Genomic DNA, 55,793 nt, shown 5'->3' with positions numbered 1-55,793 from the left:
GAGGCGACGACGGTGGAAGCGAGAGCGACGACAGTGGAACCGGGAGCGACGGCGACGAGACGAGCGACGGCGACGAGACCGGGGACGGGACGGCGGGGGGTGACGCCGAAAGCGACGACGGACCCGGCGACGGCGGAGCCGGGAACGACGCCGGGTTCGCGGTCCCCTCGATCGGCGACGGGACGTTCGGGGCCGACACGGCCGGCTCGCCGGGATCGATCGCCCCGCCCTTCCCCTTCGTCTCGCTGCTGTTAGCGTTCGTCTTTCTCGTCCCGATGAACTTCCTGATTCAGGCGTACGGCTCGTCGGTGCTCGACGAGCGCACGAACCGACGGGGCGAGCCGCTGCTCGTCACGCCGCTCTCGCCGGTCGACATCGTCGCCGGCAAGACGCTCCCGTACGTCGCGGTCGCGCTCCTCGTCACGACGCTCATCGCGGTCGCCGTGGGGGGCGGCGCCCTCTCGGTGGTCGCCGTGCTCCCCGTGGCGATGACCTTCCTCGCGGCCACGTTCGTCGGGGCGATGTTCGCGCGCTCGTTCAAGGAGCTCACGTTCGTCACCGTGGGCGTCAGCGTCCTCCTCACGACGTACGCCTTCGTCCCCGCCGTCTTCACGAACGTCACGCCCGTGGCGCTGGTGTCGCCGCTGACGCTCGTCGTCTTCGACCTGCAGGGCGAGGCCGTCTCGGCGGGCGAAGTCCTCTTCTCGACCGTCCCGATGGCGCTGGCCGCCGCGCTGTTGTTCGGCCTCGGGCTCGGGGTGTACCGCGAGGAGGACATGTTCACCCAGAAGCCGGTGACGCGGAAGTTCCTCGACGCGCTCGCGGTGCGACTCGCTTCTGTGGACGGAGTCGCCCTCGCGGACCTCCTCGACCGTCGCCGGCTCCGCGCGCTCGGCGCGGTCGCGTTCCTCACCGCGTGTGCGATCCCCTTCGTGTTCGTCGCGGAGCTGCTGGCGGTCGCGACCCTGTTCGCGCTGCCGGTGACCGTCTCCGTCCCCGTCCTGCTCGTGACCATCGCCTTCATCGAGGAGGTCGCCAAGAGCGCGCACCTCTACGCCGGGTTCGAGCGCGGCGTCTTCGCCCGGACCGACCGGGTCGCCGTCGCGGTCGGGCTCGCGTCCGCGGTCGGCTTCTTCCTCGCGGAGAAGGCGACGGCGGTCGTCCAGTCGATCGGCCTCACCGAGCTGTACGTCGGCCGGGCGGCGTTCGGGAGCGTCGCCGGGGCGGAGGGCCTCTCTTCCGTCGCCGTCGCGGCGCTGCTGTTCGCGCCCCTCCTGCTCCACGGGCTCGCGACGACCGTCGCCGCGGCCGGCGCGAGCCGGGACCGGACGGCTTACGCCCTGACGTTGGCGTTGGCGACGCTGCTGCACGCAGCGTACAACTTCGGGGTGGTGAGCCTCCATGGGTGACGCCGACGACCGACTGACGACCGCCGGGCGGAGCGGCCGACTGACGATCGCCGGGCGGGAGCTGGCGGGCCTCCGCGCCGAGAAGACGATCCTGCTGGCGGTCGCGATCCAGCTGTTCATCGCGGCGTTCTCGTCGTTCCTCGTCGTCGGACTCGTCTCGATGTACGACCCCGGTTCGCTCGGCGGCGCGGAGGTCGAGGTGGCCGGCGCGGGCGACGCCGTGGGCGATCTCGAACGCGCCGCGAGCGAGGTGGAGGGGGCGTCGGTCACGCGCTACGAGGACGCGGCGGCGGCCCGGACCGCCTTCGACCGCGACGCCGCCGACGCGGTGGTGGTCGCGAATCGGAACGACGACGGACGGATCGTCGCGGCGGTCACGGCGCCGGACGCGACCGTCGAGACCACCGTGATCGTCGTCCAGCTCCGGGAGCTGCTCCGGACCTACGAGCTGCAAGAGCGCGCCGACCGGAGCGCGTCCCTGAGCGAGTCGCCGTTGCCGCTGCCGGAGCGGACCGGCTCCAGTCCCTACTTCACGTTCACCTACACGGTGTTGATCCCGGTGTTGGTGTTCCTGCCGGTCTTCATCTCCGGGTCGCTCGTGGTCGACTCGATCACCGAGGAGATCGACGAGGGGACGCTCGAACTGCTTCGCGTCGCGCCGGTGACGCTTGCCGAGATCGTCGACGGAAAAGCGCTCGCGGCGGTCGCGATCGCCCCCGGGCAGGCCCTGGTGTGGCTGCTTCTGCTTCGGGCCAACGGGACCCCCGTCGCCAACGTCCCGTCGATCCTCGCGCTGATGACGGCGCTGACGACGCTCGTCGTCGCGCTCGCGGTCGCCGTCTCCGCGCTCGCGCCCGACCGGCGGACCGCCCAGCTCCTCTACTCGATCGGCGTCCTCGTCCTGTTCGGCGGCGCGACGGCGATGGCAGGCGGCCCGGCGAACGCGGTCGCGCGGCTCGCCATCGACAGCGCGGACGCGACGACGACCGCCCTCGTCGCCGCCTACGTCGGCATCGCCGCCGTCGCCTACGCCGGCGTGCGGCGGCTCGTCGCCGTGAACGGGTTCGAAGGGTAGGCGGTCGGCGGAGCGCGGCGATTTGTTATATCACAATAGTTTATTATGGATTACCAGTCACTGGTCTAACACGGTGATCGTATGGCCTCTCACTCGGACGTTCACGCCCTGCCGGGATTCGTCGCGATGGATGCGCTCTCCGTGTTACGCGGCGGACGCCGCGGGGCGAGCGTCCAGATAACGGACGGGTATCTCGCGGGACAGCGGACGGTGCTGGAGGCCGTCGACCCGCCGATATCGACCGACGACCGGAGCGCCATCTGTCGGGAGTCCCGGCGGATCTGCGAGGACATCCACATCGACATCGATACCCTCACCGAAGGGAACCTCCGAGAGGCCTCGGTCAGGTTCAGACGGCTACTCCAACGGCTCCCGGAGGTCAGCTACCTCGAGCGACACTACCCGGAGACGTGTTTCGTCGTCCCGGAGTGGGTACGAACACCGGGCGAGGTGCGGTACGGGGCGCGAGTGTACTTCTTCGCCGACGACGCGCCCGACCCGGAGTCGGTGATGGACGAGAACATCCGGGCGGTGACCGACGAGTCGCCGGAGTCCTTCGAGCGGTACCAGGGCTCGCTTCACGGATACCCGGAGTGCTGTATCGACTTCTACGCGGGGGCGACGCGGTCGCCCGAGACCGATCCCGAGTCGCAGTCGATCGCACCGCTCGAGGAGCGCGTCCGCGACGACCGGCTCGAACGGGGGTCGCCCCTCTCGTGGTCCTTCGACGAGGTCCTCCGGGGGTTTTTCGACGACCCGCAGAGCTACGCCTTCTTCGCTCACGAGTTCTATCCGGAGCCGGGCTGTGAGACGGCCCGACGGCGCGGCGTCGAGATATACGAGACGCTCGCCGGCGCGCTCCCCGAACCGCTGGTCCGAGACTACTTCCGGTTCAACTTCGGCTGGTCGTATCTCATGGCGAAGGCGGTCCGAGACGGCGCCGACGAGACGCCCGAGCCGGGCCGCTTCGGACGGGAACACGCGCTGTTGTACCTCCCGTTGCGGATCGTTTTGGAGCTGTACTGAGCGGCACTCGTCGAGACGCCGTCGGTCCGAACGGGAGTCAGCCCCCGAACGCACCGAGACTCGACTGCAGTTCCCGTTCGGGTACCTCGTCGGTGAGCTCGTAGCCGACCAGCTCGCGGGCGTCGACCGCGTAGGTGGACCCGCCGCGGTCGAGCACCAGCACTCGGCCCTTCCAGCCGCGAACCGTCCCGGCCGCCATCGTCTCCGCGACCGGGCGCTCGTCGAGCCCGAGCCCGTAGTCGAACGCGAAGCGCTCGATCGGGTCGAACCGGTCAAGCAGGGCCTCCCACGCCGGCTCGTCCACCTCGCGGCCGAACCCGGCGAGCTTCGTCGGCACCCGGACGCGGTCGACGAGGTCGTCGCCCTCGGCCAGCTCCGCCTCCACCCGGCGGGCGACCCGGCCGTCCGGGAAGGTGCGGACGTGGGCCGCCCGGTCCGCGCCCTGTTCGCGGAGCCGGGTCTCAAGCCGCCACAGCCGCGTCACGCCGACCTTGAGCACGTCGGGGGCGAACGCAGCGAGGTACAGCGCGTGCTCCTCGTGGCAGTCCATCTCGTCTTTCAGACAGGTCCCCGTACACCGCGCGCACACCCAGACGCTCCCGTGGGCGTCGCAGTAGGGCGCTTCCGGGGCGTCGCAGGCGACGTGTTCGCCGTCGTGGACGGTCCCCGCGCAGCGGCGCTCGCCGAGCCCGTAGGCGAGTTCAGTCCCGGCGGTCGCCTCGACGAACTCGACCGCGCCGCCGCTGGCGACGTGGAGGCCCGCTCCCGACTCGTAGCCCACGACCTGCACGCGTTTCCGTAGGCGAGGCCGCGACTTATGCGCGTCGTCGGAGCGATCGAACGGGTGCTCGTCGGAGTCGCCCGCGGACGGCCCGACCGAGACCCTCGGCAAACGGGAGGGTCCGACTCGGTTCGGTCAATACAGGCCGAGGGTATAACAGCGCTGTAGCCGGTAGACTCCGCACGATCATGTTCTCAGAGGGCCGCAGTATCGGGGTCACCGAGGCGCTCCACGGGGCGGTACAGGACCCGATCCTCGTGCTCTTCGCACTGCTCACGCAGCTCGGCGACGTCTGGTTCCTCTTCCTGCTCGGGGGCGTGCTCTACGTCGCCGGCGACGAGCTCCCCCGGTGGGGAATCGACCGGCGGCGCGGGCTGTTCGTCCTCGGACTCCTGCTCACGTACGTCGCCCTCATCGGGGTGCTCAAGGGGTTCTTCCTGTTTCCGCGTCCGGTCGGAGCGAGCGACCCGCCCGTCGTGCAGTGGGTTCCGTCCGTCCTCCACGGGGTGTTCGCCGATATCACCACGGCGGACGGGCCGGGGTTCCCGAGCGGTCACGCCTTCGGAAGCACGATGGTCTGGGGCGGGTTCGCGCTCATCGTCGCGGAGAATGAACTGTCGCGTGCGTGGATCGCGTTCGCCGGCGCCGTCGTCGCGACCATCTCGGTCTCGCGGCTCGTCCTGGGAGTCCATTACCTCGTGGACGTCGTGGTCGGAGTCGGCCTCGGGCTGGTGGTGCTGGGGGCGCTCTACCTCGTCTCCGACCGCGGCACCGCCCCCGGTCGGGTGCTCCTCGTCACCGTCGGCGCCGGGCTGGTGGGGTTGCTGCAGGTGGCCTCCTTCGAGAGCGTGGCCGCGCTCGGAAGCGCCGTCGGCGCGTGGCTCGTGTGGCGCGGCGTCGCCGATTCGACGCCGGCCCACCCGTCGGACCGCCGAGAAGTCGGTGTCGGATTCGCCGTCCTCGGGCTCGCGGGCGGTCTCTTCGCGCTGCTGTACGCCGTCGAACCACCGCTGCCGATCACGTTCTTCGGGTCCGCAGTCGCCGTCGGCGCGGCGGTCGCCGCCCTGCTGGCCGGCCGGAAACTCGTCGGGTAGTGCGGTGATAGACCGCCCGACGGAGCGGCGACCGGGGAGGTCGTATCCGCGCAGAGAGACGGGTGGGGTATTTAATTCACGTCGCGTGCTATCAGCTCTCATGCTCGACGCCGCACTGACGGCCGCCGACGGCGACGACGGGGTCGACTTCGCGCTCACCGTGACGAACGAGGGGGACGAGCCGGTCACGCTCCGGTTCCGGACCGGCCAGCGCGCCGACTTCGCGGCGTACGAGGGGGTCGACGACGACGCTCGCGACGCCGACGGGGACGCCCCCTTCCGCGACGCCGACGGCGACGCCCCCTTCCGCGACGCCGACGGCGACGCCCCTGACACCGACCCCGTCTGGCGACACGGCGCGGGGCAGCTGTTCACGCAGGCGCTCGGCAGCGAGACGCTCGAGCCCGACGAGTCGTCGACCTACGAGGGGACGTGGCGCGATCCGCCGGCGGGGGAGTACCTGGTCGTCGGGTGGCTGACGGCGGACGATCACGACGCGAGCGCGACCGCACGGGTCGCGGTCGACTGACTCGTCGGATCGGAGCCTCAGTCCGAGCCGCCGCCGTGGACCGCCCTGTCGACCGCGGCCGCGAGCGATTCGCGGGTCCGGTGGCTCGACCCGGCGTCGGTCCGGACCTCGATCAGGTGGGAGCCGCCGGCGTCGCGGGCCCGCGCGCACGCCGCCTCGAGTTCCTCTGCGATCGCCGCCGCACCTCCGTCCCCCTCACCGTCGCCGGTGGCCCCCGGACGCGCGTCGATCCGCGCGTACGCCAGCCCGTGGAGGTCGGCCATCGGCTCGAACTCGATCCCGTGCGGGGTCTTGAACGACTCCGTGAACTCCGGCTCGAACGACTCGATCGGCAGCGCGTGGAAGATCCCGCCGCCGTCGTTGTTGATCGCCACGACCGTCGCGTCGACGTCGCACCGGTCGATCGCGAGCAGCCCGTTGGTGTCGTGATACAGCGCCAGGTCGCCGACGACGAGGGTGAGGTCGTCGGTCGTCGCCGAGCCCGCCCCGAGCGCGCTGGAGACGATCCCGTCGATCCCGGAGACCCCGCGGTTCCCCAGCGCGGTGAGGCTCGTCGTCGTCGGCCCGACGAACCGATCGAGGTCGCGCACGGGCATGGAGTTCGAGACGAACAGGGTCGCCGGGTCGGGGAGCGCGTCGGCGACGGCGCGGAGCGCGTCGCCCTCGTGGAACCCGACCGACTCGTCGGGGACCGGGACGCCGTCTTCGTCGACCGCCTCTCGGCCGTGGATCGCCCGCGCGGCGCGGTCGGCCTCCTCCCACTGCGCGCGCCAGTCGGGGTCGCCGCCGCCCCCGCCGACGAGCCGGGAGAGCCGGGCGCAAAGGCGGCTCGGCTCGGCGACGACGAGGTCGGTCGCGGCGAACTCCGCCTCGCGCCAGCGCCCCGCGGGGTCGACCTGATACTGGTCGGCGCCGGTGGCGGCGAGGTACTTGCGGAGGTTCTTCGACGTGGGCGACGCGCCGAGCCGGAGGACGAGTTCGGGGTCGGTCCACTCGCCGGCGTCGGTTCCGTCGCGTCCGGGGTCGTCGCCGTCCCCCGCGACCGCCGCCGAGAGGTACGCGTCGTATGCGCCGATAACGGGCGCGACGCGGGTGTGGCCGCCGTACCGGACGCCCGAGAGCGGGTCGGCGACGACCGGGAAGCCCGTCGCGTGCGACAGCGCCGTGACCGCCTCGGCGTCGAGCCCCGGCGGGTCCGCCGGACCGGCGACGATCAGCCCGCGGTCGACCGTCGAGAGCTCGCTCGCGAGCGCGCGCAGCTCGTCGTCGCCCGGCTCCGGCGACCCCGGCGTCACGTCGACGTAGGGGCCGTCGCGGCCGGCCTCGGCGACCGGGTCGAGGTCGGCGGGCACGTCGCCGGACACCCGCGTCGGCTCCAGCGGCTTCTTGAACGGGACGTTGAGGTGGACGGGGCCGGGGTCGGCGCCCTCGGCGGTCGCGACGGCGCGAGAGACGGTGGTCCGCAGCGAGCGGAGCGCGCGGTCGTTCGGCGCCGGCTCGGGGAGGTCCTTGTAAAACCGGACGGCGTCGCCGTACAGCTTCTCCTGATCGGCGGTCTGGTTCGCCCCCGAGTCCCGCAGTTCCGGCGGGCGGTCGGCGGTGAGCGCGAGGAGGGGGACGCGGGCCTCGCTCGCCTCCATCACGGCCGGGTGGTAGTTGGCGGCGGCGGTGCCGGAGGTGCAGATCAGCGGCGTGACGCTCCCCGTTCGCCGGGCGCGGCCCAGCGCGAAGTAGGCGGCGGAGCGCTCGTCGAACTGCGAGAAGACGCGGAGGTCGTCGCGGCGCGCGGCGGCCATCGTCAGCGGCGTCGAGCGGCTGCCCGGCGAGACGACGACGGCGTCGACGCCCGCGGCGACGAGCTCGTCCACGAGCGCCCTCCCCCACAGCGCGTTCCGGTTCGGCGCGGTCATTGCCACCGCTTGGTGGTCGATATTTAAATACACCCGCGGGTCGGCCGCGGCGGGATCGCTTATACTCTGTCGAGCCGCGAGAGCCCGTGCCAGACCGCGTCGACGAGCCGGGCCTCGCCCTCGCCGTCGGCCTCGTCCCAGCCGCGGGCGATCGCGTCCTCCAGCACCGGGACCGGGTGGTTCTCGAAGTTGTTCATCCCGCGGAACGTCTCCAGCGCCTCGCGGTGCGGCTCGCCGAAGACGTCGACGTCGGTCGCGTCGCTCTCGTCGAGGAACCCTAGGTCGGCGAGGGTCGTCGCCACCGCCGCGGCCGCGTCGCCGGTCAGCTCTCGAGTCTCGTCGGGCGCCTCGCGCTCCAAGAGGGTGACGTCGTAGATCTTGAAGGCGCGCTCCAGCTCGTCGATCGGGCGCTCGTGGTCGTCGACGCGCACGTCGATCCACCGGTCGTTGCGGCCGTCGTAGCCGCCCTCCGGCTTGGCGACGTAGAGCGCCGCCGACTGCTCGCCGCGCTTGTCGCCGCCGGCCGCGTTGCCGGCGTGGAGCGCGGCGATCAACCGCTCCGGGAGCCCGCCGTCCGTCCCCTCGAACGCCTCCGCCATCGCGGTCAGCGTCTCGGCGTTCTCCAGGATGTTCCCCTGGACGGTGTAGCCCTCGCCCTGCAGGTCGCCGGCGTAGTCGTGACACTCCTCGCCGGTGAAGGCGGCCGGCTCGCCGTCGAGACCGACGACCCCGACCTGCCGGGCGGGCGCCTCGTCGTCCTCGCTCGTGAGCTCCTCGACGACCGCGTCGGCGTCGCGCCCCTCGCGGAGGAGGTCGAGCCCGTCGGGGCCGTAGGCGACGTTCGCGAAGCTCTGCGTGGCGATCGCGCCGGCGTCCGCGCTGACGAACGGGACGACCGCGCCGACGCTGACGAACTTCGACTGGACGGCGACGCCGACGGCGTCGGTCTCCGGGTCCCGAGCGGCGATCGAGAACGTCGAGGGGCGGGCTGGCATGTGGATCGACGGATAGGCGGCCGCCCTCATAAATCCGGCAGGGGTCGCCGGGGCGGTGCGCCCGCCGCAGCCGGCGCCCGCACCGCCGCAGCCGGCGCCCGTACCGCCGCAGCCGGCGCCCGCACCGCCGCAGCCGACGCCCGCACCGGTCCGCGCCGCCGCGTTCCGCACCCCGACTCACGACCGCGTTCTGCAACGCTTATGCACGCCGACCGACTTCGATCGCGTATGAGCGACGACGACGCCGTCGACGTCGAGGTCGAGTCCTCCGACGACGCCGCGGCCGACGCGGCGAGCGCCAACGGCACGGCGGAGGCGACCGGCGAGGAAGCGAGCGGCGAGTCGGCCGAGGGCGACACGGACGCCCGCGACGAGGAAGCGCTGGCCGCCGCCGTCGCCGAGCACGACGAGGCGCTCGCGCGGGAGGCGGCGGAACTGGAGGCGGAGCTCGCCGAGACGCGCGAGGAGCTGCTCGCGGCCGAGGAGGAGGTCGAGGAACTCACGAGCAAGTTCGCCCGCGTGAAGGCGGACTTCAGCAACTACAAGCAGCGCGCCAAGCGCAAGCAGGACGAGATCCGCGAGCGCGCCTCCGAGGCGCTCGTCGAGCGCATCACCCCCGTCCGGAACGACCTCCTGCGCGCGCTCGATCAGGAGGAGGGGAGCGACCTCCGCCCCGGCGTGGAGTCGACGCTGGAGAAGTTCGACGAGGTTCTCGCCGAGGAGGGCGTCGAACCCATCGCCCCCGAACCGGGCGACGAGGTCGACCCGTCGCGGCACCAGGTGATGTTACGCGTCGAGAGCGACCAGCCCGAGGGCACCGTTCACGAGGTGTACGAGCCCGGCTACGAGATGGGCGATCGCGTCGTCAGCGAGGCGAAGGTCACCGTCAGCGCCGACGAGTCGTAGTCGGCGTCTCCGAGTCGCGCTCCGCGTCTCCCGTTTTTACGTTCCCTTTCCGTATCGGTCCGCGAGGTCGTCGAGCTCCGCGTCCGGCGCCGCGGCGTGGGGCACCGACAGCGGCGACACCGACACCTCGCCGTCGACGACCGCGCGTCGATCGGTGCCGACCGGGTCAGGCACGTCTCCCGGCGTCATCCGTCCCCAGATCGGGTCGGAGATGGAGAGGCCGCCGTTTCCGTCGGACGCCGCCTCCATCCCGTACCACTCGGAGGGCGTGGTGACGCGCATCGGCGCGGGGTCGACCCCGGCGTCGAGCGCCGCGCCCGACGGCGCGGAGTCGGCCAGTCCCCCGTCCTCCACGACCGTCTCCGAGCCGCCGTCGCCCTCGGCGGGCTCCGCCATCGGCGCGTTGACGTTGAGGTAATCGGCCCGGTCGAACACGCCCGCGGCGTCGGCCTCCTCGATAAGGAACCGCGTGGCTCGCACGGCGTGGGCGAACGACGCCGGCGGGAGCTCTCGTTGCCACCAGTCGTCGCCGCCCGGCACGTACATCGACGTCGCGATGCCGGGGGCGCCGAAGAACGAGCCCTCGACGACCGCCGAGACGGTCCCGGACCGCCCGAGGGCGTACGCGCCGAGGTTCGCCCCCTCGTTACACCCGGCGACCACGAGGTCGGCGTCCGGGACGAGTTCGTCCAGCCCGGCGACGACGCAGTCCACGGGAGTCCCCTCGACCGCGTAGCCCAGGTCGTGGTCGGTGACCGCGACGTCGGCGGAGATGGCGCGACCGATCGACGACCGGTCGCCCGTCGGCGCGACCGCGACCACGTCGTAGTCGGTCGCGAGCGCGTCGTACAGCGTGCGGAAGCCGACGGCGTCGATGCCGTCGTCGTTCGTCAACAGGATCCGCTCGACGCTCATACGAGTACTACGGGCGGTTCGGGCAAAAGTCCACCGTCGCACGGGTGGGGAGGTCGGATCCGGCGGCGCACGGGCGGGATTCGGATCCGGTCCGCCCGCGACGAACGGAAAAGCCCACGTATCCCGGGCACCACCGCCCGGTATGGGATTCGGGGACACGGCAAAAAAGATCCAGACGCTCGCCGACAAGGCGGAGCGCACGTACCAGAAGATCAACGAACTCCGCAGCGAGGTCGAGGAGACCCAGACGACCGTGGTGGACACCTCCGAGCGCGTCCAGCGGCTGGAGAACGAGATGGCCGAGCAGCGGGCCGTCCTCGACGCGGTCGCGACCGAGGTCGGCGTCGACCTGGAGAGCGTCAGCACAGAGGCCCACATCACCGAGGCGGAGCGCGCGGCCGCGGAGGACGCGGCCGCGGAGGACGCGGTCGAGAGCGCGGGCGACGACGCCGAATCCGCCGAGAGCGACGGCGGAGAGCCCGGCAACGCCGAACCCGACGACGACGCCGAACCCGCCGAGCGCGACGCGGCCTGAGTTCAGTCGGTCGTCTCGCCGGTGTCCGCCGCGTTCTCGACGCCGCCCGCGTCGCTCCCCTCGCCCGCGTCGCCGTCGGCTCGGGACACCACCTCGGCCGGGACTCCCGCGACCGTCGTCTGCGGCGGGACGTCGGCGTCGACGAGGGAGTTGGCCGCCACGCGCGCGCCCTCGCCGATCGTGACGCCCGGCAGGACGACCGCGCCGGCCCCGATCATCGCGCGCTCTCCGACGACGACGTCGCCGAGGCGGTACTCCGCCTGCAGGAACTCGTGACACAGCAGCGTGGCGTCGTAGCCGACGATCGCGTCGTCGCCGACGGTGATCCGTTCGGGCCAGAACACGTCCGGCGTCGACTCTAACCCCCACGCGACGCCGGCGCCGACCGTGACGCCGATCCGCCCCAACAGCCAGTTCTTCAGTCGGAGACTCGGAGAGATCCGCGCGAGGACGATGACGACGTAGTTGCGGACGACGACGAGCGGCGACTTCGCGTCCGGCCACGACCACAGCGAGTTGCGCGGCCCGGGGGTCGGGTGACGCTCCAGCCGGTCGCTTCGAGCGCCGTCGGGGCTCTCGCCGGCGTCAGTCTCGTCTGGCGCGTCTCTCCGCCTATCCGCCGATGCGCCCCTCGCCGCATCCGCAGACGCGTCACTTACCACATCCGCAGACGCGTCTCTTACCGCATCCGCCGCCGCGCCGTCGTCCTCGTGAGTCACGACGGGCCGTTCGGACGGCTCGGTTATAAGGGTCGCCGCCGCGGTCGACGCGAGGGTTCAAATCGGATACCTCGGACAGTGCGCTCACGACCTGACGAGGGCCCACGGCCGGCCGAGACGGGTGCGCGGTCGACCGCCGTGCGGACGCGATCGACGACCGCCTGTTCGCCACGTCGACCAGCGTCGACGCCGTCCAGACGCCCGCTCGGGTGTCGTCCTACTCCCGCATCGGGTGCCGCCCTACTCCCGCAGCTCGTTCATGTGCGCCACGCGCCGCTCGACGAGGTCGGCCGTCCCGACGTCGTGGCGGATCCGGAGCCCGTCGCCGGCGGCCGAGAGCCCCTCCTCGGCCTGTCGCTCCGCGGCGGCGATCGAGTCGCCGCGACCGACGACGGCGAACGACCGCGAGGTGGTGGTGTACAGCCCGTCGTCGCGCTCGTCGACGCTCGCGTAGTAGAGCAGCGCGTCGCCGACGCTCTCCTCGTCGACCGCGATCTTCGCGCCCGCGTCGGGGTCGACCGGGTAGCCGTCCGGCACGGCGTACTTACAGACGGTCGCCTCGCCGGAGAAGGACAGCTCTGGGAGCGCTTCTCCCTCGCGCGCGGCCGTCAGCACGTCGATGAACGGCGTCGTCAGAATCGGCAGCGTGTTCATCGCCTCCGGGTCGCCGAAGCGCGCGTTGAACTCGACGACCTTCGGGCCCGCGTCCGTGAGCATGAACTGCCCGTAGAGGACGCCCTTGTAGTCGGGGAGCGCCTCGACGACCGCCTCCAGCACGTCGACGGCGGCCTCGTAGTCGCCCTCGGCCATGAACGGCAGCGGAAGGCCCGTGTCCGAGTACGAGCCCATCCCGCCCGTGTTCGGGCCCTCGTCGCCCTCATAGGCCCGCTTGTGGTCCTGGACCGCGGGGGTCGTCCGCACGTCGCCGTTCGCGACGAACGCCTGGACCGTGAACTCCTCCCCGACGAGTCGCTCCTCCAGTACGACGCGGTCGTAGTCGGAGTCGCGGAGGTACGCCTTCGCCTCCTCGGCGGTCACCTGGTCGCCGATCACCTTCACGCCCTTCCCCCCCGTGAGCCCGGCCGGCTTCACCGCGAGGTCGCCGTCGTACGCGTCGATGTACTCGCAGGCGGCCTCGGTGTCGTCGAACACCGCGTAGTCGGGACAGCCGGGGATCGACGCCTCCTCCATGAACTCGCGCTGGTAGGCCTTGTCCGTCTCCAGGCGCGCCTCCTCGGCCCGCGGGCCGAACGCGTACACGCCGGCGTCGTCGAGGGCGTCCGCGACGCCCGCCGCGAGCGCGGACTCTGGCCCGATCACGGCCAGGTCAGCGCCGACCTCGGTCGCGTAGTCGGCGACCGCCGCGGCGTCGGTCTCGTCGATCGACTCGAACCCGTCGGCCAGGCGTCGGATCCCCGGATTCCGGTTGCTCGCACAGGCGTACAGCGCGCAGTCGCCGGCGACCGCGCGGGCGATCGCGTGCTCGCGTCCGCCGCCGCCGACGAGGAGTACGGTCTCGGTCATGCCCGACGGATGAGTACACGGTAGTGTAAGCTTTACTTTCGACTCGCGCCGAGATACACACGTGCGTGGATCGGTAATCGAGTACACCGCTGCCCCTCGGTTCGTGTGACGGGTTTTTGCCTCACCGGGGCGAATCGGACGTATGTCACAGCCGACGGAACGGAACCGCCTCGACGAGGAGGCGAGCCCGTACCTCCGACAGCACGCCGACAACCCGGTCCACTGGCAGCCGTGGGGCGACGAGGCGTTCGAACGCGCCCGCGAACACGACGTGCCGGTGTTCGTCTCCATCGGCTACTCCTCCTGTCACTGGTGTCACGTGATGGCCGAGGAGAGTTTCGAGGACGAGGCGGTCGCCGAGGTGCTCAACGAGCGGTTCGTGCCGATCAAGGTCGACCGGGAGGAGCGCCCCGACGTCGACAGCGCGTTCATGACCGTCTCCCAGCTCGTCACGGGCGGCGGCGGGTGGCCGCTCTCCGCGTGGTGCACCCCCGAGGGCGAGCCGTTCTACGTCGGGACCTACTTCCCGCCCGAGCCGCGCCGGAACCAGCCCGGGTTCCGCGACCTCTCCGAGCGCATCGCGGACTCGTGGGCGGACCCCGAGCAGCGCGAGGAGATGAAGCGCCGCGCCGAGCAGTGGACGACGAGCGCCCGCGACGAGCTGGAGTCGGTCCCCGACCCGGACCTCGCCGGCGACGCGGAGGCCCCCGGCACCGACCTGGTCGACGAGGCGGCCGCCGCCGCGATCCGGGGCTACGACGACGAGTACGGCGGCTTCGGAAGCGGCGGCGCGAAGTTCCCGATGCCGGGCCGGATCGACCTCCTGCTCCGCACCGCCGCTCGAACCGGCCGGGACGCCGCGCTCACGGCCGCGACGGGGACGCTCGACGGGATGGCGCGCGGCGGGATGTACGACCAGATCGGCGGGGGGTTCCACCGATACGCGGTCGATAGGCGCTGGACGGTCCCGCATTTCGAGAAGATGCTGTACGACAACGCTGAGCTTCCCCTGATGTACCTCGACGGGTATCGCCTGACCGGAGACCCCGCGTACGCCCGGATCGCGAGCGAGACGCTCGGCTTCCTCGACCGGGAGCTCCGCCACGAGGACGGCGGCTTCTTCAGCACGCTCGACGCGCGGAGCGCGCCGCCGGCGAGCCGGCGAGGGGATGCGAGCGACAACGGAGGCGAGCGCGCCGACGTCGAGGGCGCCTTCTACGTCTGGACGCCCGAGGAGGTCGACGCGGCCCTCGACGAGCCGGCCGCGTCGCTGGCGAAGGGCCGGTACGGGATCCGGTCGGGCGGGAACTTCGAGCGCGGTACGACCGTGCCCACGGTCGCGGCGTCAGTCCAAGAGCTCGCCGAGGAGTACGACCTCCCGACCGACGAGGTTCGGGAGCACCTTACCGCCGCCCGCGTCGCGCTGTTCGAGGCGCGGGAGTCGCGCCCGCGGCCCGCCCGCGACGAGAAGGTGCTCGCCTCGTGGAACGGCCGCGCGATCTCCGCGTTCGCGAGCGCCGGGGGCGTCCTCGGCGAGCGGTACGCGGAGATCGCCAGCGAGGCGCTCACGTTCTGTCGCGACCGCCTCTACGACGCCGAGTCCGGCGAGCTGGCTCGCCGGTGGCTCGACGGCGACGTCCGCGGGCCGGGCTACCTCGACGACCACGCGTTCCTCGCGCGCGGCGCGCTCGACGTCTACGCCGCCACCGGCGACGTAGGGGCGCTGGGATTCGCGCTGGAGCTAGCCGAGACGATCGTCGCGCAGTTTTACGACGACGAGGACGCCACCATCTACTTCACGCGGGATCCGGAGGCGAACGCGGGGGACGCGGACGCTCTCGCTGGCGACAGCGAGGCGCGATGCGCCGCTGGCAGCGAGGGACAGAGTCCCTCGGGCAACCGGGCTTCGCCCGGTGACAGCCGGACGCAGTCCGGCGACGACGCCCTGTTCGCCCGCCCGCAGGAATTCACCGACCGCTCGACGCCCTCGAGCCTCGGCGTGGCGGCCGAGACGCTGGCGCTGCTCGACGGGTTCCGGACCGACCGCGAGTTCGCCGAGATCGCGGAGGCGGTCGTGACGACCCACGCCGACCGGATCCGGGCGAGCCCGCTCGAACACGTCTCGTTGGTCCGAGCCGCCGAACTCGTCGAGACGGGCGGGATCGAGGCGACGATCGCCGCCGACGCGGTGCCAGACGCGTGGCGCGAGACGCTCGGCGAGCGGTACCTCCCGGGGGCGCTCGTCGCGCCGCGACCGCCGACCGAGTCGGGGCTTGACGCGTGGCTGGACCGGCTCGGGATGGACGAGGCGCCGCCGATCTGGGCCGGACGCGACGCCGTCGACGGCGAGGCGACCGTCTACGTCTGCGAGGGCCGGACCTGCTCGCCGCCGGAGACCGACCTCGACGCGGCGCTGGCGTGGCTGGCCGAGCGGCAGTAAGGGAGGGCGCACGCCGGTGCGGAGGATCGGAACGGGGACCCGACGCGGATGCTACGCACCGGCTACTCCCTCGCCCGGCCGGCGTAAGTCGCGTCGTAATTATAAGCGTCCGTCACGACCCGTCCACCATGCACGATTTCGTCGTCGTCGGTGCCGGGCCACCGGGGTCCCGGTTCGCTCGGCGCGCGGCCGAAGCCGGTCGCGACGTGGTTGTCTTCGAGAAAGGGACCGTCGGCGAACCGCTGGCCTGCTCGGGCCACGTCTCCGACGACGTCTGGGAGTACGTCCCCGACGACGCCCGCGACCGGCTCCTCCAGAACCGGGTGTACGGGGCGCGGTTCCACGTGGGCTCTCCAGGATCGAAGGCGTACCCGTTTTATAAAGACCGCCCCGTCTCGAACGTGATCGACCGCGTCGGACTCGACCGGACGCTCGCCGACTGCGCGCGAGACGCGGGCGCCGACGTTCGGGAGGGACGCACCGTCCTCGACGTGGACGAGCGGCCGGACCGGGTCGTCGTCGAGGTCCGGACCCCGGGCGGCGACGTCGAGACCGTCGAGGCCCGGATGGTCGCCGGTTGCGACGGCCCGACCTCCCGCGTGCGCCGCGCGCTCGACCTCCCGGAGCCGGACGAGCTGCTCCACGGCGTGCTCGCGTTCGACGACGCCCCCGACGACGGCGACCTCGTCGACGTCCATCTGACCGCGCCGACGTTCTTCGCGTGGCGGATCCCGCGGGGAGACGCCGGCGTCGAGTACGGGCTCGCAGCGCCCCCGAGCGACGACGTTACGGCGATGTTCGACCGCCTCACCGACGCGTACGGCGCGACGACCGACCGGTTCTGCTCCGGGGCGATCCCGGTCGGCCCGCCGGACCGCGTCACCACCGACCGCGCGTTCCTGATCGGCGACGCCGCCGCGCAGACGAAGCCGTTCACCGGCGGCGGGATCCTGTACGGGATGACCGCGGCCGACGTGGCCGCGGCGGCGATCGATCCCGCCGACCCCGCGACCCTCGCCGACTACGAGTCCGGCTGGCGCGAGGCGCTCGGCAGAGAGATTCGGCTCGGGAGCGCGATCCGACGGTGTTACTCGCTTCCGGAGCCCGTCCAGCGGTTCGGGCTGTGGGCGCTCTCCGGCGAGATCGGCGTCCACATGGACCGCCCGAGCTCCTTCTTCTCGCCGGCGCATCTCCGGCGGCTGTTCTCGCGGGGCGACCCGCCGGAGACCGGGAAAGATATTTAAAAAGACTGGCTCGACCGCGGCGGTTACTCGTCGATGACGTCCGCGAACGAGACGTTCTCGCGGACGCTCGTGATCTCGACGGTCGGCTCGTCGCCCGGCTGAGAGTCGGGGACGATGACGACGTAGCCCCGCTCGATCTTCGCGATGCCGTCGCCCTTGTCGCCGAGCGTCTCGATCGTGACCTCGCGGACGTCGCCCTCGGAGACCGGCGGTCCGGTGGCGGCGTCGGCGGAGGACCGCACCGCGGAGCCGCCGGCGCCGTTCCCGGAGAGTTCCCGATCCGCCGACCGTCCGGTCGCGGACTCGGCGGTCTCGCCTTCCGCCTCGTTCCGTATCAGTGCGACCCGGTACGTCTCGTCGAGGGAGACCGATCCGTGTTCGATCTCCGATACCGGGACCGTGACGACGGGGTCGCCGTCGCGCTCCTCTACCGTTCCGGTGAACAGACACGCGAGCGAATCGGTGATTTCGACCATGGGTCACCTTGTGAGTACGGTAATGAAAAGCTCCCTATTTATGCACTCACCTCGCGCTCGTGGTTCATCCCCCCTTCGAGCCGCGAGAACGGCCCGAAGCGACGCTCGAACGCTTCGAGCGGCGAATGAACACAAACGTTTACCCTGTTCCGAATGAATCGCCGATCATGAGCCGAAACTACGAGTCGCTTCACGACCCGAACGCGGAGTACACGATGCGAGAGCTCTCCGCGGAGACGATGGGCGTGACCGGCACGCGCGGCGGCGGTCGCGACGTCGAGATCACTGACGTTCAGACGACGATGGTCGACGGGAACTTCCCGTGGACGCTCGTCCGCGTGTACACCGACGCGGGTGTCGTGGGCACCGGCGAGGCGTACTGGGGCGCCGGCGTGCCGGAGCTCATCGAGCGCATGAAGCCGTTCGTCGTCGGGGAGAACCCGCTCGACATCGACCGGCTGTACGAGCACCTCATCCAGAAGATGTCCGGCGAGGGGTCGGTCGAGGGCGTCACCGTCACCGCGATCTCCGGCATCGAGGTCGCGCTCCACGACCTCGCCGGCAAGATCCTCGACGTGCCCGCCTACCAGCTGCTCGGCGGGAAGTACCGCGACGAGATGCGCGTCTACTGCGACTGCCACACCGAGGAGGAGGCCGACCCCGACGCGTGCGCCGACGAGGCCGAGCGCGTCGTCGACGAGCTGGGCTACGACGCGCTGAAGTTCGACCTCGACGTCCCCTCGGGGCTGGAGAAGGACCGCGCGAACCGCCACCTCCGCCCCGGCGAGATCCGCCACAAGGCGGAGATCGTCGAGAAGGTCACCGAGCGCGTGAAGGACAAGGCCGACGTCTCCTTCGACTGCCACTGGACGTTCTCGGGCGGCTCCGCGAAGCGCCTCGCGGACGCTCTCGAGGAGTACGACGTGTGGTGGCTCGAAGACCCCGTGCCGCCGGAGAACCTCGAGGTGCAAGAGGACGTCACCAAGGGCACGACCACGCCGATCGCGGTCGGCGAGAACCGCTACCGCGTCACCGAGCTGCGCCGCCTCATCGAGAACCAGGCGGTCGACATCGTCGCGCCCGACCTGCCGAAGGTCGGCGGGATGCGCGAGACCCGAAAGATCGCCGACGTGGCGAACCAGTACTACGTCCCGGTCGCGATGCACAACGTGGCCTCGCCGGTCGCGACCGTGGCGGCGACGCACGTCGGCGCCGCGATCCCCAACTCGCTGGCGATCGAGTACCACTCCTACGAGCTCGGCTGGTGGGAGGACCTCGTCGAGGAGGACGTCATCGAGGACGGCTACATCGAGGTCCCGGAGGAGCCCGGGCTCGGCGTCACGCTCGACATGGACGCCGTCGAGGAGCACATGGTCGACGGCGAGACGTTGTTTGATTGAGCGGAGCGAAATCAAGCGCGAAAATCTTTATTTTTCGCAGTTCGACGAAGCTACGCTTCGTCGGGCAAGCGAATCTCCGATTCGCGTTGTTCGACTCAGCGAAGCGAAGTCGAGCTCGCCTGACTCCGTCAGGCGTCGTTCGAGGAAGCCTAGCTCCGTCGAGCCGGCAGCGCGGAGCGTTGCGTCGGTCGACTCCCTCAGGCGTCGGTGACGATCCCGTTCCGCCGGACCGGATCGAGTCCCCGCCGGTCCAGTTCCGCCTCGATCTCGCGGAGTCGGGGCGCGATCTCGTCCGGCTCGTGGCTGTCGGTCCCGACCGTCACTCGGACGTCGGCGTCGACGAGCCGATCGAGGAACGTCGGCGCCGGGTGGAACTCCCCGTAGTCGTCGAGGAATCGACCGGCGTTGATCTCGGGGACGGTTCGCGACCGGGCGAGGGCGTCGGCGACCGCGGCGTAGTGGTCCTCGGTCGCGAACCCGCGGAGGTGGGGGTTACGCTCGACGAGGTCTGGGTGCGCGGCGACCGCGAACAGCTCCGACTCGACCAGCGCGACCAGCTTCTCGAAGTACCGGTCGACGAGCGCGCGCCGCTCCGACTCGGACTTGTCGGCGAAGTGCGAGCGGGCGTGGACGTTCGCGCCGTCGAGCTCGTGGACGCTGCCGACCGCGTAGTCGAACTCGGCCTCGGCCAGGAAGTCGGCGATCGCCGCCTCGTGGTCCGGGTCGTAGTCCATCTCCACGGCGTCGAACACGTCGATCGCGGCGTCGCGTCTGACCGCCTCGATAGCCTCCCGACGGCGCTCGTAGGTCAGGTCGAGGTTGAATCCGAGCGCGCGCTTGTACCGCCTCGCGCCGGGATCCGGCGAGACGTTGCAGTGGTCCGCGAACCCGACCCCGTCGAGTCCGGCGTCGGCCGCGGCGTCGACCATCCACCGCAGGAACGCCCCGTCAGAGTAGTTCGTGTGGGCGTGGAAGTCGTACACGGAGGTCCGTAGGTCCCGAATCGACTCGTAGTTTCGGGTCGGCGAGCGTCCGGTTCCGACGCCGCCTCAGTACCCCGTGCCGAGCGCTCGGTTCGCGACGAGGACGGCGAAGGTCACGCCGAACAGCACCGCCAGGATCGCGAAGGAGACGCCCCAGCCGAACAGGTCGGCCGCGAGTCCGACGCCGACGGAGCCCGCGGAGCCGATCACGGTGTAGACGGTCCGGACGAGGCCGAATCCGGCGCCGCGCTCCGCGTCCCCGAGGGCGTCCATGAACCGCGGATCGATCGCCGAGAAGAAGCTCGCGCCGGAGCCGGCCAGCAGCACCGCGACGCCGACGCCGACCAGTCCGGGGCCGAGGACGAAGGCGGCGGTGCCCACCGCGCCCGCGAGCATCGCCCCGCCGATGGCGGCGTCGCGACCCACGCGGTCCGAGGCGCGTCCGAGCGCGACCTGCGCGACCGCCCGGACGACGAAGAACGCCGAGAAAATGCCGGCGGCGAGCGACGGCGAGAACCCCCGGAACTCGACGAGGAACGTCGGGAGAAACGACATCACGCCCTGGACCACGTACGTGCCGGCCATCGCGATAAAGAGCGGGAGGAGGATACTCGGCCGCGAGAGGAGCTCGACGAGAGGCGCGAGCGCGAACTGGTCTCGCATCGCCTGGTCGGGGCGGCGCGGTTCGGTCGGACGGACCCGCCACGCGAAAAGCAGGAACACCGGCGCGCCGACGAGCGCGGCCAGCGCGACCGCGGGACGCCAGCCGTATCGGACGCCGACCCACGCCGCGGCGACGGGGGCAACCAGCCCGGCGAGCGGACCGCCCGCGGAGTGGAGTCCGAAGGCCGTGCCGATGTCGTCGAAGGTCCGCGAGAGCAGCGTCGTCGCCACCGCGTAGTGGAGGCCGGCGACGAGTCCCAGAAGCACGGCCGCCAGCACGAACGCGGGAAAGACGGGCGCGAGCGCGAGGACCGCGCTCATCGCGGTGGTGCCGCCGACGGCGACGAGGATCACGATCCGCTCGCCGTAACGGTCCGCGAGCACGCCGCTCGGGAACTGGGCGGCGCCGTACGCCAGCCACATCCCCGAGAGCGCGGCGCCGATAGCGGTGTTCGACACCGCGAAATCGTCGACGATGAGCGGGACGACGGGGCTGATCGCCAGCCTGGCGAAGTACGTCACGAGGAACGCGAGCATACACAGGGACAGCACCGTGTGGCGGTACTGCCAGCTCATCCGACGGTCACTGGCGAGAGGTCGGTACGGTCCGGGGTCAACGCTTTCGGTTCCGGGCGGGGGAGCCGACTCCGGGGTCTCCACCGGCGGAACCGGCCGTCGTCCCGCCCCGCATCACCCGACTGCGGCCGGATCGACCCGGCTCCCGACCCACAGCAGCGTGGCGACGAGACCGAGGACCGCGAGCGGGAGGAACCACTGCATCACGGCGAGCAGTCCCGCGGAGGCCTGCACCCCGATCACGAGCAGCAGCGTGGGCCCGCAGCAGGCGAACCCCGAGAGGAGCCCGGGGACGCCCGCGGCGGCGCCCGCGCCGGCGCCGATCCGGCACGCCGCGGGACCGCGCCAAGCGACGACGGAGACCGCGAGCGTAACCCCCACGAGCGCGGCGAGTCCCAGCCCGAGGGCGCCGTTGACTGGGACGAACAGGTACTCGAACGGGCCGAGCGTGACCAGCGCGACCGGCTCGTACTGGAACGGCGCGACGCGGCGAGTCAGGAGCGCGAGCGGGTCGCTCGCGACGGCGACGTCGACCGTCGGAGACCGACCGCTCCCGACACCGGCAGCGCCGCCGCGGAGCCCGAGGTGGTCGAGTCCGACGGCGTACGCGAGGAAGTACGCGGTCGAGACGACCGCGAACGTCGCCCGCCCGTCGCGTCGGCCGAGCGACGCGCGAACGGCGAATCCGGTACGACGGACCAGCCCGACCGTCCACGTCGCCGGGTCCTCGAGCGGGGAGACGGGGGCGGACTCCGTCTCAGCGCCCATATCCGGCCTCCGTGTGGTCGCCGACGAAGGCGGTGTCTGGGTAGAACCCCGCCCACGCGAACCACATCGCGTCGAACGCGAGGACCGGTTCGAGCGGGAGGTCGTCCGCCGCGAAGCCGCCGCCCTCGGAGCCGACTCGGTAGCCGTCGCCGTCGGGCTCGACCGTCAGGTCGTCGGGGTTCCGGTAGACGTGGCCGGTCGAGAGCCCCGGGTCGGCGACGGCGACGACGCTCGTCCCGCCCTCGCCGACGGCGGCGGTCAGCACGCGGTCCGCGAGCAGCGTCTCCTTGTCGAACGCGACCGCGCCGGTCGCCGTCCGCGCCCCGATGACGACCGACTTCGCGTGTCCCTCGTCCGGCGAGGCGAGCGGCGAGAACATCGTCCCATCCCGCGCGTAGTAGCCGCCGAGGGGCGCGTAGCTTCCGTACGGGTCGCTCTCGTACCGCCGCACGTACCCGGTGTCGTCGGTCAAGACGAGCGAGTCCGGATGGCGCTCTGCCCATTCCTCCGCCGTCGTCCACACGACCCGGAATTCGTCGAGGGTCGCGCCGGTCATCGGCCCGTCGATGGCCGTGGCGAGCATCTGGGGCCACCAGCTCTCGGTCCCCCGGTCGTACATGATCAGGTTCGAGTTGACGAGCCGCCCCGACACGCCGAACGTCGTGTCGCCGCGGCGGAACCCCTGTGCCGTCCCGGTCAGCGGGCAGTACGTGACCGCGACCGGCTCGCCGTCGAACTCGTCGTTGACGATCTCGTGGTGGGAGAGCACGTGTTGCGGGTACGCCTTCGTCACCCCGTTCCGCGCGGCGCCGAACACCGGCACCCCCTCCGCGTACGTCACGTCCGCGATCGGTTGGAAAGACGGGTCGTCGACGGAGGGGATCCCGTCCTGGCCGACGCCGCCGCTGAGCGACTTCGTGACGAGGGTATCGGCCTCGTAGGGGACGTGATAGCCGGCGTCGACGGTCGGCGGCCCGCCGGCGGAGCCGTCGCTGTCAGTGGAACCGTCGCCGTCGCCGGAACCGCCGCTGTCAGTGGAACCGCCGCCGTCGCCGGAACCGCCGCCGTCGCCGGAACCGCCGCCGTCGCCCGTGAGCGAGTCGCGGCCGCCGCGTCCGAGGCAGCCGGCGACGCCGACGCCACCGAGTGCCGCGATCCCGGCCAACGCCGCTCGACGGGTGTGATCCATGGGGGTCCATCCGCGCTCGACGATATAAAGGTCGAAGCGGGGGTGTGAGGCTCACACACATCCGCGGAGACACGACCCGCGGTGACTCACTCCGGCCCGCCGTCGGGCCCGTGGCCCCCGTCGACGGGTCGCTGGCGGAGCCGGTCCGCGATGGCGGCGCCGGCGGTGCGCGGGTCGGGCTCCGCGACGGTGACGCGGTCGCCGACGGCGACGCGGCCGGGCTCGACGACATCACAGCAGAGCCCGCCCCGGCTCCGCATCGCCGAGGCGAGGCCGTCCTCACCGGCCAGCGCCTCGACGTGCGCGCAGGGCGGCCGGCGTCGAGTGGGTCGCAGGCGCGCGTCGCCGACCGCGACGGTCGCCTCCAGCAGGTCGTCCATGCCCGTCCCGAACCCCTCGACGACGACGTTTCGGCGGTGCCGCCCGTCGGAGACGTCGATCCCGGTCTCCCGGTGGACCGCGTCGAGCGCCTCTGCGGCGACGAGGGTGACGGCGCAGCCGTCGAGCTGAAACCGGCCGTCGCCGTTGCGGTACCGGTCGCCCTCGAGGCCGTCGGGACGCACCTCGACGGACTCGCGGAGGTCGGGCGGCGCGCCGCTCTCGGCGGCGGTGACGAGGCTGCGAACCGTGCCGGTCGCGGCGCGGTCCGTCACGTCGGCCCTCCGAGCAGGTCCGGATCGCCGGGTTTCAGCCACTCGCGGTGCGCGTAGTAGACGACGGCTACCGGCGGCGCGGCCAGCGAGGCCAGCGCGTACGCCCATTTAAATAGGCCGAAGTCGGCGACCCCGCGCTCGTCGAGCGACAGCGCGTCGAGGAGGACCGCGGCGGTCGCGAGCGGCGCGAGGAGGTAACCGTGGGCGAAGGCGACGGCGGCGCCCGCCGGAGTGCCGGCCGAGAGCAGCGCCCAGTCGATCGCGTAGAGGACGGTCCACCCGCCGACGGCGGCGGCGAGGACGAGGAGCCACGGGCCGTCGAACCGGCGGGCCGGCGGTTCGGCGGCCGACCCGTCGGGGTCGTCGGCGGAGGCGGCGGCGTGGGTGCTCACAGTCGATATCCGTGCTGAGTAGTACTCAACGTTCGGGTCAGGGGAGGACCGCACTCACCGCCCGCGACCTACGCGTCGAACGTGCCGGCGGTGAGGTACCGTTCGCCGCTGTCCCAGTAGACGGTGACGACGAGCGGCTCGTCGCCGGCGTACGCGCCCGACTCGCGGAGCTCCGCGGCGACGTCCTTCGCCGCGAGGTTCGAGGCGCCGGAGGACTGCCCGACGAGGAGGCCCTCCTCGCGGGCGAGTCGGCGGCACTCGGCCTCCGCGTCCTCGATGTCGACCGTGTGGACCTCGTCGACGAGGTCCACGTCGAGGTTCGGCGCGACGAACCCCGGTCCCATCCCCTGGAACCGGTCGTTTCCGGGCTCGCCGCCGGAGAGGACGGCGTTGTCGCTCGGCTCGACCGCGTCGATCCGGACGTCGGGGAACGCCTCGCGGAGCCGCCGGCCGACCCCCGAGAGCGTGCCGCCGGTCCCGACGCCGGCGACGAGCGCGTCGACGGTCCGATCGCCGACCTGTTCGAGGACCTCCGGGCCGGTGGTCTCGTAGTGAGCCCGCGGGTTCGCGGGGTTCTCGAACTGCCGGAGCTGGACCATCCCCGCCTCGGCTTCGAGCTCGTCGGCGCGCGCTTTGGCCGCGGAGATGTCGCCCTCGACGAGCTCGACCTCGGCGCCGTACGCGCGCATGAGCCGGCGGCGCTCGACCGACTTGCCGTCGGGCATCACGAGCGTCACGTCGTACCCCTTCACCGCGCCCACCATCGCCAGCCCGATCCCCGTGTTGCCCGAGGTGGGCTCGACGATCCCGTCGCCCGCCACCAGTTCGCCCGACTCCTCGGCCGCCTCGACCATGTACAGCGCCGGTCGGTCCTTCGCGGAACCGCCCGGGTTGCGCGACTCGACCTTCGCCGCCACGGTCGTCTCCGGGGGCGAATCGACCCGGACAAGCGGGGAGCCGAGCCCCGCCAACACGTCGTCGTCCATTTGGCCAATAAACGGGCCCACCACTCAAATGCCCGACGGACCGCGGCAAGGCGCGTTCGGGCCCCGGCCGCCGTTGCCACCGACGCGCCGTTTACAAGGTCACCCGACGTATACGCGGGTATGAGACTCGAAACGCTCGCGGCCGACGCGGACGAGGCCGACGCGCTCGACGACGACGTGCTCGCTGCGCTCGGGGCCGACGACTACCGATTCAAGGTGTGGGGCGGCGACTGGTGCGGCGACTGTCGGCGACAGCTCCCGGGCTTCGCGGCAGCGCTCGACGCGGCTGGCGTCCCCGAGGACCGGATCGAGGACTTCCCGGTCACGAAGGGCCCGAACGGGAAGGAGGGCGAGGGCGTCGACGAGCACGGGATCGAGCTGATCCCGACCGTCGTGGTCGAGGACGGCGACGGCGAGGAAATCGCCCGCTTCGTCGAGGAAGCCGACGTCTCTATCGCCGAGTTCCTGGCCCGCGAACTCGCCGAGCCCGAGGCGAGCGCCTGAGCCCAGTCCGTTTTTTAAATACCGTTTACGAATCCAACTCGGCGACGATCCGTTCGCGGATCGGTCCCGCGTCCACGGGCGCCCACGCCTCGATGTCGTAGGTCACGTCGGCGAGGACGGCCAACCGGTCGGCGTCGCCGTCGCCGATCGCCGCGACCGCGTCCTCGGAGAGCCGCGCTAAGACCGCCTCCGAGAGCCGCTCGCGGTCCACGTCGCGGTCGGGCACGTCGAGGATGTGCGGGAGGTCCGCGGCCCCCTCGGGAAGCGACGGGAACGCCGCGGGGCCGACCGCGAGGGCGACGTCGGCGGCGTCGAGCCCGTCGTCCGGGTCGGCGGCGTCCGTCGGCGCGTCGGCCGTGCCCGCCGTCGCTCCGTCGGTCGTACCCGTTGTCGACGCGTCGCCCGTGTCCGCTGCCGCCCCGTCGCCCTCCGCGAGCGCCGCGGGCGGCGCCGGCACCAGCGCGTACTCCGCGACGGCGACGTCGATCGCGGCGGCGATGGCGTCGTCGTCGACCTCGGCCCGCCGTTTAAACGCCAGCTCCGAGAGCGCGCCCGCCAGCTCCGCGCGAGTGAGCCAGCCGAACAGGTCCACGACCCCCGCGAGGTCGTCGCGCGCGGCCACGCTGGGCGCGTCCGTCGCGGTGGGACCGCCCGAAGGGCCGCCGGAACCCCCGCCCTCGGCCATCGGTCAGTCCTCCCCCGAAGCGAGATCGGAGGGCGGATCCGCCGGCTCGCGGTGGCCGTTCCCGCGAACGTCGGCGTCGGCGAGACCGGTACCGGTCGCGTCGCCGGCCGCCTCCGCGAGGTCCGCCCGGGCGGCCCCGGCGACCTCGGCCGGCGTGACCGGCGCGTCGCGCCACGCGGGGAGCCGGGTGTCGGGACCCGGCTCGCCCAGCGCGTCGGCGTAGGTCGCCACCTGCGAGCGCTCTTCGTCGCGGTCGTAGTCGAGGCCGTTGAACGCGGCGTCGGTCTCGTACCCGGCGATCATGGCCTCGGCCGCCTCGCGGTAGCGGTCCGCGAGGCCGTCGTAGTCGACGCTGACGCCGTCGTCCTCCACCGCGCGGAGCGTCGCCTCCCCCACCGCCCGACTCATGTCCGCGAGGCCGGTCGGGCCGTCCACGGAGCGGTGGTCGTGCTCGTAGCGGCCGAGGTCCACCTGCGCGCTCCCGGCGAAGCCGGCGTGCGCGTACGCCTCGCCCAGCGTGCCGACTTCCAGCCCCCAGCCGCGCTGGACGCGGAGCCTCGAGACGAGGTCGGTCGTCGCCGCGAACTCCCCGGCGAGCGCGTACCGGAACGCGTCGAGGTACTCGATCACGCCCGGCTCGCCGCGCTCGGTGGCGTCGTCGAGCGCGCGGACGAGGGGTCGGAAGAACAGCCGGAAGAGGCGGCCGTACAGCGTCCCGTCCTCGACGCGGGCGTAGTACCCCTTCGAGAACGAACGGCCGTTCGCGACCGGGAACAGCAGCCGATTGACGAACGCCGGCGAGTACGTCTTGGTGTCGGCGTCGTGGACGACGACGTACTCCTCTTCTAGGGCCAGGCCGAGACCGAGCCACACGTCTCGCCCCTTCCCGCGACCGCCGTCGAGCCCGCGGTCTGCGAGCAGGTCGGCGAGCCGGGGCCCGCCGCACCAGAGCGTCTCCACGTCGAGGTCGAAGCCGTCGAGCCACCGGGCGAAGGGACCGACGCGGTCGGGAGAGGCTCGAAGCGGGACGATGACCCGGGCGGGATCGACCGTCTCCAGCGTCGAGAGGACGCGTTCGGCCGCGAGCGTGCCGTACTCGCGCTCCGTCATCGGCACCACGACCGCCGCTCGGCCGGTGGGGGCGTCCGGCCGGTGGTCGGTCAACGCGTGCAGCGTCGTCACGCGCTCTTGCACGTACTCCATTACCACTCTACAGGGGCGCGACGCCCTAAACAGGTGCGATACCCGTGGGGCGTGCCGACACTCCGAGAGCGAGCGAACCGCCGTCGCCGTCCGCCGTGGTGGACGGTGTCGGCGGAGGCGAGAGCGCCGGCGCCGGAGCCTCGGACGGTCCGCCTCCGACGGTCACGCGGCCGACGCGGGGCCGGCCGCGCCGCCCGGGACGCGACCCATGCGCTCCAGTACCGCGTAGGCGACGACGACAGCGCCGAGCCCCCCGGCGAGCGCGAGGAAGACGGCGTCGTAGCCGACGCCCGCCTCGATCGCCTCGCCGACGACCCACGACCCGGCCGCCTGCGTCGACATCATCCCGGCGGAGTAGACGGCGTACGCCGACGCCCGAGACTCGTCCGGCAGCGACGCGAGCAGGTAGGTGTCGCTGGCAGGGAACAGCATGTGGATGGCGAACCCGACGGCGACGCTGGCCAGGACGACGGCGACGAGCCCCGAGGCGACGACCACGAGGACGACGCTGGCGATGAACGCCGTCACGATGCCGAGCAGGTACGGCACGTGCGGGAGCCGGTCGGCGAGGTCGCCGGAGACGAGGAAGGCGGGGACCCCGGCGGCGAAGATCACCGTCAGGAGGTTGCGCGCGGTCGCCGGCGCGAGCCCCTTGTCCAGCATGTACAGCTCGTAGAAGTTGAACAGGCCCTGCCAGACGAAGCCCGTGAGGCCCATCAGCACGACGCCCGCCAGGATGAGTTTCCACTGGGAGAGCGCGCCGCCGACGAAGTCGGTGTCGCCCGCGCCGGCGTCGGGGAGGTCCGTCCGGGCGGCGAGGAGGACGAAGACGGCGGTCGTCGCGGCCGCGGCGACGGCGAGCCCGTAGAAGGCGAGCCGCCAGTCGTACCACAGCGCGACCGTGACGACCGGCGCCGCGGCGACCGCGGCGAGCTGGCTCGCCATGCCGTGGACCCCCATCACGCGACCGACGCGCTGGGGGAACAGCTCGGAGATGAACGGGTTGGCGGCGACGAAGTAGACGCCGGACGCGAGGCCGATCGCGAACGCGGCGGTCATCAGCGTCGCCACGCCGGGCGCCACCGCGACGCCGAGCGCGCCGGCGGTCAGCATCGCCCCGGAGACCAGGATCACCAGCCGTCGGGAGTATCGCGTGAGCGCCCAGCCGGCGGGGAGCCGCGGGGCGGCCGATCCGAGCCACGCGAGCGTGACGATGAGCCCGGCGGTCCCCTCGCCGATCGCGAACTCGCCGATGAACTGGCCCACGAGCGGCGCGAACACGACGCGCGCGAAGTTCACGAGGAAGACGAGGGCACACAGCGATCCGAACAGCCGGGTCCGTGACACGGGCGTCGTTCACGTCGCCCGGAGACAAGCGTTGCGAAAGCCGAGCGCCGCGGGAGGTCATCGCGTGTCGCACGCCGGTCGCCCGTCGGTCCGCCCCTCGCGAGCCGCATCGCTCCCCGTCCGACTCGCGTGGTGCGGGGTTTTTATACCAACACGCGAGTAACCGAGGGATATGAAATCGACGCGCAAAGGGCTCCGCGACGGCGACCTGTTCAAGGACACCTACGAGCGACTGAACTGCGCAGCGTGCGAGAAGGTTTTAAAAAAGCAGAACGACCCCGACGAGGTGTTCTCCGTCCGGGTCTGCCCCGAGTGCGAGGTGACGTATAAAGAGCTGCGCTGAGCGCGACCTGTTCTCGGCGCGTCGACGTCCGAGGAGCCGCGTCGGTTCCCCGTGTTTCTGTTCTCGATTTCGCTCGATGTCGACCGCTTCTCGCTCGGAGTCGTCAACGCCTCGATCGGACGGGAGCGACGACGCGGTCACTCGAAGACCGCGTCGAACGCTGAAGCGCCGAGCGGGTCGAACGTGCCGGCGGCGACGTTCTCGCGGACGTGAGCCGGGTCGCTGGCGCCGACGAGCGAGGAGGTGACGCCCGGCGCGCTCCGCGCGAAGTTGAGCGCGCGCTGGGCCGGCGTCTCGCCCGCGAGCGTGGCGTCGACGTCGGCCGGGATCGCGTCGGCCTCCGCGAGCGCGCCCTGTCCGATGCTCGCGCTCGTCACCACGGAGAGGCCGGCCTCGTGGGCGAACTCGAGGGTCGAAATCGGATCGGCGTCGGCGTCGCCGCCGGGCGGCCGCTGGTTCCGCCGCGTGAACGCGTCCGCCATCGCGACGTTGAACGGGAGCTGGATCGCCTCGAACCCGTGGTCGTCGCCGGGGCCGACCGCCTCGCCCGCGGCCTCGGCCCGCGCGAGGACCTCGGCGAGCGAGAGGGACCGCTCGTCGCCCTCGGGGACGCGGAAGGCGTCCCAGGTGGCGACGCCGTAGGCGCCGACGTCACCGGCCGTCCGGCGACGCTCCAAGGCCTCGAAGGCGGCCTCCAACCGGTCGTACACCGCCTCGCGGGAGCGCGTCGCGAGCTGCGTCTCCGGGTTGTGAACGTAAAAGCAGTCGACGGCGTCGAGCCCGAGCCGGTCCAGCGAGCGGTCGAGCGACCACTCCAGGTACCTCGGCGCGATCGCGTGGGCGCCGTTCGCGAGGTCGTCGGCGTCGACGATCCCCTCCGCGAGGAAGCGGTCGCGAACGTACGTCGCGGGGTCGTCCGGACGTTCGCCGTCGAACGGGAGAAACCCGCCTTTGGTCGCCACGACGACCGCGTCGCGGTCGATCGGGGACTCTCGGAGGGCCTCGCCGACGACGCGCTCGGCCCGCCCGCAGCGGTAGTTGACCGCGGTGTCGACGTGGTTCACCCCCGAGCGGAGCGCGAGGCCGATCGCCTCGCGGTAGGCGTCGTCGACCGCGGCCGTCGGCTCGCCGAGGTAGGTCCCGATCCCGACGCTGGAGACCACGCCCGGTCCGAACCGGCGGAAGTACGTCCGCCCGAAGGCGTCGCCGAACCGATCGCGGTAGGCCCAGAGCGCGTCGCGAGTCGCCATGTGCGCTCGACCGGTGGCGCCGCGCGGGGAAAAGTCGCGCGGCGCCGAGCGAGGCGTCCGCTAACTCGTTTCGATCGTCCGTAACGCGTCATACGCTCGCACGACGGCGACACAACGACTATACGTCGCCCGCGAGTCACTCCAACAATGGCCTCGCTCACCGACCACCTGTCCGATCTCGTCGAGGGCGCGGACGCGGTGCTCCTGTTTTCGCCGACGAGCTCGTTTTACAACCGGTTCGAGGACGACGAGGAGATCGTCGTCGTCGCCCCCGACAACGACGTCGACGCCGACGTGTTCGTCGAGCTCCCGCTCCCGTTCGACAACGTCAAGGACCGGATTCGGTTCGGAATCGAGGGCGCGATGGATGCGGAGCTGGTCAGCGAGGGCGACGAGGTCGTCTGCATCGCCTCCGTCTTCGACGGGGGCTCCGACGCGGTGATCCGCGTCACCGTCGACCAGACGGTCCACACCGGGATCTACGACCTGTTCGTCAACTCCCGGGCCGAGCCGAGCGTCATCCGGGACGTGTTCGAGGTCGCGATCGAACTCGGGCAGAAGGGGCAGAAGGGGAAGCCGGTGGGGGCGCTGTTCGTCGTCGGCGACGCGGGGAAGGTGATGAACAAGTCCCGGCCGCTGTCGTACAACCCGTTCGAGAAGTCGCACGTCCACGTGGGCGACCCCATCGTCAACGTGATGCTGAAGGAGTTCTCGCGGCTCGACGGGGCGTTCGTCGTCTCGGACTCCGGGAAGATCGTCTCCGCGTACCGCTACCTCGAACCGGGCGCCGAGGGCGTCGACATTCCGAAGGGGCTGGGCGCGCGCCACATGGCCGGCGGCGCCATCACCCGGGACACGAACGCGACCGCGATCGTGCTCTCCGAGTCGGACGGGCTCGTCCGGGCGTTCAAGGCGGGCGAACTCGTCTTGGAGATCGATCCGGAGGAGTACTGACCGCCCATGCTCGTGGTGTCGAACGCGATCACGGAGTTCGTGAGGACCCTTCCGGACAGGGTGTGGCTCGCTCTCGGGGTGCTCGTCCTCGGGCTGCTCGCGGCGTATCTCGTCGGCGTGATCAACCGTCGGCTGCTGACCCGGGCCGGCGTGCCCGAGGCGATCGAGGGAACTGCCTTCGAACGCACCGTCCGAGAGTTCAACACGTCGACCGTTCGGATCCTGGCGCAGCTGTCCAGCTACTTCATCGTCGCCGGCGCGATCGTCGTCGCCCTGACCGTCGCGGAGGTCGAGTACCTCGATCGGTTCTGGTCCTCGATCGTCTCTTTCCTCCCCAGCCTGTTCGTCGCCGTGATCGTCCTGATCGTCGGCGTCGTCGTCGGCGACAAGGCGGAGCTGCTCGTCGCCGAGCGGCTCCGCGGGATCAAGCTGCCGGAGCTCGGCGTGTTGCCGCCGCTGGTCAAGTACAGCGTGGTGTACGTCGCCGCGCTGATCGCGCTCGGACAGGTGGGCGTGCAGACGCTCGCGCTGGTCGTGTTGCTCGCGGCGTACGCGTTCGCGGTCGTGTTGTTCGCCGCGCTGGCGACGAAGGACCTCGTCGCGAGCGCGGCCGCCGGGGTGTTCCTCCTGCTCCGCCAGCCCTACGGCGTCGGCGACGAGGTGAAAGTCGCCGGTGAGCGCGGCATCGTCCAGGAGGTCGACCTGTTCGTCACGCACATCGAGTCCGACGGCGAGGATCACGTGGTGCCGAACCACTCGGTGTTCCGCGAGGGGATCATCCTGATACGGGAGTGACGGCGGCGGGCGCGCCGCACCGCCCTTCTCGAATCGACGGCCCTTCTGAAACCGACGATTCTTCGCGAATCGACGGCCCGTCTCGAACCGATATCCGTTCCCACGCCGTGGGAGTAGCTATCACGATATAACCCGTTACGGAACCGAGGAGTAGCCATGAGCCACGCCGACGCAGACACCGTCGCCTGCGAAGGATGGGACGGGAGCGAGTGCGAGGGTACGATTCACTGCCCGCCGCGCTGTCCGCGGTTCGTCGACAAGGAGGGCGCTCGGTGGACGATCCGCCCCAGCGTGCCGGAGGACGCCGCGGCGCTCGCCGAGATGTACGAGGGGTTCGGGACGGAGCACCGCGCGCAGGGGCTCCCGCCGGTGACGCGGGAGCGGCGCGCCGAGTGGATCGAGTCCATGCTGACCGAGGGGAGCAACGTCGTCGCCGAGCGGAACGGCGAGCTCTTCGGCCACGCGATGTACACGCCGACCGACGCGGACCGCCCCGAGCTGGCGGTGTTCGTCCACCCGACCATGCAGGGGCGCGGCGTGGGGACCGAGCTCTGCCGCCACGTGATCGCGAACGCCGCCGCCGCGGGGCGCGAGGGGCTCGAACTCCACGTCGAGAGCGGCAACCGCGTCGCCCGCCGCGTCTACCGGGCGGTCGGCTTCGAGCTCGTCGAGCGCCGCTTCGACCTCCGGATGGAGCTCGACCTCGACGACCCGGTCGCGACCGAGGTGCGCTGGCCGCCCCTCGTGCGCGAGGGGCCCGCGTCGCCGACGCCGGAGCGGCAGCCCGCCGCCGAGGGTCCCGCGCCGGCCGACGACTGAGGCGGAGGTCGAGAGATCGGGAGCGGCCGCCTCTGTCGGGCGGTTTCGACGGCCGGTTCGACCCCCGCGACCACAACCGTTAGGCCCGCCCGTCCCTCACGGACACGTAGCCGTGGAGGACGCCATCGAGTGGCTGCGGAGCCGACCGTTCTACGAGGGACAGATCGCGGAGCACCGCCGCCTCCCCGCCCGCGAGCCCGCCTTCGGCGACGTCGACCTCGCGCCCCGGATGGCCGACGCGCTCGCGAAGGACGGCATCGACCGCCTCTACCGACACCAGGCCGACGCGATCGCGGCGGTCCGCGACGGCGACGACGTGGTGCTCGCGACCGAGACGGCGAGCGGGAAGTCGCTCGCGTACACCGTCCCCGCCTTCGAGGCCGCGATGGACCACGGGGGGCGAACCCTCTATATCGGTCCCCAGAACGCCCTGATTGCGGACCAGGAGGAGAGCTTGAGCGACCTCGCTCACGGGCTCGGCTTCGGAAGCGGCGTCTCCGTCGCGTCGTACACCGGGCGGCTCTCCCGGTCCGAGAAGCGGGACGTCCGCGACCGCGAGCCGACCGTCCTGTTGTCGAACCCGGACATGCTCCACTACGCGCTGTTGCCGTACGCGGGCCGGCTGTGGGAGTGGTTCTTCTCCTCGCTGGAGTACGTCGTCATCGACGAGGTCCACAGTTACCGCGGCGTGTTCGGCTCGCAGGTCGCCATGACGGTGCGCCGGCTCGCCCGGACCTGCGAGCGGTTCGGGTCGAGCCCGCAGTTCGTCTGCTGCTCGGCGACGGTCAACAACCCCGTCGAGCACGTCGCTGCGGTGACCGACCGCGACCCCGACGGGATCGCGTTGGTGGACGAGGACGCCTCCGGACGGGGGCCGCGGGACTGGGTGCTGTGGAACCCGCCGGAGTACGACGCCGACTGGCAGGCGCGCGGGAGCGGCCGCCGGAAGTCGAGCCACACGGAGAGCAAACGCCTCTTCTGTGACCTCGTCACCGCCGGGGCGCAGACGCTCGCGTTCACGCGGGCGCGACAGACCGCGGAACAGTACGCGACCGACAGCGCGAGCGACCTCCGCGACCGCGGCGAACGCGAGCTCGCGGGGAAGGTCGGCGCGTACCAGGCCGCGCTGACGAACGAGCGTCGCCGCGAGATCGAGGCCGACCTCCACACCGGCGACCTCCGAGGCGTCTGGTCGACGAGCGCGCTGGAGCTCGGCGTCGACGTCGGCGGGCTCGACGCCGTCATCCTGGACGGGTACCCCGGCACGCGGATGTCGGCCTTCCAGCGCGCGGGGCGGGCCGGCCGCGGCGACGACCCCGCCCTCGTCGTGATGGTCGGCGGCGAGGACCAGCTGGACCAGTACCTCATGAACAACCCCGCCGACTTCTTTGAGGCGCCGCCGGAGGACGCGATCTGCGACCCCGAGAACGGCCAGCTGCTCCCGGGTCACGTCGCCTGCGCGGCCGACGAGAGCTGGCTCTCGCCCGACGACGAGCGTTTCTTCGGCGAGGCGTTCCCGGGCGTCGTCGCCGACCTGACCGACGAGGGCGTCCTCGACAGGCGAGAGGTCGCCGACGGGATCCGCTGGACGCACGCCGGCTCGTCGAGCCCGCAGCAGTCCGTGAACCTCCGGACCGTCGGGGATCGGGAGGTCGACCTGATCGACTCGTCGCGCAGCGAGACGGTCGCCTCGCTCGGGTTCGGCGACGCGCTTCGCGACGCCCACCCGGGCGCGATCTACCACCAGCAGGGCCGCACCTACGAGGTGACGCACCTCGACCTCGACCGCGACGTGGCCGAGCTGCAGTCCTCGTGGGCCGACTACTACACCCAGCCGCTCACTGAAAAGGACATCGTCGTCAACGACGACCTCGCGGTGCGGGAACTCGCCGCCCGCCCCGACGTCCCGGTCCGGTTCGCGGACGTGACGGTCACGGAGCGGATCACCGGGTTCGTCCGGAAGGACGCCACGACCGGTGACTCGCTCGGCGAGTCGACGCTCGACCTGCCGGAGACGACGCTGCGGACGAAGGCCCTGTACTTCCCGGTTCCCGCCGACCTGGAGTCGGAGATGCGCGCGATCGGGAGCCGCGAGGGGGAGTCCGGCGGCGCGGAGACGGCGACCGACGGGGACGGCGCGGGGGCGGCGACCGACGGGGACGCGGTCGCCGAGGACGAGGGAGCCGCCGACGCCGGCGGGGAGACGCCCAGCGGCGAGTACGCGTTCAACGGCGGGATCCACGCCGCCGAACACGGGATCATCTCGCTGTTCCCGTTCCACCTGCTCTGTGACCGCGCCGACGTGGGCGGGATCTCGACGCCCTACCACCCGCACACCGACGCGCCGGCGGTGTTCGTCTACGACGGCTACCCCGGCGGGGTCGGACTCACGCGCCGTGGGCACGAGCGGATCGAGGAGCTGATGGCCCGCACCGCGCGGCTCATCGACGGCTGCGGCTGCGAAGGCGGCTGTCCCGCCTGCGTCCAGTCGCCCCACTGCGGCAACGCCAACGACCCGCTCGCGAAGGCGCCGGCGGTCCGCCTCTTGGAGGCGCTGACCGAGGGGCGGTAGGCACAAACGACTTGCCTCCGCCGGTCGAGGTGATCGCATGGCGTTCGACCTCGACGACGCGACGAAGCCGGCCGCGGTGACGATGGAGTGGCTGGTGCTCGGCGCCGCGTACTTCCTGCTCATACTGTTCCTCATCGGCGTGTTCGACCTGTTCTTATCCCTGTACCTGCTCCTCATTGCCGGCAATTTCACCGACCCGAACGAAGTGGTCGGCCTCCTCGACAGCGTCCTCCTCCTACTGATCATCGTCGAGGTCCACCGCACGCTACTGGCGTACGCGAAGGGCGAGCCCGTCCTCCGGATCGTCGTCAGCGCCGCGATCATCGCCATCGCCCGCCGCGCGATCAGCTTCCGGCTGGAGGATTACGGCACGGGGCAAGAGACGCTTTTCGCGGCGCTCGCGATCGCCGTGCTGGTCCTCGCGCTCGTTATCGGCTACTTCCTCCTCGACCGGGTGACCGTGCCCGGTCGACCGGAGTCATGAGGCAGTCGACCGGAGCTGTGAGGCGATCGACCGGAGCTGTGAGGCGGGCGCGTCGAGAGGCGTGAGACGATCGTCGGCGGTGGTTTCACGGTGGTCGCACCCGTGATGATCACATGGAGCTGTTCTGGCACCGACGGGACTTCAGACTCGCCGACAACGTCGGGCTCGCGGCCGCCGCCGACAGGGGAGAGGTCGCGCCCGTCTTCGTCTTCGATCCGGACGTCCTCGACCACGCGAGCGACGTGCGAGTCCGCCGCCTGCTCGACGGGCTGGCGGCGCTGCGGGCCGAGTACCGCGACCGCGGGAGCGACCTCCTCGTCGCCCGCGGCGACCCCGAGGTCGTCCTCCCCGATCTGGCCGCCGCCCTCGACGCCGAGCGCGTCGTCTGGAACCGGGACTACTCCGGGCTCGCTCGCGAGCGCGACGCCGAGGTCCGAACGGCGCTCAACGCGGCCGGGGTCGATCGCGAGGCCCACCACGACGCGGTGTTGCACACCCCGGACTCGATCCGCACGAACGCCGGCGACCCGTACTCGGTGTACACCTACTACTGGCGGAAGTGGACCGACCGCGAGACCGCTCCGCCGGCGCCGACGCCGGGAGCGAGCGATCTCGTCGACGCCGACGCGCTGGCGGCCGCGGTGGGACCCGACGGCGGCGGGCGGAGTGACGGGCGATCGGACGGCGGCGGGCGGAGTGACGGGCGATCGGACGGCGGCGTCGCGACCGACCGCGTCGCCGTCGGCGACCTGCCCGCGCCCGCCGATCTGGGGTTCGCGGAGCCCGACGCCGGCGTGGGGCCCGCGGGCACGGCGGCCGCCCGCGAGCGCCTCGACGCGTTCCTCTCGGACGCGGTGTTCTCGTACGACGCGGAGCGAGACTACCCCGCTCGGGAGGCGACCTCCCGCATGTCGGCCTTTTTAAAATACGGCGAGATCGGAGTGCGCGAGGTCTACGAGGCGACCGAGCGCGCGAGGGCCGCGGCGGAGGAGCGGGCTGCGGACGGTGACGAGGCGGCGGACGGTAACGGTGAGGGCGACGACGAGGGGCCGGTCGCCGCGGTGGAAGAGTACCAGCAGCAGCTCGCGTGGCGGGAGTTCTACACGCAGGTGCTGTATCACAACCCCGAGGTGGTGACGGACGACTACAAGGCGTACGAGGAGGGGATCGAGTGGCGCGACGACCCCGAGGAGATCGCGGCGTGGAAGCGCGGCGAGACCGGGTACCCGATCGTCGACGCCGGGATGCGCCAGCTCCGCCAGGAGGCGTTCATGCACAACCGCGTGCGGATGATCGTCGCCTCCTTCTTAACGAAGGACCTGCTCGCCGACTGGCGCCACGGCTACGACCACTTCCGGGAGAAGCTGGCCGACCACGACACCGCCAACGACAACGGGGGGTGGCAGTGGGCGGCCTCCACCGGGACCGACGCGCAGCCGTACTTCCGCATCTTCAACCCGATGACGCAGGGCGAGCGGTACGACCCCGACGCGGAGTACATCACGAACTACGTCCCCGAGCTTCGGGGTCTCGACGCCGACCTGATCCACGAGTGGCACGAGCTGTCGCCCACGCAGCGCGCGAACGCGGCGCCCGAGTATCCGTCGCCGATCGTCGACCACTCCGAGCGGCGCGAGGCGGCGTTGGCGATGTACAAGCGGGCGCGCGGCGAGGACCCGGACGAGTGAGCCCGAGCCGGCGAATCCGTCACCGGCGACGCGGCGAAGGAGCTCGACAGGGTGACTGAGAGCGCTCCGAAGCCGCCGCGGCGGCGCTACGCGCCCTCGAGCGGGTCGCGTTCGGCCCGGATACGATCCTACAAGTCGACTCGGAGAGCAGGGCGCGTATGGCACGCGTCACGGTCTGGAACGAGTACCGCCACGAGCGCGAGAGCGACGTCGTCGCCGACCTCTACCCCGACGGGATCCACGCGGTCCTCGCGGAGGTCTTCGAGGAGGCGGGCCACGAGGTCCGCACCGCAACGCTCGACGAGGGACCGGAGCACGGGCTCACCGAGGAGGTCCTCGACGACACCGACGTGCTCACCTGGTGGGGCCACGCCGCCCACGACGAGGTGCGCGACGAGGTCGTCGACCGCGTTCACGAGCGCGTGCTCGACGGCATGGGGCTCCTCGTGCTCCACTCCGCGCACTACTCGAAGATCTTCAAACGACTGATGGGCACCAGCTGCTCGCTGAAATGGCGCGAGGCCGCCGAGACGGAGCGGCTCTGGGTGATCGAACCGAGCCATCCGATCGCCGACGGGCTCGGCGAGTCCGTCGAACTCGAGGAGGCGGAGATGTACGGCGAGCGCTTCGACGTCCCGGCGCCCGACACGCTCGTCTTCAACTCCTGGTTCGCCGGCGGCGAGACGTTCCGGTCCGGCTGCTGTTACCGCCGCGGCAACGGGAAGGTGTTCTACTTCCGCCCGGGCCACGAGACGTACCCCGTGTATTACGACGACGACGTCCGGCGGGTGCTCCGGAACGCCGTTCCGTGGGCGGAACCGGGCGACGGTCCGACGCCCGCGTTCGGCAACGCCGATCCGATCGAGGACATCGACACGAGCGACGACCGGACGGTCCATTAGCGACGGTTCGCGGGCCGCCGGCCGCGGCCTCATGCCACCTTCCGAAGGTCGATGAAAGCGGTCATCACGGCCGATTCGGCCTTCCTGAGGTGTTCCGACGCGGTGCTCGGAGAGGCGTCGATCCGCTCGGCGACCTCCTCGACGGTCGCCGCCCGCGGGGACTCGTAGTACCCGGTCTCGACGGCGGCCGCGAGCGCGTCGAATTGCCGGTCGGTCAGTCCCGGGTCGAAGAGGTGCTGCCGCCAGTCGTACTCGCCGATCCGGAGGACGGTGGTCTCGATCCGGTCCGGGAGTTCCGCGAGGGCGTCGCGTAGCGGCGCGCGGTCACCGATGACCGTCAGCCGAGCGATCCCGTTCGGGCGGAAGTCGACCGGTGGAACGACGACCACGCCGGTCCGCCGGAGGGGACTGAACATCGCCTCGTCGACCTCGTCCCGTCGCTGCGTGAGGAAGACGTAGTGACCCGTCTCGTCGATTCGGGTCACGTCGAACTCTCGAATCCGGTCGACCGACCGGAGCGCGTCGGCGTACACGTCGATGTCCCCTTCCACGTAGAACAGGAAGGTGTCGTCGGTGGCGTCGAGCACCGTCCCCTGGACGAGCACGTCGCGCTCGATCGCGTCCGACTCGTCGATGAGCCGGTGTATCGGGTGCATGAGCTCCGGCGGATACCGGAGTTCGACTCGGAGGTACTTCACACCGAGCAGTGTCACCGGATCCGGTATAAATACCCGTCCTGATCCGGCAGAAGACCCGGGGCGTCCGGACGCGTCGGTCCACGTATGTCGATCGACGCGACGACAGTCGGGATCGACGCGGCGGAGGAATCGGACCCGTTCTCGTCGATATCGGAACTGATCGGTACCCGCGAAACGCATCTGAACGCCCCCGCAGCACGTGTTCGTCCGGACGCGGTTCAGGAGGCCCTCTCGACGCTGAAATCGGAGGCCGGCTACGACCACCTGGCTTGCGTCACCGCCCAGGAGTACGAGAACCGGTACGAGTCGATCTACCACCTCCGCTCGTTCGACGACCCGACTAGAGAGGTCGGTCTCGTCGTGCCTGCGGATAAGGACGACCCGGTCTCGGAGTCCGCCGAGCCCGTGTTCCGGACCGCCGACTGGCACGAGCGGGAGGCGTACGACCTCGTCGGGATCCGGTACGACGACCACCCCGACCTCCGGCGGATCCTCCTGCCGGAGACGTGGCAGGGCCACCCCCTGTCGATGGGGTACGACCGGGACCGGCCGCAGATCGTCGCGCTCTCCGAGAACGAGCCCCTCGAACCGGGCTCGTCGACAGCGACCGGGACCGAGACCATGCTTCTCAACATCGGGCCGCACCACCCGGCGACCCACGGCGTCCTCCACCTCCAAGTCACCCTCGACGGGGAGGACGTCGTCGGCGTGGAGCCGGACATCGGCTACATCCACCGCTGCGAGGAGCAGATGGCCCAGTCGGGCACGTACCGCCACCAGATCATGCCGTACCCCGACCGGTGGGACTGGGGCGGTGGCGGCCTGCTCAACGAGTGGGCGTACGCGCGCGTCGCCGAGGACCTCGCGGACATCCGGGTGCCCGAATACGCGCAGGTCATCCGCACCATGGCCGCGGAGTGCAGTCGTATCCTCTCGCACATGCTGGCGATGGGGGCGTACGCGCTCGACGTGATCGGCGACTTCACGGCGACGTTCATGTACGCCATCCAGGAGCGAGAGCGCGTCCAGGACGTCCTCGAGGACCTGACCGGCCAGCGGCTGATGTTCAACTACTTCCGGCTCGGCGGCGTCGCCTGGGACCTCCCCGAGCCCCGCGGGGAGTTCTTCTCGACGGTGCGGGCGTTCCTCGACGGACTCCCGCGTCGTCTGGAGGAGTACCGCGACCTCCTCACCCGCAACGAGATCCTCCAGGTGCGCACGGTCGACACCGGGGTCCTTCCCCCGGAGGTCGCGAAGGAATACGGCTGCACGGGGCCCGTCCTTCGAGGGTCGGGCGTCGACTACGACCTGCGCCGCGACGACCCGTACGGCTACTACGACGAGCTCGACTGGGACGTCGTCACCGAGGGGGGGTGCGACAACTACAGCCGGCTGCTCGTTCGGATGCGAGAGGTCGAGGAGTCCGCGAAGATCGTCGAGCAGTGCGTCGACGTACTCGAGGACTGGCCCGAGGGCGAACGGAACGTCCAGGCGAACGTGCCCCGGACGCTCCGCCCGGACGACGACGCCGAGATCTACCGCGCGGTCGAGGCCGCCAAGGGCGAACTCGGCATCTACGTCCGCGCGGACGGTACGGACACGCCCGCCCGCTTCAAGATCCGCGGCCCCTCCTTCTCGAACCTCCAGGCGCTCCCCGAGATGGCCGAGGGCGAGTCGATCCCGGACCTGATCGCCTCGCTGGGAAGCCTGGACACGATCATGGGCGAGGTCGATCGGTGAGTCGCCCCGTCTCGGGCGAGCCGGCGGCTCGCGAGTGTAGGGCGACCGCCGCTACGGCGCGGACGTTGAAAGGCGACCGCCTCGCGCGAACGCGAGACGACCGGCGTGTCGCACGCCGGCGGCCGGTCGAGTAGGCGTCGGCCGCGGCCGTATTTAAACCCTCGTTCGCGAGGTCGGCGAGAGCGGACCGACGGAAACCGACCGCTGCACCGCGTCAGTCCGGGCGGTGGACCTCGCCGTCGCGCCCGTCCGCGTCCTTCCGGCGGAGCGCGGCGGCCGCGTTGTTGGCGTCGTAGCCGAAGAACACGTCCTTCGCGTACGTCTCGGCGACCTCCGTCGCGTGGATCAGCTCGTCGACGCCGACGTCGACCGCGTACAGCTCCAGGGAGAACGGGGTCTCCGGCGGCGCGCCGTGGACGTCGTAGTCGCCGCCGAGCCGCGTGCGGAACCCGCGGGCGATCGCCTCCAGCCAGTAGGTCGTCGCGTACTCGGTGTCGTACAGCGGGACGACGAACTCGTCGACGTGCGCGGCGAGTCGGTCGAGGTCGAGGCCGGCGCGCGCCCGGAGGTGGCCGGGATACGGGTCCGGGTACAGCGTGAGCAGCACGCGGCCGGGGATCCGCTCGGCGGCGTCCGCGACGAACTCGGTGATGACGTCGGCGCGCCAGTCGTCCCACCGCTCGCGGTCGCTCTCGGCGAACAGCCGCTCGCAGCGGTCGCACCGACAGTAGCCCTCGCGCGGGAAGCCCACGTCGTCGAGCCGGACGTCGTCGCTCTCGGCGACGCAGTCCTCGACGATCGCCAAGAGCCCCTCGCGGTACTCCGGGTGGGTCGGGCAGATGTACGCCCAGTCGAAGTAGTCGCGGTCCCGGGTCGCCGGCTCGCCGCGGTCGTCGACGGGGACGAGGTCCGGGTTCTCGGACGCGGCGGCGTTGTCACCGAAACACGACACCATGTTCACCGCGTTCGGCAGCGGCGCGGCCGCGCGCCCCGTGACGTCTTTCACCTCGTAGAAGCCGAGGTCGAACGGATCCATCTCGACCTCGTCGGCGTTGCGCGTGACGACCCCGTACATACCAGCCGGTACGCGCGTGAAGGGTAAAAACGGCGGGCATCCGGCCGCGGGACCCCGCCGTGGTCATCGGCCGGATCGGGCGGTCGCTGGTCGGTACGGAATCACTCGTCGGTCGGTACGCAGTCGCCCGTCGAGGCGTCGGTCGCTACTCGACGGTCACCGGCTCCTTGTCGCCGGCGAACATGAAGTACGCGAGCGCCACGAGCGACAGGACCAGGACAAGCTTGACTTTCTTGCTCATGTGAGACGTATCGTCCGGCGGGCGCTAAAACTTACCGGAGCGTCTGACGCACCGGAGCGCGGTCCGGCGTAAACCGCGCGACCTCGCGGGCCTCACACGTCGATGTGGTCGGCGATGTCGGCGCGCAGGATCGTCGAGCAGTAGTCGCAGCGGACGCCGTCGGCGACGACGTCGAACCGGGTCTCGACCGGCTCGCCGGCGTTCGTGATGCAGTTCCGGTTCGGACACGACAGCACGCCCGTCACGCTGTCGGGGCGGGTGACCCGGTTCTTCTCGACCACCTCGAAGTCGCGGACGATGTTGATCGTCGCCTCGGGCGCGATGAGCGAGAGCACGTCGACCTCGGACTGCGAGAGCTCCCGCCCTTCGACCTTCACGATGTCCTTCCGGCCGAGCCGGTCCGAGGGGACGTTCATCCCGACGGAGACGCCGAATCCCTCCGAGCCGTCGATACCCAAAATCGCGAGCACGTTGAGCGCCTGTCCGCCCTCGACGTGGTCGATCACGGTGCCGTCGCGGATCTTCGAGACGCGGAGTTCGTGGTCGCTCATCGGTTCACCTCCATCCCCTCGTCGGCCTCGGCGTTCTCGAGCAGCGTGTCGAGCAGCGCCATCCGCACGGGGATCCCGTTGTGCGCCTGCTCGAAGTACGTCGCGTGGTCGGTCTCGTCGACGTCGGGCGCGATCTCGTCGACGCGCGGGAGCGGGTGCATCACGGTGAGGTCGTCGGGGGCGTCTTCGAGCGTCTCGGCGTCGATCCGGTACTCGCCGGCGACGCGGTGGTACTCGTTCTCGTCGGGGAACCGCTCCTTCTGAATCCGGGTGACGTACAGCACGTCGAGGTCGCCGAGGACGTCCTCCAAGTCCGTGTGCTCGCGCATCTGCGCGCCGGTCTCGTGGAGGTCGAACCGGACCGACCGCGGGAGCCGCAGCGACTCCGGGCTGATGAAGTGCTGGTTGGCGTCGAACTCCGTGAGCGCGGCCGCGAGCGAGTGAACCGTCCGACCGTACTTCAGGTCGCCCATTATCCCGACCGTGAGGCCGTCGAGCCCGTGATTCTCTCGAATCGTGTGCAGGTCGAGGAGCGTCTGTGAGGGGTGCTGTCCCGCGCCGTCGCCCGCGTTGACGACGGGGACGGAGACGTGCTCGGCGGCCAGCGTCGCGGCGCCCTCGCTGGGGTGCCGGAGGACGAGCGCGTCCGCGTAGCCCTCGATGACGCGGACGGTGTCGGAGAGCGACTCCCCCTTCGACACCGACGAGGAGTCGACGTCGCCCATGTCGACGGTGTCGATGCCGAGGCGTTTGGCCGCGCTGTCGAAGCTCATCCGGGTGCGCGTGCTCGGCTCGAAGAAACAGAGCGCGAGCACGCGCCCGGCGTGCCGGTCCGCGAAGTTGGCGGGGTCGTCGGCGACGTCGCGGGCCCGGTCGAGCACCGCCTCGATGTCATCCCGCGAGAGCTGCGTCGCGGTGATGAGGTGGTCCTGACGCATCGTCGGAGAAGGGGGTCGGCAGTATCTTGAATCCCTCGGCTCGGCCGGGAACGCGGGTGTTCACGTCCGTGAATATCGGCGCGAGCGACGGTTTCGAGATTCGCAGAACGCTGTGGACGTCAGCGCGGACCGTCCACCGCCGGTTTCGCCCGTCCGCGATTATAAATTGATTCGGTACCAACGATCGGTCATGTCCGAACGCGACCCGGCGGACGCGACCGAGAACGACCCGGCCGACCTGCTCCCGAACGAGCGCGTGAAACAGGCCGCGATCGACGGCGACGTGACCCAACTTCACCGCGGGAACCGGTACGGCGAGGAGGGCGACACGTTCGAGGTCGACGGCGTCGCCTTCGAGCTGACCGAGGTCACCGAGCGCACCCTCGGCGACATGACCGACGCCGACGCGAAGCGGGAGGGGTCGCCGTCGCTGGAGGCGTACAAAGAGCGGATGGTCCGCGCCCACGGCGGGAACTTCGACTGGGACGACGACGCCGACGTGGTTCGACACCGGTTCGAACGCGTCGAGTGAACCCCCGCCTCCGCCCGGAACGGCCCGCGTGAGGCGGCGGCGCCGTATCCCATTATTTATACTGTAGGATGCTGGATACCATTCGCATGGCAGCAAGTGACGAGGCCGGGGTGGTCGAACGTATCGGATTCAGTATCTCAACGGTCGTGGAGCGGTGGATGCCAAGTCCCTTCGTGTTTGCAATTTTGTTGACGTATTTCGTCTTCGCCGCCGGTCTCATCGCGACCGGATCGGGTGCCGTGGAACTGTTGGAGTTCTGGTACGGCGGCTTCTGGGCGTTCCTCGGCTTCTCGATGCAGATGGTGTTGATCCTGATGACCGGGTTCGTCATCGCGTATCACCCGCGGGTCAACGCCCTGCTCCAGCGGCTCGCCGAGGTCCCCAACTCCGGGGCGCAGGCGGCGGCGTTCGTCGGCTTCATCTCGATGTCGCTGGCGTGGGTTCACTGGGGGTTCAGCCTCATCATGGGCGCCATCTTCGCCCGCGAGATGGGGAAGGTCGCTCACCGGAAGGGGATCGACGTCCACTACCCGCTGCTGGCGGTCGCGGGCTACATGGGGCTCGGCCTGACCTGGCACTGGGGTATCTCCGGGTCCGCCCCCCTGCAGTTGACCGACGCGAACAACATCGGCGAGGGGACCGGCTTCGATTTCCTCACGTCGACCGTGCCGGCCGTCGAGACCATCTTCCACCCGTACGCGTTGACCCTCACCGCCCTCTCTATCGTCTTCGCGAGCGCGATGCTGTACGTTCTCGCTCCGTCCGGGAGCCGCGCGAAGGGCATCACGCACTACGTCGACGAGGCCGAGTTGTTCGGCGCGGCGGCGGATGGGGGCCGCGCACCAGACGACGCGGCCGCCGACGGGGGCCGCGCACCAGACGACGCGGCCGCCGACGGCGGGACCGACGCGGCCGAGGCCGCCGATCCGATCGACGAACCGCCGGCCGACGTCGACGACGTCCCGGCCGAGCGGCTGAACAACAGCCGGGTCCTCGGCGGGCTGATCGCGCTCTCGGGCGTCGCCGTCGTCGCCTACCAGTTCCTCGGGCAGGGGCTCGGTGCGTTCACGCTGAACGCGGTCAACTTCGGGTTCCTCTTCGCCGGACTGCTGATCTACCAGCGCCCGGCGTACTACCGCGACCGGTTCAACGACGCGGCCGGCGCGGCGGCCGGAATCGTCCTCCTGTTTCCCTTCTTCGCCGGGATTCAGGGCATCATGGCCGACTCCGGCCTCGCGCTGCTGCTCGCGGAAGCGCTCCTCGACGTGTCGACGGCGGCGACGTACCCGGTGATCGCGTGGGTCGTCGGCGCCGTCGCGAACGTGTTCGTTCCCTCCGGCGGCGGCGAGTGGCTCGTCATCGGTCCCTCGGTGCTACAGGCCGCGGAGAGCCTGGGCGTCCCTTACGGACAGGCCACGATCGCGTACGCGGTCGGCGACGCGCACACGAACCTGCTGAACCCCTTCTGGGCGCTGCCGCTGCTGGCGATCACGGAGGTCAAAGCGAGGGAGATGTTCGGGTACGCGATCGCGATGCTGCTCGCGTTGATTCCGTTCCTCGCGATCGCGCTGTACGCGGTGCCGTACTGACGCGTCGGGCGGTCCGTGTTTACTGACGCGTCGAGCGGTCCTTGTCAGTCGTCGTCCGCGGCCGCGCCGTCTTCGCTGACCGCGGTCGCCGCGTCGTCCTCGATGCTCGGCGGGTACTTGCCGCGGTCCAACTTGAGATCCGACTGCGGCCGGGCCATGCAGGTGAGCGCGTACTCCTCGGCTTCCTCGTCGGTGAGCCCGCGGGCCGCCGGCTGAGTCACCTCGCCCTCGACGATCTCCGCGGAGCAGGCGAGGCACATCCCGACGCGGCAGGAGTACTCCTGTGCGATCCCCTTCTCGATGCAGGGCTGGAGGATCGTCTCCGTGTCGGCCACCTCGATCGTCTCGCCGGTGCCGACGAACTCGACGGTGTACTCGGTCATGACGCGGAGTATCCGCCGCCCGGTCAAAAAGGGATCCCCTCGATCGCGTCGCCGTCGCGGGGACGGAAGCGGGTGAGGGAGGTGGTGATTTATCCGATCCGAACTAATTTCTCGATATCGGTTTTTTTTATAAACAGGACAAATAACCGAACACATCGATGGTCCTCGCACCCTCCGTGGCGCAGCTACCGACGTATCGGATCTGGGGCGCCACCGTCGCCCGCGATGAACTGTTCCTGTTGGCGGCGCTGCTCGTCCTGTGGGCGACGCTCGGCAGGTGGATATATAAAGACGCGACGGTCCGGGACAACGACTGGGCGTGGCAGTGGGGGTTCGGCACTCCGCTAACGGTGATCGCGGGGCTGGACGTGATGCTGTTGGTGGTCGTGATTTATCTGCTAGTCCGGGAATCCGCGTAGAGTGAGCTACTGCCGGGCCTCAACCTCGATCTCGGCGCTGACATATATAAATATACACACGTAACTGTGTACTGTGATGTCGACGAAAACGATCTCGCTCGACGAGGAGGCCTACGAGCGGCTCAAATCGCGTAAGCGGGAGGGAGAGTCGTTTTCCGACGTGGTCAAGCGGATCGCCGGCGAGCGCTCGTGGACGGACGTCGCCGGGATCCTTTCGGAGGCCGAAGCCGACGAACTCGAATCCCTCGTCGAAGAGGGACGGTCCCGTTCTCGCGATCGGCGCGAACGTCTCGATTCGGACGCTCGGAGGACGAATGATCGAGGCCACGACATTTATCACCGACGTACTACGCGACGACCGGGACGCGATCCGATACCTCGACCTCGTCGAACGGGGGAATCGTCGCGAGAGGATTTCCTCGATAACGGTACTCGAACTGTACGAAGCGGTCCCGCAGTTGAACGCTCCCGAAGACCGCCGAGAAGCGATCCTCGACGTTCTCGACACGCGTCACGCGGTCGTCGCCGACGAGACCGTGATGCGAAAAGCGGGGAAGATTTCCGGCTCGCTTCGCGCTAGCGGCCAAGAGACCGACAGAGAGGACTGTATCGTCGGGGCGACGGCGCTTTTGAATGACGAACCGGTCGTGACCCGCAATCGCGACCACTTCGAGCGAATCGACGGCCTCGACGTCGAGACGTACTGAGCGCTCGCCGACAGGCGTCGGTTCCCTCCCGCCCATCGCAACGACTAATCCCCCGCCGGACGCTTCCCGAGGTATGACAGAGAAGGCCACCGCGCGGGCCCACCCGATCCAGGGGCTCGTCAAGTACCACGGGATGCGCGACCCGGAGCTCCGGCTCCCGTATCACGACAGTATCAGCCTCTGTACCGCCCCGACCGCGACGACGACCACGGTGGAGTGGCAGCCCGACGCGAGCGAGGACAGATACCTCATCGGCGGCGAGGAGGTCGACGGTCGGGCGGCGGAACGCATCGACATGGTCGTCGACCACGTCCGCGAGCTGGCCGGCGTCGACGCCGCCGTCCGGCTGGAGAGCGAGAACTCCTTCCCGTCGAACATCGGGTTCGGCTCCTCGTCCTCCGGGTTCGCGGCCGCCGCGCTCGCACTCGTCGAGGCCGCGGGGCTCGACCTGTCGCTCCCCGAGGTCTCCACCGTCGCCCGCCGCGGCTCCTCCTCGGCCGCCCGCGCGGTAACGGGCGCGTACTCCCGGCTCGACGCGGGGCTCAACGACGCGGACTGCCGCTCGCACCGACTGGACGTGGGCACGGGCGAGGACGGCTTCGACCCCGAGGCGGACCTCCGGATCGTCGCCGCGCACGTTCCCGCTTATAAAGAGACGGAGGAGGCGCACCGCGAGGCCGCCGCGAGTCACATGATGCAGGCGCGGACTGCCCACGTGCAGGACCAGCTCGTCGAGATGACCGACGCGCTCCGCGAGGGCGACTTCGGCCGGATCTTCGAGACCGCCGAGCACGACTCGCTCTCGCTGACGGCCACGACGATGACCGGCCCCGCGGGCTGGGTGTACTGGCAGCCGGAGACGATCGAGGTGTTCAACGCGGTCCGCGAGCTTCGCGAGTCGGGGGTCCCAGTGTACTTCTCGACGGACACCGGCGCCTCGGTGTACGTCAACACCTTCACCGAGCACGCCGACGAGGTCGAGAGCCGGATCGCCGAAATCGGGATCGACACCGACGTCTGGGAGGTCGGCGGCCCCGCGCACGTGCTCGACGAGAGCGAGGCGCTGTTTTAGCCAGAGAACTCGGACTCACTCACCCGGACGATCACGGTCTCGTCGACCTCGCGGAGGTCGTACTCGGGCGTCTCCCCCTGTTTCCGGCGGACGTACAGCGGTTCGACGGGCCGCCCGTCGACGAGGCCGAACACCTTCAGCCGCTGATCCGTCTCCTCCGGTGGGACCGCGCCGTCGCGCACCTCGCGGGCCAGATCGCGGGAGAGCCACTCGTCGGTCGAGATCGACGGCTCGCGGACGAGCGCCTCGTCGACGAAGCGGACCAGGTACCAGTTGAGGTCGTTCAACAGCGCCACGGCGGCGCCGAGGCTCACGGTGTCGACGGCGAGGCTGTTCGCGAACGGCTCCGAGATGTCGTAGGTCGCGAGCGCGTCTCGGGCGGTCTCGCGGGACAGCAGCTCGTAGGTGAGGTTGACGTCCGGATCGCCGAGGAGACACACCCGCGTCACGGTCGATCGGTCTCGCCGGCTCGTGAAATCGGTTGCGGTCGTCGGGTCGTCGTCGAGCGTCGTCGGAGCGACGACACGGCGGACGACCCGTCTCCCGCCGGCTCAGAACGTCGAGACGTCGCCGTCGATGACGCTGCGGGTCACGTCGGTGACGTCGGCCAGCTCGCGGTCGACGATCTCGAGGACCTCCGGTTCGATGTCGCCGAGCGCGACGCCCTCCTCGGTGACGAGCTGCGCGTCGGCGACGTGCGGCTCGTCGATCGGCCGGCCGATCTGCGAGAGGAGGCGAACCTGGAGGTCGCGGATCCCGTCGACCTCGTCGGTGACCGACTCGGCGATCCGCGTCGACAGGAGGTTGTAGATCTTCCCGATGTGGTTGACGGGGTTCTTCCCGGAGGTCGCCTCCATGGACATCGGCCGGTTCGGGGTGATGAGCCCGTTCGCGCGGTTGCCCCGACCGACCGAGCCGTCGTCGCCATGCTCGGCGGAGGTGCCGGTGACGGTGAGGTACACCGACCCCTCGTCGTAGTCGTCGGCGGTGTTGACGTCGACGTGGACCTCCCGGTCGGTGTGGTCCTCGGCGATGCCGGTGACGAACTCGCGCACGTCGTCGACCGCGTCGTCGTACTCCTCGAGCCCGTCGACGTATCGGTCGACCATCGCGGCCGCGACCGTGATGTCGATCCGGTCGCCCTCCCGTTTGCCCATGATCTTCACGTCGGGACCGAGCTCGGGGTGGTCGTCGTGGTAGCGCCCGTTGAGCGCGCGCTCGGCCTCGTGGACGATCGTCTCGGTCTCGGTGAGCGGCGCGTGGCCGACGCCGAAGGAGGTGTCGTTCGCCATCGGCACCTGCTGGGTCTCCTCGCCGAAGACGTCCTGGAGGTCGCCAGAGCCCTCGCCGAGCTTCGCGTCGACGATGACGTCGGTCCCGTACTCCAGCTCCGGGATCGCCTCCGCGAGGTAGTCGCGGGCGGCCGCCAGCGCGGTGGAGTCGACCGGGAGCTGCTCGCCCTCGTACTCCTTCGTGGCGCGGCCGACGATGAGCACGTAGATCGGTTCGACCACCTCGCCGCCGCCGTAGGCGGGCGCGGCGCGTCCGGCGACGAGCTGCGTCTCGTCGGTGTTGTAGTGGAGCACCTTCCCGACGCGGTCCAAGTAGAGCTGCGAGAGCGCCCGCGACACCGACTCCGCGATCCCGTCGCAGATCGAGTCAGGGTGTCCGATACCCTTCCGCTCGACGATCTCGACCTCCTGGTCCTCGACGGCCCGCCGGTCGAGACGGCTGACCTGAATGTTCCGGTCCATTACCCCTCGGTACTCCGTGGGTCGCAGTATAACTTGCGGAAACCTCTCGCACCCGGGTAATGCTCTGAGGTTATCGGACGGCAGAAATTGACGCTACTGAACCGCCTCGTACGCCTCGCCCATCACGGCAAGCGCCTCGCGGAGTTCGCTCTCGTCGGTCGCGTACGAGATGCGCGCGTGACCGCGTCCGTGCTCGCCGAACGCCTCCCCGGGGACGACTATCACGCCGCGGTCGAGGCATTCGTCGACGAACCCCTCGGGCACCCGCGGCATCGCGTAGAACGCCCCCTGCGGCGTGGGGCAGTCAAGGCCGATCTCGTCGAAGCCCTCCAGGAGGAGGTCCCGCCGCCGCCGGAAGGAGGCGGTCATCTCGTCGACGATCCCGCGGTCGCCGCGGAGCGCGCCCTCCGCCGCGTACTGGGCGGGAGCGGACGCGCAGGCCTGCGCGTACTGGTGGACGCGCAGCATGCGCTCGACGCGCTCGTCGGAGCCGTACACCCAGCCGAGCCGCCAGCCGGTCATCGAGAAGAGCTTCGAGGCGGAGTTGACGACGACGACGTTGTCCGTCTCCGCGAACTCCGTCGGCGAGCGGTGCTCGCCGTCGAAGACGGTGTACTCGTACACCTCGTCGGAGATGCAGAGCACGTCGTGCTCGTCCGCGATCCGCGCGAACTCCCGGACGTCGTCCTCGGAGGAGACCGCTCCGGTCGGGTTCCCGGGCGAGTTCACCACGAACGCCGCCGTGTCGTCGGTGATCGCGGCCTCGACCGCGGCCGGATCGATAGTGAGGTCGTCGCGCAGCGGGGCGGGAACCGGTTCGCCGCCCGCGAGCTTCGCGAGCGCGTCGTAGGAGACGAACCCCGGATCCGGGATCACGACCTCGTCGCCCGCGCTCACGTGCGCCTCCATCGCGACGTGTAGCGCCTCGCTCCCGCCCGCGGTGGCGATCACGTTCGCGGGGTCGAGGTCGATCCCCTGGTCGGTCCGGTGTTTTTCCGCGATCGCCTCCCTGAGCGATCGCATCCCTTTGTTCTCGGTGTAGGCGTCCGCCTTCCCGTCCTCGATCGCGTCGACGGCGGCCTGCCGCGCGTGCGCCGGCGTCGGAAAGTCGGGCTGTCCGAGCCCGAGGTTGATCGCGTCGTCGCCGGCCGCCTCGAACACCTCGCGGATCCCGCTGATGGAGATCCGCTCGACCCTGTCGGAGAACTTCGGCATACCCGTTCGGGGGCGCCGCCGGGAGTTAGTTCTTGTCACGTCGCCGGCCGGGGCGGCCAGGGATTTCCGGTTCCGACCGCGGGTCGGCGGCGACGACCGCCGCCCTCGCGCCGCTCCTCACCGCTTCCGCTCCCACACCGGGCGACGCCCCCCGTCGTCGGGTCCCCGTCGGAGCGTCCCGTCCTCGTCGAGCGGGAGCGCGAACCGGCCCCGGAGCACGCTGAGCACCTCGCTCGGCCTGGCTCGGAGGAGCGCCTCGTCCACGGCCCGCAGTCGGAGCTTGGGTCGCCCAGGCCCCATCGGTATCTTGATCGACTCGATCAGCTCTCGCTCCGCGAGCGCGCGTCTGTCGGCGGTGAGCTCCTGCCCGGGCGCGATCGCGACCCGGTCCCCTCCGTCACTCACGCCCCCCTTTCGGTCACTCACGCCCCCCTTTCCGTCACTCACGCCCCCCCCGCCGTCGACCCACCGCCGGAGATCGCGGAACAGGTGGTCGTGGCGTGCCGCCACCGCGACGAGGAGGGCCCGGTCGGTGACGGTCCCGGTCCGGCCGACCTCCCCGTACTCGAGCGCGTCCAGAACCGCCGCGACGTCGTCCGCGAAGCGGTCGTCGAGCACCTCGTGGGCCGCCGCCAGCAGCCGCGTCCGCGAGGGCATCCCCACGTCCGCGGGCGTCGCCGCCTCGAACCGCTCCGTCGCGGCTCGACGCGCCGCCGAGACGGTCACGTCGGCCGTCTCCGAGACGAGCGTCGGGTCCGCGCGCGGGCCGGCGACCGCGTCGACGCGGTCCGGCGTCGCGAACACCAACGAACGGGCGGCGGGAGCGGGTTTCGAACCGCCGTCGGCGGCACCGTCGCCCGAATCCTCGCCGCCCGCGGTCGTCCGGAGCGCGACCGATCCGTCCGCCACCGCCTCGGCGACGGCGGTGCCCAGAGCGAACGCCCGTCCGAGGGCATCGGCGACGCCGGGTCGACAGGCGATCCGCCACGGCGCCCCGTCGTCGGTTCGCTCCCGGGCCGCCAGGATCGGTGGCAGCAGCCCGAGCGGGACGCCGACGGCGACGACGCCTGCCCGCCCCGCGAGCGCAGACTCGACGGCGGTCCCGAGCCCCTCGCCGTACTCCCGGAGCGCGACGGCGACCTCGGTGGGTTCGAGCGAGCCGCCGTCGTCGTCACCGCGGGCGTCGCCGTCGTCGGGATGCGAGCCGGCGTCGTCCGTCGGAGGAACCATACGCTCCATGGCGCCGGTACCGGAAAGAGCGTTTCGTCGGCCGCGGGGTGGTGTGCAAGCGCGCCCATTCCGCGCGAAGGCCAGCGTTCTATCCGGCTCTGTGAGGCACCGATTCCCGGTCACCTGGTATGTGCATAACAATTATTATATACCCGACGAGACCCTCGGAAGTAATGTCAAATAAAAATGCAGACGACGGGAGAGAACGTGGACCGTCACGCCGGACGTTTATGAAGACGACCGGCGTAGCGGCCACTGCGACCGGTCTCGGGTTCAGCACGGGGAGCGCCGCGGGTGAGGGAACATCGTTCGAGCAGCTGCTCAACCGGATGTCGGTCAGGGAGAAAGCCGGGCAGATGATGCAACCGGTCATCGGGTCGCTTGACCCGGCCGGCGAGGTGGTCCACGAACAGGTCGAAACGGTCGGCGACCTCTTCGCGGAACTCGGAACGGGGTCCGTGCTGTCCGGCGGCTCCGCGCCGCCGACCTTCGACCCCGAAGAACTGGTCGCCGGCATCAATGATCTCCAGGAGTACAACGTCGAGAACTCGCCGCACGGCATCCCGTTCTTCTACGGCATCGACGGCACTCACGGCGCGGCCTACGTCGACGGCGCGACGGCGCTCCCACAGCGGCTCAACATGGGAGCGACGCGCGATCCGGAGTTGATCGAACGAGCCGAAGAACACACGTCGGACATGATCGCAGCCACGGGCTGTCACGAGACGTACGCCCCGACGATCGAACTCCTGCGCGATCCTCGCTGGGGACGGTACTTCGAAGGGATCAGCGAGTCTCAAAAGGTCCTTGGTGACATCTCGGCTGCGCGCAATCGGGCGCTGGAAACCAACGACCGCGTCACTGCGACGCCCAAGCACTTCGCCGGCTACGAGGTACCGTACAACGGCAACGACCGGGCGGCCGTCAACACCTCGCTTCGGGACCTCCGAGAGACGCTGTTTCCACCGTTCGAGGTCACCCTTCGAGAGGGCGGCGGCATGGTGATGGTCAACAGCGGGTCGGTCAACGGCGTGCCCGCCCACGCCTCCTCTTGGCTGCTGACCGATGTCCTCCGCGGCGAGTACGACTTCGAGGGCGTGATCCTCACCGACTGGAACGACCTCTACCGGATGATCGACATCCACGAGTTGTTCCCCGACAGCACCGAGGGTAAGAAGATGGCCGTCAAGGCCGCCATTGAGGCAGGTGTCGACATGGCCATGCTCGGCGGCGGCAACGACGGCCGACCGCTGGACCCGGTTCAATTCGTCACTTTCGTCGAGGAACTGGTCAACTCCGGCGACCTCTCAGAGGGACGTATCGACGAGTCCGTCCGACGTATCCTGGAACTCAAACGGGACCTCGGCCTGTTCGCTGACCCCTACGCCGACGAGTCCCAGGTCGGCGAGCTGGTCGGTAACGACGAGTCGGTCCAGATGTCCACGGACATCGCCAAGGAGTCGATGGTGCTGTTGAAAAACGATCCCGTAACCGAGGGCGGCGACCCGGCACTGCCGCTTTCGGGCGATGAGAACCTGCTGGTGACGGGACCGGGGGTCAGCCCCAGCGGGATCGAAAACCGCATCCTGATGCAGTACGGCGGGTGGACGCTCGGCTGGCAGGGTATCGAGGACGGCGGTCTCTCGGAAGGCGGTCCGCGACCGGCCGGCACGACGATGATGGCGGAACTGGAGGAGGCGTTCGGCAGCGGGAATATCACGCACGTCCCGACGACGATGGACCGTTCGCAGTGGTGGGCAGCCCCCGGACTGACCGCTCACGAGCAAGCGGAGGCGGCGTACCAGTTCACCGACGAGCAACGGAGCGCCGTCGAGGACGCGGCTCCCGACGCCGACGCCGTCGTCGTCGTGCTCGGGGAAGCGCCACACAACGAGGGGTTCGGGGACCGCGACACCCTCGAACTCCCCGAAACCCAGCGAGAGATACTCCGGACGGTCGTCGACAACGCGAGCGACGACACGCCGATCGTCGGTGTCGAGTACGCGGGGAGTCCCCGCGGCAACCAGACGACCTTCCAGCACCTAGACGGGTTACTGTTCGCGGGCCAACCCGCGACCGGCGGCGGCACCGCCATCGCCGAGACGCTGCTGGGTGAGTACAACCCCTCGGGGAGACTCGGTTTCACCTGGCCGCAGACGGTGGGTCACGGTCCGGTCCATCACAACGCCTGGCCCGGCAAACTTCACGACCCGCTGTACCCCTACGGACACGGGCTCTCTTACACCACCTTCGAGTACTCGGATCTCGAAGTCAGCCCGAGTTCACTCGGGAATCCGGCCGGCGGACGAGCGGTCAGAGTCCGTGTCGACGTGACGAACACCGGGAACGTGGCCGGCGAACACATCGTCGAGGTGTACAACACCCAGTCGTACGGGTCGGTCATGCACCGCGACACGCGGGTCGTCGGGTACGAGCGCGTCGGGCTCGACCCTGGCGAGACCCGGACGGTCACCGTTCCGATCGACCTCGCGGCGCTGGAGGTCGTCACCGGCGACGTGCCGGGTACCGGCTCGAAGGTCGTCGAGGCCGCCGACTACACGCTGACCGTGGATCCGGACGGCGACATGGCGACGACGCTCACGATCAAAAACTCGGGGCCGGCCGAGAGGGGGCCCTGAGAAGAGTCGAACACAGACGCGGTGCGGTTTCGAAGTGAATAATATATCACACACCGACACTGCGGTTCCATTTCGTTGAGCCCGTTTGACATCCTCCCCGCGCTGAAGCGCGAGGATTCCCACGGCACCGTGCCGCTGGGTTGGGATATTGTGGTTTACGACGTGACCTGTTCTTGAGGTGCAAACGCACCAGTTTCCTTGTCAAACAGGAACGTCGATGGCTGTGCCAACCAGCCGTTACTCCTATTCACCGAGAGATTCGGTGAACTCGGAGAT

General features: G+C 70.6%; 53 protein-coding genes and 1 pseudogene (1 of these 54 running past the window's edge). 27 read left to right on the top strand and 27 right to left on the bottom strand.

Annotated features, from left to right (window positions below; translation table 11 throughout):
- From R6U01_RS02755 to R6U01_RS02745, 3 genes are all read left to right on the top strand, one after another.
- Positions 1 to 1,409: the 3' portion of an ABC transporter permease gene (locus tag R6U01_RS02755; protein ID WP_410284933.1), read on the top strand. 532 nt of this gene lie to the left of the window's left edge; the window shows 1,409 of its 1,941 coding nt (coding positions 533–1,941); its start codon lies beyond the left edge, outside the window; it ends in the stop codon at positions 1,407 to 1,409.
- Positions 1,402 to 2,484: an ABC transporter permease gene (locus R6U01_RS02750; RefSeq protein ID WP_410284932.1), complete on the top strand. Its 1,083-nt coding sequence runs from the start codon at positions 1,402 to 1,404 to the stop codon at positions 2,482 to 2,484. Before R6U01_RS02755 ends, R6U01_RS02750 begins: the two co-directional genes overlap by 8 nt.
- Before the next feature lie 81 nt (positions 2,485 to 2,565).
- Positions 2,566 to 3,510, top strand: coding sequence for a hypothetical protein (locus R6U01_RS02745; protein ID WP_410284931.1), 945 nt, complete (start codon positions 2,566 to 2,568; stop codon positions 3,508 to 3,510).
- 37 nt (positions 3,511 to 3,547) lie between these two features.
- On the opposite strand, the gene R6U01_RS02740 is transcribed toward R6U01_RS02745, so the two are convergent.
- Entirely contained in the window at positions 3,548 to 4,300 is a 753-nt protein-coding gene (locus R6U01_RS02740) for a DUF2797 domain-containing protein (RefSeq protein WP_410284930.1), read from the bottom strand.
- A 179-nt stretch (positions 4,301 to 4,479) separates the two neighbouring features.
- Here R6U01_RS02740 and R6U01_RS02735 point away from each other — a divergent pair, with 179 nt between their 5' ends.
- Together R6U01_RS02735 and R6U01_RS02730 are read left to right on the top strand one after the other, a co-directional pair.
- Positions 4,480 to 5,385 carry a phosphatase PAP2 family protein gene (locus R6U01_RS02735; protein ID WP_410284929.1) on the top strand — a complete coding sequence of 302 codons (906 nt, stop codon included), beginning with the start codon at positions 4,480 to 4,482 and terminating at the stop codon, positions 5,383 to 5,385.
- A 100-nt stretch (positions 5,386 to 5,485) separates the two neighbouring features.
- The gene (locus R6U01_RS02730) at positions 5,486 to 5,914 is read left to right on the top strand and encodes a BsuPI-related putative proteinase inhibitor (RefSeq protein WP_410284928.1); all 429 of its coding nucleotides are present in this window, start codon (positions 5,486 to 5,488) and stop codon (positions 5,912 to 5,914) included.
- A gap of 17 nt (positions 5,915 to 5,931) precedes the next feature.
- Here R6U01_RS02730 and menD read toward each other — a convergent pair whose 3' ends face one another.
- Complete coding sequence (gene menD / locus R6U01_RS02725; RefSeq protein ID WP_410284927.1) at positions 5,932 to 7,824, bottom strand: 2-succinyl-5-enolpyruvyl-6-hydroxy-3-cyclohexene-1-carboxylic-acid synthase; 1,893 nt, start codon at positions 7,822 to 7,824, stop codon at positions 5,932 to 5,934.
- A 59-nt stretch (positions 7,825 to 7,883) separates the two neighbouring features.
- Positions 7,884 to 8,819, bottom strand: a complete 936-nt coding sequence (locus R6U01_RS02720) for a DUF1028 domain-containing protein (protein WP_410284926.1) — start codon at positions 8,817 to 8,819, stop codon at positions 7,884 to 7,886.
- 228 nt (positions 8,820 to 9,047) lie between these two features.
- On the opposite strand from R6U01_RS02720, the gene R6U01_RS02715 reads away from it, so the two are divergent.
- Entirely contained in the window at positions 9,048 to 9,725 is a 678-nt protein-coding gene (locus tag R6U01_RS02715) for a nucleotide exchange factor GrpE (protein WP_410284925.1), read from the top strand.
- Positions 9,726 to 9,761: 36 nt separating this feature from the next.
- Here the strand turns inward: R6U01_RS02715 and surE are convergent, their stop codons facing one another.
- On the bottom strand, positions 9,762 to 10,640 hold the full coding sequence (gene surE / locus R6U01_RS02710; RefSeq protein ID WP_410284924.1) for a 5'/3'-nucleotidase SurE: 879 nt from the start codon (positions 10,638 to 10,640) through the stop codon (positions 9,762 to 9,764).
- Between the two features lie 142 nt (positions 10,641 to 10,782).
- On the opposite strand from surE, the gene R6U01_RS02705 reads away from it, so the two are divergent.
- A complete protein-coding gene (locus tag R6U01_RS02705; RefSeq protein ID WP_410284923.1) occupies positions 10,783 to 11,175 on the top strand; it encodes a DUF5798 family protein in 393 nt (130 codons plus the stop codon).
- 2 nt (positions 11,176 to 11,177) lie between these two features.
- Here R6U01_RS02705 and R6U01_RS02700 read toward each other — a convergent pair whose 3' ends face one another.
- Together R6U01_RS02700 and purD are read right to left on the bottom strand one after the other, a co-directional pair.
- Positions 11,178 to 11,723 (bottom strand): acyltransferase, encoded by a 546-nt coding sequence (locus R6U01_RS02700; protein WP_410284936.1) that lies wholly within the window; start codon positions 11,721 to 11,723, stop codon positions 11,178 to 11,180.
- 411 nt (positions 11,724 to 12,134) lie between these two features.
- A complete protein-coding gene (purD, locus tag R6U01_RS02695) occupies positions 12,135 to 13,418 on the bottom strand; it encodes a phosphoribosylamine--glycine ligase (RefSeq protein WP_410284922.1) in 1,284 nt (427 codons plus the stop codon).
- Positions 13,419 to 13,560: 142 nt separating this feature from the next.
- On the opposite strand from purD, the gene R6U01_RS02690 reads away from it, so the two are divergent.
- Positions 13,561 to 15,858 carry a thioredoxin domain-containing protein gene (locus tag R6U01_RS02690; RefSeq protein WP_410284921.1) on the top strand — a complete coding sequence of 766 codons (2,298 nt, stop codon included), beginning with the start codon at positions 13,561 to 13,563 and terminating at the stop codon, positions 15,856 to 15,858.
- Positions 15,859 to 15,986: 128 nt separating this feature from the next.
- Positions 15,987 to 17,102 (top strand): geranylgeranyl reductase family protein, encoded by a 1,116-nt coding sequence (locus R6U01_RS02685; protein ID WP_410284920.1) that lies wholly within the window; start codon positions 15,987 to 15,989, stop codon positions 17,100 to 17,102.
- A gap of 23 nt (positions 17,103 to 17,125) precedes the next feature.
- Here the strand turns inward: R6U01_RS02685 and R6U01_RS02680 are convergent, their stop codons facing one another.
- Entirely contained in the window at positions 17,126 to 17,578 is a 453-nt protein-coding gene (locus R6U01_RS02680; protein WP_410284919.1) for a TRAM domain-containing protein, read from the bottom strand.
- Between the two features lie 167 nt (positions 17,579 to 17,745).
- Here R6U01_RS02680 and R6U01_RS02675 point away from each other — a divergent pair, with 167 nt between their 5' ends.
- Positions 17,746 to 18,978 carry a mandelate racemase/muconate lactonizing enzyme family protein gene (locus R6U01_RS02675; protein ID WP_410284918.1) on the top strand — a complete coding sequence of 411 codons (1,233 nt, stop codon included), beginning with the start codon at positions 17,746 to 17,748 and terminating at the stop codon, positions 18,976 to 18,978.
- A 197-nt stretch (positions 18,979 to 19,175) separates the two neighbouring features.
- Here the strand turns inward: R6U01_RS02675 and R6U01_RS02670 are convergent, their stop codons facing one another.
- From R6U01_RS02670 to R6U01_RS02640, 7 genes are all read right to left on the bottom strand, one after another.
- Complete coding sequence (locus R6U01_RS02670) at positions 19,176 to 19,961, bottom strand: PHP domain-containing protein (RefSeq protein WP_410284917.1); 786 nt, start codon at positions 19,959 to 19,961, stop codon at positions 19,176 to 19,178.
- A 66-nt stretch (positions 19,962 to 20,027) separates the two neighbouring features.
- The gene (locus R6U01_RS02665) at positions 20,028 to 21,200 is read right to left on the bottom strand and encodes an MFS transporter (RefSeq protein ID WP_410284916.1); all 1,173 of its coding nucleotides are present in this window, start codon (positions 21,198 to 21,200) and stop codon (positions 20,028 to 20,030) included.
- A gap of 114 nt (positions 21,201 to 21,314) precedes the next feature.
- A complete protein-coding gene (locus tag R6U01_RS02660; protein ID WP_410284915.1) occupies positions 21,315 to 21,968 on the bottom strand; it encodes a hypothetical protein in 654 nt (217 codons plus the stop codon).
- Positions 21,958 to 23,157, bottom strand: a complete 1,200-nt coding sequence (locus R6U01_RS02655; protein ID WP_410284914.1) for a DUF3179 domain-containing protein — start codon at positions 23,155 to 23,157, stop codon at positions 21,958 to 21,960. Before R6U01_RS02655 ends, R6U01_RS02660 begins: the two co-directional genes overlap by 11 nt.
- Positions 23,158 to 23,243: 86 nt before the next feature.
- Positions 23,244 to 23,810, bottom strand: coding sequence for an MOSC domain-containing protein (locus R6U01_RS02650; RefSeq protein WP_410284913.1), 567 nt, complete (start codon positions 23,808 to 23,810; stop codon positions 23,244 to 23,246).
- Positions 23,807 to 24,202 (bottom strand): hypothetical protein, encoded by a 396-nt coding sequence (locus R6U01_RS02645; protein ID WP_410284912.1) that lies wholly within the window; start codon positions 24,200 to 24,202, stop codon positions 23,807 to 23,809. The genes R6U01_RS02650 and R6U01_RS02645 overlap by 4 nt, the downstream gene beginning before the upstream one ends.
- 68 nt (positions 24,203 to 24,270) lie before the next feature.
- Positions 24,271 to 25,188, bottom strand: coding sequence for a PLP-dependent cysteine synthase family protein (locus R6U01_RS02640; RefSeq protein ID WP_410284911.1), 918 nt, complete (start codon positions 25,186 to 25,188; stop codon positions 24,271 to 24,273).
- Positions 25,189 to 25,308: 120 nt separating this feature from the next.
- Here R6U01_RS02640 and R6U01_RS02635 point away from each other — a divergent pair, with 120 nt between their 5' ends.
- A complete protein-coding gene (locus R6U01_RS02635; protein ID WP_410284910.1) occupies positions 25,309 to 25,692 on the top strand; it encodes a TlpA family protein disulfide reductase in 384 nt (127 codons plus the stop codon).
- A 25-nt stretch (positions 25,693 to 25,717) separates the two neighbouring features.
- Here R6U01_RS02635 and R6U01_RS02630 read toward each other — a convergent pair whose 3' ends face one another.
- The 3 genes from R6U01_RS02630 to R6U01_RS02620 all read right to left on the bottom strand — a co-directional run bounded on the left by R6U01_RS02630 (position 25,718) and on the right by R6U01_RS02620 (position 28,927).
- On the bottom strand, positions 25,718 to 26,377 hold the full coding sequence (locus R6U01_RS02630; protein WP_410284909.1) for a hypothetical protein: 660 nt from the start codon (positions 26,375 to 26,377) through the stop codon (positions 25,718 to 25,720).
- 3 nt (positions 26,378 to 26,380) lie between these two features.
- A complete protein-coding gene (locus R6U01_RS02625) occupies positions 26,381 to 27,580 on the bottom strand; it encodes a glycosyl transferase family 2 (protein WP_410284908.1) in 1,200 nt (399 codons plus the stop codon).
- A 162-nt stretch (positions 27,581 to 27,742) separates the two neighbouring features.
- Entirely contained in the window at positions 27,743 to 28,927 is a 1,185-nt protein-coding gene (locus R6U01_RS02620; protein ID WP_410284907.1) for an MFS transporter, read from the bottom strand.
- A gap of 172 nt (positions 28,928 to 29,099) precedes the next feature.
- Here R6U01_RS02620 and R6U01_RS02615 point away from each other — a divergent pair, with 172 nt between their 5' ends.
- A complete protein-coding gene (locus R6U01_RS02615; RefSeq protein ID WP_410284906.1) occupies positions 29,100 to 29,270 on the top strand; it encodes an HVO_0758 family zinc finger protein in 171 nt (56 codons plus the stop codon).
- 137 nt (positions 29,271 to 29,407) lie between these two features.
- Here the strand turns inward: R6U01_RS02615 and R6U01_RS02610 are convergent, their stop codons facing one another.
- The gene (locus R6U01_RS02610) at positions 29,408 to 30,520 is read right to left on the bottom strand and encodes an aldo/keto reductase (protein ID WP_410284905.1); all 1,113 of its coding nucleotides are present in this window, start codon (positions 30,518 to 30,520) and stop codon (positions 29,408 to 29,410) included.
- Positions 30,521 to 30,667: 147 nt separating this feature from the next.
- Here R6U01_RS02610 and dacZ point away from each other — a divergent pair, with 147 nt between their 5' ends.
- The 7 genes from dacZ to R6U01_RS02575 all read left to right on the top strand — a co-directional run bounded on the left by dacZ (position 30,668) and on the right by R6U01_RS02575 (position 38,734).
- Complete coding sequence (dacZ, locus tag R6U01_RS02605; RefSeq protein ID WP_410284904.1) at positions 30,668 to 31,474, top strand: diadenylate cyclase DacZ; 807 nt, start codon at positions 30,668 to 30,670, stop codon at positions 31,472 to 31,474.
- 6 nt (positions 31,475 to 31,480) lie between these two features.
- A complete protein-coding gene (locus R6U01_RS02600) occupies positions 31,481 to 32,269 on the top strand; it encodes a mechanosensitive ion channel domain-containing protein (RefSeq protein ID WP_410284903.1) in 789 nt (262 codons plus the stop codon).
- 156 nt (positions 32,270 to 32,425) lie between these two features.
- Positions 32,426 to 33,088 carry an N-acetyltransferase family protein gene (locus tag R6U01_RS02595; RefSeq protein WP_410284902.1) on the top strand — a complete coding sequence of 221 codons (663 nt, stop codon included), beginning with the start codon at positions 32,426 to 32,428 and terminating at the stop codon, positions 33,086 to 33,088.
- Positions 33,089 to 33,200: 112 nt separating this feature from the next.
- The gene (locus R6U01_RS02590; protein WP_410284901.1) at positions 33,201 to 35,660 is read left to right on the top strand and encodes a DEAD/DEAH box helicase; all 2,460 of its coding nucleotides are present in this window, start codon (positions 33,201 to 33,203) and stop codon (positions 35,658 to 35,660) included.
- A 37-nt stretch (positions 35,661 to 35,697) separates the two neighbouring features.
- Positions 35,698 to 36,144: a phosphate-starvation-inducible PsiE family protein gene (locus R6U01_RS02585; RefSeq protein WP_410284900.1), complete on the top strand. Its 447-nt coding sequence runs from the start codon at positions 35,698 to 35,700 to the stop codon at positions 36,142 to 36,144.
- A gap of 113 nt (positions 36,145 to 36,257) precedes the next feature.
- Positions 36,258 to 37,832 (top strand): cryptochrome/photolyase family protein, encoded by a 1,575-nt coding sequence (locus R6U01_RS02580; protein ID WP_410284899.1) that lies wholly within the window; start codon positions 36,258 to 36,260, stop codon positions 37,830 to 37,832.
- Between the two features lie 158 nt (positions 37,833 to 37,990).
- A complete protein-coding gene (locus R6U01_RS02575; RefSeq protein WP_410284898.1) occupies positions 37,991 to 38,734 on the top strand; it encodes a ThuA domain-containing protein in 744 nt (247 codons plus the stop codon).
- 29 nt (positions 38,735 to 38,763) lie between these two features.
- Here the strand turns inward: R6U01_RS02575 and R6U01_RS02570 are convergent, their stop codons facing one another.
- Entirely contained in the window at positions 38,764 to 39,432 is a 669-nt protein-coding gene (locus tag R6U01_RS02570; RefSeq protein ID WP_410284897.1) for a helix-turn-helix domain-containing protein, read from the bottom strand.
- Between the two features lie 84 nt (positions 39,433 to 39,516).
- Here R6U01_RS02570 and R6U01_RS02565 point away from each other — a divergent pair, with 84 nt between their 5' ends.
- A complete protein-coding gene (locus R6U01_RS02565) occupies positions 39,517 to 41,172 on the top strand; it encodes an NADH-quinone oxidoreductase subunit D (RefSeq protein WP_410284896.1) in 1,656 nt (551 codons plus the stop codon).
- A gap of 214 nt (positions 41,173 to 41,386) precedes the next feature.
- On the opposite strand, the gene R6U01_RS02560 is transcribed toward R6U01_RS02565, so the two are convergent.
- The 3 genes from R6U01_RS02560 to pyrB form a co-directional block, all read right to left on the bottom strand.
- The gene (locus tag R6U01_RS02560) at positions 41,387 to 42,247 is read right to left on the bottom strand and encodes a hypothetical protein (RefSeq protein WP_410284895.1); all 861 of its coding nucleotides are present in this window, start codon (positions 42,245 to 42,247) and stop codon (positions 41,387 to 41,389) included.
- Between the two features lie 333 nt (positions 42,248 to 42,580).
- Positions 42,581 to 43,039: an aspartate carbamoyltransferase regulatory subunit gene (gene pyrI, locus R6U01_RS02555; protein ID WP_410284894.1), complete on the bottom strand. Its 459-nt coding sequence runs from the start codon at positions 43,037 to 43,039 to the stop codon at positions 42,581 to 42,583.
- On the bottom strand, positions 43,036 to 43,977 hold the full coding sequence (gene pyrB, locus R6U01_RS02550; protein ID WP_410284893.1) for an aspartate carbamoyltransferase: 942 nt from the start codon (positions 43,975 to 43,977) through the stop codon (positions 43,036 to 43,038). The genes pyrI and pyrB overlap by 4 nt, the downstream gene beginning before the upstream one ends.
- A gap of 190 nt (positions 43,978 to 44,167) precedes the next feature.
- On the opposite strand from pyrB, the gene R6U01_RS02545 reads away from it, so the two are divergent.
- Positions 44,168 to 44,509: an ASCH domain-containing protein gene (locus R6U01_RS02545; RefSeq protein WP_410284892.1), complete on the top strand. Its 342-nt coding sequence runs from the start codon at positions 44,168 to 44,170 to the stop codon at positions 44,507 to 44,509.
- A gap of 86 nt (positions 44,510 to 44,595) precedes the next feature.
- Positions 44,596 to 46,098, top strand: a complete 1,503-nt coding sequence (locus R6U01_RS02540) for a short-chain fatty acid transporter (protein WP_410284891.1) — start codon at positions 44,596 to 44,598, stop codon at positions 46,096 to 46,098.
- Positions 46,099 to 46,142: 44 nt separating this feature from the next.
- Here R6U01_RS02540 and R6U01_RS02535 read toward each other — a convergent pair whose 3' ends face one another.
- Positions 46,143 to 46,481 (bottom strand): 2Fe-2S iron-sulfur cluster-binding protein, encoded by a 339-nt coding sequence (locus R6U01_RS02535; protein WP_410284890.1) that lies wholly within the window; start codon positions 46,479 to 46,481, stop codon positions 46,143 to 46,145.
- Positions 46,482 to 46,639: 158 nt separating this feature from the next.
- Here R6U01_RS02535 and R6U01_RS02530 point away from each other — a divergent pair, with 158 nt between their 5' ends.
- From R6U01_RS02530 to mvaD, 4 genes and pseudogenes are all read left to right on the top strand, one after another.
- A complete protein-coding gene (locus R6U01_RS02530) occupies positions 46,640 to 46,900 on the top strand; it encodes a hypothetical protein (RefSeq protein WP_410284889.1) in 261 nt (86 codons plus the stop codon).
- A 76-nt stretch (positions 46,901 to 46,976) separates the two neighbouring features.
- Positions 46,977 to 47,207 (top strand): annotated as a pseudogene (locus R6U01_RS02525) (antitoxin VapB family protein); the annotation flags it as partial.
- A gap of 7 nt (positions 47,208 to 47,214) precedes the next feature.
- A complete protein-coding gene (locus tag R6U01_RS02520; protein WP_410284888.1) occupies positions 47,215 to 47,607 on the top strand; it encodes a PIN domain-containing protein in 393 nt (130 codons plus the stop codon).
- A 73-nt stretch (positions 47,608 to 47,680) separates the two neighbouring features.
- A complete protein-coding gene (mvaD, locus tag R6U01_RS02515; RefSeq protein WP_410284887.1) occupies positions 47,681 to 48,679 on the top strand; it encodes a phosphomevalonate decarboxylase MvaD in 999 nt (332 codons plus the stop codon).
- Here mvaD and R6U01_RS02510 read toward each other — a convergent pair.
- From R6U01_RS02510 to R6U01_RS02495, 4 genes are all read right to left on the bottom strand, one after another.
- Positions 48,676 to 49,128, bottom strand: coding sequence for a DUF5804 family protein (locus R6U01_RS02510; protein ID WP_410284886.1), 453 nt, complete (start codon positions 49,126 to 49,128; stop codon positions 48,676 to 48,678). The two genes, mvaD and R6U01_RS02510, sit on opposite strands and share 4 nt — an antisense overlap.
- Before the next feature lie 102 nt (positions 49,129 to 49,230).
- Positions 49,231 to 50,433: a methionine adenosyltransferase gene (locus R6U01_RS02505; protein ID WP_410284885.1), complete on the bottom strand. Its 1,203-nt coding sequence runs from the start codon at positions 50,431 to 50,433 to the stop codon at positions 49,231 to 49,233.
- 93 nt (positions 50,434 to 50,526) lie between these two features.
- On the bottom strand, positions 50,527 to 51,648 hold the full coding sequence (locus R6U01_RS02500; protein ID WP_410284884.1) for a pyridoxal phosphate-dependent aminotransferase: 1,122 nt from the start codon (positions 51,646 to 51,648) through the stop codon (positions 50,527 to 50,529).
- 117 nt (positions 51,649 to 51,765) lie between these two features.
- Entirely contained in the window at positions 51,766 to 52,878 is a 1,113-nt protein-coding gene (locus R6U01_RS02495) for a DUF5821 family protein (RefSeq protein WP_410284883.1), read from the bottom strand.
- Positions 52,879 to 53,108: 230 nt separating this feature from the next.
- On the opposite strand from R6U01_RS02495, the gene R6U01_RS02490 reads away from it, so the two are divergent.
- Positions 53,109 to 55,517, top strand: coding sequence for a beta-glucosidase (locus tag R6U01_RS02490; RefSeq protein ID WP_410284882.1), 2,409 nt, complete (start codon positions 53,109 to 53,111; stop codon positions 55,515 to 55,517).
- The last annotated feature ends 276 nt before the right edge of the window (positions 55,518 to 55,793 follow it).

It is taken from the genome of Halorubrum sp. (genome assembly GCF_046498025.1).
In the GTDB taxonomy this organism is placed as follows: domain Archaea; phylum Halobacteriota; class Halobacteria; order Halobacteriales; family Haloferacaceae; genus Halorubrum.
This window is presented reverse-complemented; position numbering and strand designations above follow the sequence as displayed.

Bases quoted from the DNA above. Each gene is read 5' to 3' on its own strand.
- menD (WP_410284927.1), bottom strand. From the start codon at position 7,824: ATGACCGCGCCGAACCGGAACGCGCTGTGGGGGAGGGCGCTCGTGGAC.
- R6U01_RS02745 (WP_410284931.1), top strand. From the start codon at position 2,566: ATGGCCTCTCACTCGGACGTTCACGCCCTGCCGGGATTCGTCGCGATG.
- mvaD (WP_410284887.1), top strand. From the start codon at position 47,681: ATGACAGAGAAGGCCACCGCGCGGGCCCACCCGATCCAGGGGCTCGTC.
- R6U01_RS02520 (WP_410284888.1), top strand. From the start codon at position 47,215: ATGATCGAGGCCACGACATTTATCACCGACGTACTACGCGACGACCGG.
- R6U01_RS02735 (WP_410284929.1), top strand. From the start codon at position 4,480: ATGTTCTCAGAGGGCCGCAGTATCGGGGTCACCGAGGCGCTCCACGGG.
- R6U01_RS02600 (WP_410284903.1), top strand. From the start codon at position 31,481: ATGCTCGTGGTGTCGAACGCGATCACGGAGTTCGTGAGGACCCTTCCG.
- R6U01_RS02665 (WP_410284916.1), bottom strand. From the start codon at position 21,200: ATGAGCTGGCAGTACCGCCACACGGTGCTGTCCCTGTGTATGCTCGCG.
- R6U01_RS02660 (WP_410284915.1), bottom strand. From the start codon at position 21,968: ATGGGCGCTGAGACGGAGTCCGCCCCCGTCTCCCCGCTCGAGGACCCG.
- R6U01_RS02490 (WP_410284882.1), top strand. From the start codon at position 53,109: ATGAAGACGACCGGCGTAGCGGCCACTGCGACCGGTCTCGGGTTCAGC.
- dacZ (WP_410284904.1), top strand. From the start codon at position 30,668: ATGGCCTCGCTCACCGACCACCTGTCCGATCTCGTCGAGGGCGCGGAC.
- R6U01_RS02610 (WP_410284905.1), bottom strand. From the start codon at position 30,520: ATGGCGACTCGCGACGCGCTCTGGGCCTACCGCGATCGGTTCGGCGAC.
- pyrI (WP_410284894.1), bottom strand. From the start codon at position 43,039: ATGAGCGACCACGAACTCCGCGTCTCGAAGATCCGCGACGGCACCGTG.
- R6U01_RS02580 (WP_410284899.1), top strand. From the start codon at position 36,258: ATGGAGCTGTTCTGGCACCGACGGGACTTCAGACTCGCCGACAACGTC.
- R6U01_RS02685 (WP_410284920.1), top strand. From the start codon at position 15,987: ATGCACGATTTCGTCGTCGTCGGTGCCGGGCCACCGGGGTCCCGGTTC.
- purD (WP_410284922.1), bottom strand. From the start codon at position 13,418: ATGACCGAGACCGTACTCCTCGTCGGCGGCGGCGGACGCGAGCACGCG.
- R6U01_RS02505 (WP_410284885.1), bottom strand. From the start codon at position 50,433: ATGGACCGGAACATTCAGGTCAGCCGTCTCGACCGGCGGGCCGTCGAG.
- R6U01_RS02565 (WP_410284896.1), top strand. From the start codon at position 39,517: ATGTCGATCGACGCGACGACAGTCGGGATCGACGCGGCGGAGGAATCG.
- R6U01_RS02655 (WP_410284914.1), bottom strand. From the start codon at position 23,157: ATGGATCACACCCGTCGAGCGGCGTTGGCCGGGATCGCGGCACTCGGT.
- R6U01_RS02540 (WP_410284891.1), top strand. From the start codon at position 44,596: ATGGCAGCAAGTGACGAGGCCGGGGTGGTCGAACGTATCGGATTCAGT.
- R6U01_RS02730 (WP_410284928.1), top strand. From the start codon at position 5,486: ATGCTCGACGCCGCACTGACGGCCGCCGACGGCGACGACGGGGTCGAC.
- pyrB (WP_410284893.1), bottom strand. From the start codon at position 43,977: ATGCGTCAGGACCACCTCATCACCGCGACGCAGCTCTCGCGGGATGAC.
- R6U01_RS02500 (WP_410284884.1), bottom strand. From the start codon at position 51,648: ATGCCGAAGTTCTCCGACAGGGTCGAGCGGATCTCCATCAGCGGGATC.
- R6U01_RS02715 (WP_410284925.1), top strand. From the start codon at position 9,048: ATGAGCGACGACGACGCCGTCGACGTCGAGGTCGAGTCCTCCGACGAC.
- R6U01_RS02595 (WP_410284902.1), top strand. From the start codon at position 32,426: ATGAGCCACGCCGACGCAGACACCGTCGCCTGCGAAGGATGGGACGGG.
- R6U01_RS02640 (WP_410284911.1), bottom strand. From the start codon at position 25,188: ATGGACGACGACGTGTTGGCGGGGCTCGGCTCCCCGCTTGTCCGGGTC.
- R6U01_RS02625 (WP_410284908.1), bottom strand. From the start codon at position 27,580: ATGGAGTACGTGCAAGAGCGCGTGACGACGCTGCACGCGTTGACCGAC.
- R6U01_RS02680 (WP_410284919.1), bottom strand. From the start codon at position 17,578: ATGGTCGAAATCACCGATTCGCTCGCGTGTCTGTTCACCGGAACGGTA.
- R6U01_RS02545 (WP_410284892.1), top strand. From the start codon at position 44,168: ATGTCCGAACGCGACCCGGCGGACGCGACCGAGAACGACCCGGCCGAC.
- R6U01_RS02495 (WP_410284883.1), bottom strand. From the start codon at position 52,878: ATGGTTCCTCCGACGGACGACGCCGGCTCGCATCCCGACGACGGCGAC.
- R6U01_RS02675 (WP_410284918.1), top strand. From the start codon at position 17,746: ATGAGCCGAAACTACGAGTCGCTTCACGACCCGAACGCGGAGTACACG.
- R6U01_RS02750 (WP_410284932.1), top strand. From the start codon at position 1,402: ATGGGTGACGCCGACGACCGACTGACGACCGCCGGGCGGAGCGGCCGA.
- R6U01_RS02560 (WP_410284895.1), bottom strand. From the start codon at position 42,247: ATGTACGGGGTCGTCACGCGCAACGCCGACGAGGTCGAGATGGATCCG.
- R6U01_RS02630 (WP_410284909.1), bottom strand. From the start codon at position 26,377: ATGGCCGAGGGCGGGGGTTCCGGCGGCCCTTCGGGCGGTCCCACCGCG.
- R6U01_RS02530 (WP_410284889.1), top strand. From the start codon at position 46,640: ATGGTCCTCGCACCCTCCGTGGCGCAGCTACCGACGTATCGGATCTGG.
- R6U01_RS02535 (WP_410284890.1), bottom strand. From the start codon at position 46,481: ATGACCGAGTACACCGTCGAGTTCGTCGGCACCGGCGAGACGATCGAG.
- R6U01_RS02720 (WP_410284926.1), bottom strand. From the start codon at position 8,819: ATGCCAGCCCGCCCCTCGACGTTCTCGATCGCCGCTCGGGACCCGGAG.
- R6U01_RS02575 (WP_410284898.1), top strand. From the start codon at position 37,991: ATGGCACGCGTCACGGTCTGGAACGAGTACCGCCACGAGCGCGAGAGC.
- R6U01_RS02585 (WP_410284900.1), top strand. From the start codon at position 35,698: ATGGCGTTCGACCTCGACGACGCGACGAAGCCGGCCGCGGTGACGATG.
- R6U01_RS02615 (WP_410284906.1), top strand. From the start codon at position 29,100: ATGAAATCGACGCGCAAAGGGCTCCGCGACGGCGACCTGTTCAAGGAC.
- R6U01_RS02690 (WP_410284921.1), top strand. From the start codon at position 13,561: ATGTCACAGCCGACGGAACGGAACCGCCTCGACGAGGAGGCGAGCCCG.
- R6U01_RS02705 (WP_410284923.1), top strand. From the start codon at position 10,783: ATGGGATTCGGGGACACGGCAAAAAAGATCCAGACGCTCGCCGACAAG.
- surE (WP_410284924.1), bottom strand. From the start codon at position 10,640: ATGAGCGTCGAGCGGATCCTGTTGACGAACGACGACGGCATCGACGCC.
- R6U01_RS02635 (WP_410284910.1), top strand. From the start codon at position 25,309: ATGAGACTCGAAACGCTCGCGGCCGACGCGGACGAGGCCGACGCGCTC.